The 56,890-nt window shown below is 66.9% G+C and carries 48 protein-coding genes (1 of these 48 cut by a window edge); 20 read left to right on the forward strand and 28 right to left on the reverse strand.

Features of this window, described 5'->3' with window-relative positions; genetic code table 11:
- From dnaA to gyrB, 3 genes are all read left to right on the forward strand, one after another.
- Complete coding sequence (gene dnaA / locus ACN20X_RS00005) at positions 1-1,407, forward strand: chromosomal replication initiator protein DnaA (RefSeq protein ID WP_016447259.1); 1,407 nt, start codon at positions 1-3, stop codon at positions 1,405-1,407.
- A 121-nt stretch (positions 1,408-1,528) separates the two neighbouring features.
- Positions 1,529-2,647: a DNA polymerase III subunit beta gene (dnaN, locus tag ACN20X_RS00010; protein WP_016447260.1), complete on the forward strand. Its 1,119-nt coding sequence runs from the start codon at positions 1,529-1,531 to the stop codon at positions 2,645-2,647.
- A gap of 202 nt (positions 2,648-2,849) precedes the next feature.
- Positions 2,850-5,429, forward strand: coding sequence for a DNA topoisomerase (ATP-hydrolyzing) subunit B (gyrB, locus tag ACN20X_RS00015; protein ID WP_016447261.1), 2,580 nt, complete (start codon positions 2,850-2,852; stop codon positions 5,427-5,429).
- Between the two features lie 81 nt (positions 5,430-5,510).
- On the opposite strand, the gene ACN20X_RS00020 is transcribed toward gyrB, so the two are convergent.
- Together ACN20X_RS00020 and ACN20X_RS00025 are read right to left on the reverse strand one after the other, a co-directional pair.
- Positions 5,511-6,656: a CaiB/BaiF CoA transferase family protein gene (locus ACN20X_RS00020; protein WP_473210150.1), complete on the reverse strand. Its 1,146-nt coding sequence runs from the start codon at positions 6,654-6,656 to the stop codon at positions 5,511-5,513.
- Positions 6,657-6,750: 94 nt separating this feature from the next.
- Positions 6,751-7,671 (reverse strand): LysR family transcriptional regulator, encoded by a 921-nt coding sequence (locus ACN20X_RS00025; protein WP_026062803.1) that lies wholly within the window; start codon positions 7,669-7,671, stop codon positions 6,751-6,753.
- 126 nt (positions 7,672-7,797) lie between these two features.
- On the opposite strand from ACN20X_RS00025, the gene ACN20X_RS00030 reads away from it, so the two are divergent.
- The 3 genes from ACN20X_RS00030 to ACN20X_RS00040 all read left to right on the forward strand — a co-directional run bounded on the left by ACN20X_RS00030 (position 7,798) and on the right by ACN20X_RS00040 (position 9,772).
- Positions 7,798-8,769 carry a tripartite tricarboxylate transporter substrate binding protein gene (locus ACN20X_RS00030; protein ID WP_016447264.1) on the forward strand — a complete coding sequence of 324 codons (972 nt, stop codon included), beginning with the start codon at positions 7,798-7,800 and terminating at the stop codon, positions 8,767-8,769.
- Positions 8,770-8,780: 11 nt separating this feature from the next.
- Positions 8,781-9,245 (forward strand): MaoC family dehydratase, encoded by a 465-nt coding sequence (locus ACN20X_RS00035; protein ID WP_016447265.1) that lies wholly within the window; start codon positions 8,781-8,783, stop codon positions 9,243-9,245.
- Between the two features lie 128 nt (positions 9,246-9,373).
- On the forward strand, positions 9,374-9,772 hold the full coding sequence (locus ACN20X_RS00040; RefSeq protein ID WP_013799932.1) for a YkgJ family cysteine cluster protein: 399 nt from the start codon (positions 9,374-9,376) through the stop codon (positions 9,770-9,772).
- A 7-nt stretch (positions 9,773-9,779) separates the two neighbouring features.
- Here the strand turns inward: ACN20X_RS00040 and ACN20X_RS00045 are convergent, their stop codons facing one another.
- The 5 genes from ACN20X_RS00045 to ACN20X_RS00065 form a co-directional block, all read right to left on the reverse strand.
- Positions 9,780-11,180 carry a sensor histidine kinase gene (locus ACN20X_RS00045; protein WP_473210151.1) on the reverse strand — a complete coding sequence of 467 codons (1,401 nt, stop codon included), beginning with the start codon at positions 11,178-11,180 and terminating at the stop codon, positions 9,780-9,782.
- A 4-nt stretch (positions 11,181-11,184) separates the two neighbouring features.
- The gene (locus ACN20X_RS00050; protein ID WP_017407046.1) at positions 11,185-11,889 is read right to left on the reverse strand and encodes a response regulator transcription factor; all 705 of its coding nucleotides are present in this window, start codon (positions 11,887-11,889) and stop codon (positions 11,185-11,187) included.
- Positions 11,890-12,042: 153 nt separating this feature from the next.
- A complete protein-coding gene (locus ACN20X_RS00055) occupies positions 12,043-13,482 on the reverse strand; it encodes a TolC family protein (protein WP_341723582.1) in 1,440 nt (479 codons plus the stop codon).
- Positions 13,469-16,582, reverse strand: coding sequence for an efflux RND transporter permease subunit (locus tag ACN20X_RS00060; protein ID WP_016447267.1), 3,114 nt, complete (start codon positions 16,580-16,582; stop codon positions 13,469-13,471). The genes ACN20X_RS00055 and ACN20X_RS00060 overlap by 14 nt, the downstream gene beginning before the upstream one ends.
- Positions 16,583-16,603: 21 nt before the next feature.
- On the reverse strand, positions 16,604-17,752 hold the full coding sequence (locus ACN20X_RS00065) for an efflux RND transporter periplasmic adaptor subunit (RefSeq protein ID WP_016454185.1): 1,149 nt from the start codon (positions 17,750-17,752) through the stop codon (positions 16,604-16,606).
- 822 nt (positions 17,753-18,574) lie between these two features.
- Between ACN20X_RS00065 and dinG the strand changes: the two genes are divergently transcribed.
- Positions 18,575-20,749, forward strand: a complete 2,175-nt coding sequence (gene dinG, locus ACN20X_RS00070; protein ID WP_154832960.1) for an ATP-dependent DNA helicase DinG — start codon at positions 18,575-18,577, stop codon at positions 20,747-20,749.
- A gap of 1,523 nt (positions 20,750-22,272) precedes the next feature.
- On the opposite strand, the gene ACN20X_RS00075 is transcribed toward dinG, so the two are convergent.
- Positions 22,273-22,905 carry an acyloxyacyl hydrolase gene (locus tag ACN20X_RS00075; protein ID WP_473210152.1) on the reverse strand — a complete coding sequence of 211 codons (633 nt, stop codon included), beginning with the start codon at positions 22,903-22,905 and terminating at the stop codon, positions 22,273-22,275.
- Between the two features lie 176 nt (positions 22,906-23,081).
- Positions 23,082-23,627: a Spy/CpxP family protein refolding chaperone gene (locus ACN20X_RS00080; RefSeq protein ID WP_473210153.1), complete on the reverse strand. Its 546-nt coding sequence runs from the start codon at positions 23,625-23,627 to the stop codon at positions 23,082-23,084.
- Positions 23,628-23,936: 309 nt separating this feature from the next.
- Here ACN20X_RS00080 and ACN20X_RS00085 point away from each other — a divergent pair, with 309 nt between their 5' ends.
- A complete protein-coding gene (locus ACN20X_RS00085) occupies positions 23,937-24,974 on the forward strand; it encodes a recombination-associated protein RdgC (protein ID WP_016447273.1) in 1,038 nt (345 codons plus the stop codon).
- Between the two features lie 64 nt (positions 24,975-25,038).
- Here the strand turns inward: ACN20X_RS00085 and ACN20X_RS00090 are convergent, their stop codons facing one another.
- The 8 genes from ACN20X_RS00090 to ACN20X_RS00125 all read right to left on the reverse strand — a co-directional run bounded on the left by ACN20X_RS00090 (position 25,039) and on the right by ACN20X_RS00125 (position 34,010).
- Positions 25,039-26,226: an acetyl-CoA C-acyltransferase family protein gene (locus ACN20X_RS00090; RefSeq protein WP_047217528.1), complete on the reverse strand. Its 1,188-nt coding sequence runs from the start codon at positions 26,224-26,226 to the stop codon at positions 25,039-25,041.
- Between the two features lie 122 nt (positions 26,227-26,348).
- Positions 26,349-27,137, reverse strand: coding sequence for an enoyl-CoA hydratase/isomerase family protein (locus tag ACN20X_RS00095; protein ID WP_473210154.1), 789 nt, complete (start codon positions 27,135-27,137; stop codon positions 26,349-26,351).
- A gap of 7 nt (positions 27,138-27,144) precedes the next feature.
- Complete coding sequence (locus ACN20X_RS00100; RefSeq protein ID WP_473210155.1) at positions 27,145-28,980, reverse strand: AMP-dependent synthetase/ligase; 1,836 nt, start codon at positions 28,978-28,980, stop codon at positions 27,145-27,147.
- A gap of 145 nt (positions 28,981-29,125) precedes the next feature.
- The gene (locus ACN20X_RS00105; RefSeq protein WP_016447277.1) at positions 29,126-29,944 is read right to left on the reverse strand and encodes an ABC transporter ATP-binding protein; all 819 of its coding nucleotides are present in this window, start codon (positions 29,942-29,944) and stop codon (positions 29,126-29,128) included.
- Positions 29,945-29,969: 25 nt separating this feature from the next.
- Complete coding sequence (locus tag ACN20X_RS00110; RefSeq protein WP_016447278.1) at positions 29,970-31,151, reverse strand: ABC transporter substrate-binding protein; 1,182 nt, start codon at positions 31,149-31,151, stop codon at positions 29,970-29,972.
- Between the two features lie 36 nt (positions 31,152-31,187).
- A complete protein-coding gene (locus ACN20X_RS00115; RefSeq protein WP_034365427.1) occupies positions 31,188-32,225 on the reverse strand; it encodes a branched-chain amino acid ABC transporter permease in 1,038 nt (345 codons plus the stop codon).
- Positions 32,226-32,247: 22 nt separating this feature from the next.
- Positions 32,248-33,129: a branched-chain amino acid ABC transporter permease gene (locus tag ACN20X_RS00120; RefSeq protein ID WP_017406956.1), complete on the reverse strand. Its 882-nt coding sequence runs from the start codon at positions 33,127-33,129 to the stop codon at positions 32,248-32,250.
- Complete coding sequence (locus ACN20X_RS00125; protein ID WP_047217533.1) at positions 33,126-34,010, reverse strand: ABC transporter ATP-binding protein; 885 nt, start codon at positions 34,008-34,010, stop codon at positions 33,126-33,128. Before ACN20X_RS00125 ends, ACN20X_RS00120 begins: the two co-directional genes overlap by 4 nt.
- Before the next feature lie 130 nt (positions 34,011-34,140).
- Here ACN20X_RS00125 and ACN20X_RS00130 point away from each other — a divergent pair, with 130 nt between their 5' ends.
- On the forward strand, positions 34,141-34,884 hold the full coding sequence (locus ACN20X_RS00130; RefSeq protein WP_016452290.1) for a TetR/AcrR family transcriptional regulator: 744 nt from the start codon (positions 34,141-34,143) through the stop codon (positions 34,882-34,884).
- Positions 34,885-35,084: 200 nt separating this feature from the next.
- On the opposite strand, the gene ACN20X_RS00135 is transcribed toward ACN20X_RS00130, so the two are convergent.
- From ACN20X_RS00135 to ACN20X_RS00145, 3 genes are read right to left on the reverse strand one after another with little or no spacing between them, the layout of a single operon-like run.
- On the reverse strand, positions 35,085-36,710 hold the full coding sequence (locus ACN20X_RS00135; protein ID WP_016447283.1) for an ATP-binding protein: 1,626 nt from the start codon (positions 36,708-36,710) through the stop codon (positions 35,085-35,087).
- 14 nt (positions 36,711-36,724) lie between these two features.
- Entirely contained in the window at positions 36,725-37,162 is a 438-nt protein-coding gene (gene cueR, locus ACN20X_RS00140; protein WP_046985949.1) for a Cu(I)-responsive transcriptional regulator, read from the reverse strand.
- Between the two features lie 21 nt (positions 37,163-37,183).
- Positions 37,184-37,378, reverse strand: coding sequence for a heavy-metal-associated domain-containing protein (locus ACN20X_RS00145; RefSeq protein WP_012201975.1), 195 nt, complete (start codon positions 37,376-37,378; stop codon positions 37,184-37,186).
- Positions 37,379-37,678: 300 nt separating this feature from the next.
- Here ACN20X_RS00145 and ACN20X_RS00150 point away from each other — a divergent pair, with 300 nt between their 5' ends.
- Positions 37,679-39,382: a methyl-accepting chemotaxis protein gene (locus ACN20X_RS00150; RefSeq protein WP_043789504.1), complete on the forward strand. Its 1,704-nt coding sequence runs from the start codon at positions 37,679-37,681 to the stop codon at positions 39,380-39,382.
- Between the two features lie 105 nt (positions 39,383-39,487).
- Here the strand turns inward: ACN20X_RS00150 and ACN20X_RS00155 are convergent, their stop codons facing one another.
- The 3 genes from ACN20X_RS00155 to ACN20X_RS00165 form a co-directional block, all read right to left on the reverse strand.
- On the reverse strand, positions 39,488-40,606 hold the full coding sequence (locus tag ACN20X_RS00155; RefSeq protein ID WP_034368550.1) for an alkene reductase: 1,119 nt from the start codon (positions 40,604-40,606) through the stop codon (positions 39,488-39,490).
- A 287-nt stretch (positions 40,607-40,893) separates the two neighbouring features.
- A complete protein-coding gene (gene gstA, locus ACN20X_RS00160) occupies positions 40,894-41,502 on the reverse strand; it encodes a glutathione transferase GstA (RefSeq protein WP_013799958.1) in 609 nt (202 codons plus the stop codon).
- A 95-nt stretch (positions 41,503-41,597) separates the two neighbouring features.
- Positions 41,598-42,185, reverse strand: coding sequence for an NADPH-dependent FMN reductase (locus ACN20X_RS00165; RefSeq protein WP_473210156.1), 588 nt, complete (start codon positions 42,183-42,185; stop codon positions 41,598-41,600).
- Between the two features lie 302 nt (positions 42,186-42,487).
- Here ACN20X_RS00165 and mnmG point away from each other — a divergent pair, with 302 nt between their 5' ends.
- The 8 genes from mnmG to ACN20X_RS00205 all read left to right on the forward strand — a co-directional run bounded on the left by mnmG (position 42,488) and on the right by ACN20X_RS00205 (position 50,240).
- Positions 42,488-44,467 carry a tRNA uridine-5-carboxymethylaminomethyl(34) synthesis enzyme MnmG gene (mnmG, locus tag ACN20X_RS00170; RefSeq protein ID WP_473210157.1) on the forward strand — a complete coding sequence of 660 codons (1,980 nt, stop codon included), beginning with the start codon at positions 42,488-42,490 and terminating at the stop codon, positions 44,465-44,467.
- Positions 44,464-45,126: a 16S rRNA (guanine(527)-N(7))-methyltransferase RsmG gene (gene rsmG / locus ACN20X_RS00175; RefSeq protein WP_034368555.1), complete on the forward strand. Its 663-nt coding sequence runs from the start codon at positions 44,464-44,466 to the stop codon at positions 45,124-45,126. The genes mnmG and rsmG overlap by 4 nt, the downstream gene beginning before the upstream one ends.
- Positions 45,127-45,232: 106 nt before the next feature.
- Positions 45,233-45,847 carry a LysE family transporter gene (locus ACN20X_RS00180; RefSeq protein ID WP_016447290.1) on the forward strand — a complete coding sequence of 205 codons (615 nt, stop codon included), beginning with the start codon at positions 45,233-45,235 and terminating at the stop codon, positions 45,845-45,847.
- A gap of 13 nt (positions 45,848-45,860) precedes the next feature.
- Positions 45,861-46,631 carry a ParA family protein gene (locus tag ACN20X_RS00185; RefSeq protein WP_016447291.1) on the forward strand — a complete coding sequence of 257 codons (771 nt, stop codon included), beginning with the start codon at positions 45,861-45,863 and terminating at the stop codon, positions 46,629-46,631.
- 2 nt (positions 46,632-46,633) lie between these two features.
- Positions 46,634-47,212, forward strand: coding sequence for an RBBP9/YdeN family alpha/beta hydrolase (locus ACN20X_RS00190; protein WP_017405073.1), 579 nt, complete (start codon positions 46,634-46,636; stop codon positions 47,210-47,212).
- A gap of 13 nt (positions 47,213-47,225) precedes the next feature.
- On the forward strand, positions 47,226-48,161 hold the full coding sequence (locus ACN20X_RS00195) for a ParB/RepB/Spo0J family partition protein (protein WP_473210158.1): 936 nt from the start codon (positions 47,226-47,228) through the stop codon (positions 48,159-48,161).
- Between the two features lie 195 nt (positions 48,162-48,356).
- Complete coding sequence (locus ACN20X_RS00200) at positions 48,357-49,391, forward strand: peptidoglycan-binding domain-containing protein (RefSeq protein ID WP_016452287.1); 1,035 nt, start codon at positions 48,357-48,359, stop codon at positions 49,389-49,391.
- 24 nt (positions 49,392-49,415) lie between these two features.
- The gene (locus tag ACN20X_RS00205; RefSeq protein WP_016452286.1) at positions 49,416-50,240 is read left to right on the forward strand and encodes a class I SAM-dependent methyltransferase; all 825 of its coding nucleotides are present in this window, start codon (positions 49,416-49,418) and stop codon (positions 50,238-50,240) included.
- 13 nt (positions 50,241-50,253) lie between these two features.
- Here ACN20X_RS00205 and sorU read toward each other — a convergent pair whose 3' ends face one another.
- The 5 genes from sorU to ACN20X_RS00230 all read right to left on the reverse strand — a co-directional run bounded on the left by sorU (position 50,254) and on the right by ACN20X_RS00230 (position 54,286).
- Positions 50,254-50,601, reverse strand: coding sequence for a SorU family sulfite dehydrogenase c-type cytochrome subunit (sorU, locus tag ACN20X_RS00210; RefSeq protein WP_473210159.1), 348 nt, complete (start codon positions 50,599-50,601; stop codon positions 50,254-50,256).
- A gap of 94 nt (positions 50,602-50,695) precedes the next feature.
- Entirely contained in the window at positions 50,696-51,949 is a 1,254-nt protein-coding gene (sorT, locus tag ACN20X_RS00215; RefSeq protein ID WP_473210828.1) for a SorT family sulfite dehydrogenase catalytic subunit, read from the reverse strand.
- A gap of 56 nt (positions 51,950-52,005) precedes the next feature.
- Complete coding sequence (locus tag ACN20X_RS00220) at positions 52,006-52,593, reverse strand: hypothetical protein (protein ID WP_016447298.1); 588 nt, start codon at positions 52,591-52,593, stop codon at positions 52,006-52,008.
- Positions 52,590-53,165 carry an RNA polymerase sigma factor gene (locus tag ACN20X_RS00225; RefSeq protein ID WP_473210160.1) on the reverse strand — a complete coding sequence of 192 codons (576 nt, stop codon included), beginning with the start codon at positions 53,163-53,165 and terminating at the stop codon, positions 52,590-52,592. Before ACN20X_RS00225 ends, ACN20X_RS00220 begins: the two co-directional genes overlap by 4 nt.
- Positions 53,166-53,263: 98 nt before the next feature.
- Complete coding sequence (locus ACN20X_RS00230; RefSeq protein WP_473210161.1) at positions 53,264-54,286, reverse strand: AraC family transcriptional regulator; 1,023 nt, start codon at positions 54,284-54,286, stop codon at positions 53,264-53,266.
- Between the two features lie 65 nt (positions 54,287-54,351).
- Between ACN20X_RS00230 and ACN20X_RS00235 the strand changes: the two genes are divergently transcribed.
- Positions 54,352-55,626, forward strand: coding sequence for an MFS transporter (locus ACN20X_RS00235; RefSeq protein ID WP_016452281.1), 1,275 nt, complete (start codon positions 54,352-54,354; stop codon positions 55,624-55,626).
- Between the two features lie 156 nt (positions 55,627-55,782).
- On the forward strand, positions 55,783-56,890 hold the 5' portion of the coding sequence (locus tag ACN20X_RS00240; RefSeq protein WP_016452280.1) for a M20/M25/M40 family metallo-hydrolase. It continues 182 nt past the right edge of the window; only the first 1,108 of its 1,290 coding nucleotides appear in the window; its start codon is at positions 55,783-55,785; the stop codon falls past the right edge of the window.

Raw genomic sequence — 56,890 nt, forward strand, 5'->3', positions numbered from 1 at the left:
ATGACAGAGGAACCTACGAACGATGCAGGCCAGGGCCTGTGGCAAGTCTGCGTTGAGCAACTGGGGCAGGAAATGCCTGAGCAGCAGTTCAACACCTGGATCAAGCCCCTGACCGCGCACGTCGCCGAAGACTTCTCCAAAGTCACCGTCTACGTGGCCAACCGCTTCAAGCTCGACTGGATCCGCGCCCAATATGCAGGCCGCATCTCGGCCATGCTGGAGTCGCTCTATGGCCAGCCGGTGACACTTGAGTTAGCGCTCGCTCAACGGGAAAGCGTTGTGCGTACTTATGTTCGCCCATCTTCCAGCGAGCGCTCGGCCCCACCGGAAACCATTGTCACCTCGGTGCCCACGGTCACTGGCGAAGACGCGGCAGCGCCGGTCTTCCGTACGCGCCTGAACGCCGCGCTGACCTTTGAAACCCTGGTGGAAGGCACGGCCAACCGCATGGCACGCTCGGCCGCCATGCATGTGGCGGGCTCGCCCGGCCACCTGTACAACCCGCTGTTCATCTACGGCGGCGTGGGCCTGGGCAAGACCCACCTGGTGCATGCCGTGGGCAACAAGCTGCTGGCCGACAAGCCCGACGCGAAAGTTCTCTACATCCACGCCGAGCAGTTCGTCTCGGATGTGGTCAAGGCCTACCAGCGCCGCACTTTTGACGAATTCAAGGAGCGCTACCACTCGCTGGATCTGCTGCTGATCGACGATGTGCAGTTCTTCGCCAACAAGGACCGCACGCAGGAGGAGTTCTTCAACGCCTTCGAGGCCCTGCTGGCCAAGAAGAGCCACATCGTGATGACCTCGGACACCTATCCCAAGGGTCTGGCCAACATCCACGAGCGGCTGGTCTCGCGCTTCGACTCCGGGCTGACGGTGGCCATCGAGCCGCCCGAGCTGGAGATGCGCGTGGCCATCCTGATCAACAAGGCCCGCGCCGAGAACGCCGAGATGCCCGAGGAAGTCGCCTTCTTCGTGGCCAAGAACGTGCGCTCCAACGTGCGCGAGCTCGAAGGCGCGCTGCGCAAGATCCTGGCCTATTCGCGCTTCAACCAGAAGGAAGTCTCCATCCAGCTGGCCCGCGAGGCCCTGCGTGATCTGCTGTCCATCCAGAACCGCCAGATCAGCGTGGAAAACATCCAGAAGACGGTGGCCGACTACTACAAGATCAAGGTGGCCGACATGTACAGCAAGAAGCGCCCGGCCAGCATTGCCCGGCCGCGCCAGATTGCCATGTACCTGGCCAAGGAATTGACCCAGAAGAGCCTGCCCGAGATCGGCGAGCTGTTCGGCGGACGCGACCACACCACCGTGCTGCACGCGGTGCGCAAGATCGCCGGCGAACGCCAGCAGCTGACCGAGCTGAACCAGCAGCTGCACGTGCTGGAGCAAACTCTCAAAGGTTGATGAAAACTCCCCCGTTCAGGCCCTGCGTACGCGGCAAAATGGGGGATTCGAGCGGCAAGAGGGGGCTCATGTGTGAGCCGCCGCTCCCACCGAGACCCGCATCCTTAAATCAGAGGTTGACATGATCGTCCTGAAAGCCACACAAGACAAAGTTCTCGCGGTCCTGCAATCGGTGTCCGGCATCGTCGAACGCCGCCACACGCTGCCCATCCTGGCCAACGTGCTGATCAAGAAGACCGGCAACGCATTGCAGCTGACCACCAGCGACCTGGAAATCCAGATCCGCACCACCGCCGAACTCGGCGGCGACACCGGCGACTTCACCACCACCGTGGGCGCGCGCAAGCTGATCGACATCCTCAAGACCATGCCCGGCGACCAGACCGTGAGCCTGGAGACCCAGCAGGCCAAGATGGTGCTCAAGGGCGGCAAGAGCCGCTTCACGCTGCAGACCCTGCCGGCCGAGGATTTCCCGCTGGTGCAGGAGGCTGCGGCCTTCGGCCCGTCGTTCAGCGTGCCTCAGAAGGTGCTCAAGGACCTGCTGGGCCAGGTCTCCTTCGCCATGGCCGTGCAGGACATCCGCTACTACCTCAACGGCATCCTGTTCGTGGCCGAGGGCAAGCAGCTGTCCCTGGTGGCCACCGACGGCCACCGCCTGGCCTTTGCAAGCAGCCAGCTGGACGTGGAAGTGCCCAAGCAGGAAGTGATCCTGCCGCGCAAGACCGTGCTGGAGCTGCAGCGCCTGCTGTCGGATGCCGGCGGCGAGAACCAGCCCCACATCGAGATGCAGTTCGCCAACAACCAGGCCAAGTTCACCTTTGGCGGCATGGAGTTCGTGACCAAGCTGGTCGAGGGCAAGTTCCCCGACTACAACCGCGTCATCCCGCGCAACCACACCAACAGCGTGACCCTGGGCCGCGCCCCGCTGCTGGCCAGCCTGCAGCGCACGGCCATCATGACCAGCGACAAGTTCAAGGGCGTGCGCCTGACGGTGGAACCCGGCACCTTGCGCGTGGCCTCCAACAACGCCGAGCAGGAAGAGGCCATGGACGAGCTGGACATCGACTACGGTGGCGACACCATCGAGATCGGCTTCAACGTCACCTACCTGATCGACGCCCTGTCCAACATGGGCCAGGACATGATCAGGATCGACCTGCAGGACGGCAACAGCTCGGCGCTGCTGACCATCCCCGAGAACGACAGCTTCAAGTACGTCGTGATGCCGATGCGCATCTGAGCGCGCGCCACACCTACCCGATGCCTGACACATTGCGCAGCCCCTGCACCCGCCGCCCGGTGGCACAAGCCGGTGCAAGGCGCGCAACCACCCTATCCGACTCGTAGCCCGCAGCGCGCGTCCCTACGCACCGCGCCAGCGGCCGAATCGAACATTTTCAAGCGAAGCGACAGCTTCCGACGGAACTACCCCAGGGCCTTCCATGACCGACGAGAACAAGCCAGAAAACCAGACCATTGCCCCCGAAGGCTCAGACTCCAGCGGCTATGGCGAAGGCGCGATCCAGATCCTCGAAGGCCTGGAGGCCGTGCGCAAGCGCCCCGGCATGTACATCGGCGACACCTCCGATGGCACGGGCCTGCACCACCTGGTCTTCGAAGTGGTGGACAACTCCATCGACGAAGCCCTGGCCGGCTACTGCGACGACATTCTGGTCACCATCCATGCCGATGGCTCCCTGTCCGTCATCGACAACGGCCGCGGCATCCCCACGCGCGTGAAGATGGACGACAAGCACGAGCCCAAGCGCTCGGCGGCCGAAATCGCCCTCACCGAACTGCACGCGGGCGGCAAGTTCAACCAGAACAGCTACAAGGTCTCGGGCGGCCTGCACGGCGTGGGCGTGTCCTGCGTGAACGCACTGTCCATCTGGCTCAAGCTCAGCGTGCGCCGCGACGGCGAAGTCTACGAGATCGACTTCTCGCGCGGCCAGGTGCAGAACCGCCCCATCGAGATCGTGGACGGCGTCGAGGTCTCGCCCATGCGCGTGGTCGGCAAGAGCGACAAGCGCGGCACCAAGGTCCACTTCCTGCCCGACACGGAAATCTTCACGCAGAACCATGAGTTCCGCTACGAGATCCTGGCCAAGCGCCTGCGCGAACTGTCCTTCCTGAACAACGGCGTGCGCATCCGCCTCAAGGACGAGCGCGACGGCCGCGAGGACGACTTCTCCGGCGCCGGCGGCGTCATGGGCTTCGTGCAGTTCATCAACGCCAACAAGAAGGTGCTGCACCCCACCGCCTTCCACGCCAACGGCACGCGTCCTGCGGAAAGCTACGGCGGCATCCCCGGCACCGAGATCGGCGTCGAAGTCGCCATGCAGTGGAACGACAGCTACGCCGAGCAGGTGCTGTGCTTCACCAACAACATCCCGCAGCGCGACGGCGGCACCCACCTGACGGGCCTGCGCGCCGCCATGACGCGCGTGATCGGCAAGTACATCGAGCAGAACGAACTGGCCAAGAAGGCCAAGGTCGAGGTCAGCGGCGACGACATGCGCGAAGGCCTGTGCTGCGTGCTGTCCGTGAAGGTGCCCGAGCCCAAGTTCAGCAGCCAGACCAAGGACAAGCTGGTCTCCAGCGAAGTGCGCGCGCCCGTGGAGGACATCGTCGCCAAGGCGCTGACCGACTACCTGGAGGAAAAGCCCAACGACGCCAAGATCCTGTGCAGCAAGATCGTCGATGCCGCGCGTGCCCGCGAGGCCGCGCGCAAGGCCCGCGAGATGACGCGCCGCAAGGGCGTGCTCGACGGCATGGGCCTGCCCGGCAAGCTGGCCGACTGCCAGGAAAAGGACCCGGCGCTGTGCGAGATCTACATCGTCGAGGGTGACTCCGCCGGCGGCTCCGCCAAGCAAGGTCGCGACCGCAAGTTCCAGGCCATCCTGCCGCTGCGCGGCAAGATCCTGAACGTGGAAAAGGCCCGCTACGAGAAGCTGCTGTCCAGCAACGAAATCGTCACCCTGATCACGGCCCTGGGCACCGGCATCGGCAAGGCCACGGCCGAATCGGGCAAGAGCGGCAGCGACGACTTCGACCCCAACAAGCTGCGCTACCACCGCATCATCATCATGACCGACGCGGACGTGGACGGCGCCCACATCCGCACCCTGCTGCTGACCTTCTTCTACCGCCAGATGCCGGACCTGGTCGAGCGCGGCCACATCTACATCGCCCAGCCGCCGCTGTACAAGGTCAAGAACGGCAAGGAAGAGCTGTACATCAAGGACGGCCCCGCGCTCAACCAGTACCTGCTGCGCATCGCGCTGATGAACGCCAGCGTCAGCACCGGCGGCGCCAACCCGCGCACGCTGGACGGCGAGGAACTGGCCAAGCTGGCCAACATGCACCTGGCTGCCGAGACCGTCATCGACCGCCTGTCCAACTTCATGGATGCCGAGGCCCTGCGCGCCATCGCCGACGGCGTGCAGATCACGCTGGACAGCATCGAGGCGGCACAGGCCTGCGCCCCCATCCTGGAGGCCAAGCTGCGCGAGTTGACCACCACGGGCGTGCCCGCCGAGGTAACGGCCGAAATCGATCCGGTCTCCGAAAAGCCCGTGCTGCGCATCAGCCGCCACCACCACGGCAACATCAAGAGCTCCATCCTCACCCAGGAGTTCGTGCGCAGCCACGACTACGCCGCGCTGGCCGACGAAGCCCAGAACTTCAACGGCCTGCTGGGCGAAGGCGCCAAGGTCACGCGCGGCGAAGGCGAGAAGGCCAAGAGCGACAAGGCCACCGACTTTCGCCAGGCCATGCAATGGCTGCTGCACGAGGCCGAACGCACCACGGCCCGCCAGCGCTACAAGGGCCTGGGCGAAATGAACCCCGAGCAGCTGTGGGAGACCACCATGGACCCCACCGTGCGCAGCCTGCTGCAGGTGCAGATCGGCGACGCCATCGAGGCCGACCGCGTGTTCACCATGCTCATGGGCGACGAGGTGGAGCCGCGCCGGGACTTCATCGAGACGAATGCGCTGCGGGCGGGCAATATCGACGTCTGATCCAGCCGAACGGCACACTGCAAAAAGCGCTCTGCAAGGAGCGCTTTTTTCATGGCCGGACCTTGGCCCCCCTGCCCATGTTTACCGCCCGCCAAACTCCTCCCACAGCGCCTGCGTATGCTCGCCCAGCGCGGGCACGGCGCCCATGGCGGCTTCGGCATCCGACAGCGTGGCCGGGGGCAGCAGGGCCTGGATGCTGCCGGCGGGCGTGGCCACCTCGCGCCAGCGTTCGCGCGCCTGCAATTGCGGATGGTTCCAGACCGCGTGCATGTCGTTGAGCGGCGCGTTGGCGATGCCGCCTGCATCCAGGCGCTGCATGGCCTGTTCGCGGCTCAGGTGGGCCAGCACGGAGGCGATCACCGCGTCGAGTTCCTTGCGGTGCGCCACGCGCTGCAGGTTGGTGGCAAAGCGCGCGTCCTGCGCCAGCGCGGGCTGCTGCAGCACATGGGCGCAGAAGCTGTGCCATTCGCGGTCGTTCTGCAGGCCGAAGATCAGGCTCTGGCCATCACCGGCCGTGTACTGGCCATAGGGCGCGATGGACGGATGGGTCAGCCCGCTGCGCACGGGCGCCGCGCCGCCGTAGTGGGCGAAGTTCAGCGGGTAGGACATCCATTCGGCCAGCGCCTCCAGCATGGACACCTCCACGCGCAGGCCCCGGCCCGTGCGTGCGCGCTGCAGCAGGGCGGACAAAATGCCCGAGTAGGCATACATGCCGGCCGCGATGTCGGCGATGGAAATGCCCACGCGCGCGGGCTGGTCGGGCGTGCCCGTGACCGAGATCAGGCCGGCTGCCGCCTGGATCAGCAGGTCGTAGGCCTTTTTGTCGCTGAGCGGGCCGCCTTCGCCATAGCCCGATATATCGCAGACGATGAGACGCGGATATTTCTCATGCAGGCTGTCGAAATCCATGCCCATTCTCTGCATGGCACCCGGGGCCAGGTTCTGGATCAGGATATCGGCGTTTTCCAGTATTTTCCCGACGATATTCTGCCCTTCGGCGGTCTTGATATCTGCAGCCAGGCTTTGCTTTCCCCGATTGGCCCAGACAAAAAAGGATGATTCACCATGGACCTTGTCGTCATAGCCCCGCGCAAAATCCCCATCGGGCAATCGCTCCAGCTTGATGACCCTGGCGCCCAGGTCCGCCAGTTGCCGGCTGGCAAAAGGCCCTGCCACGGCGTGTTCCATGGCCAATACCGTCAAACCATCCAATGGGCGTGTCTGCATTTTCTTGAACGAGGCGAATATTCGATTCGCCGCATTCTAGAAGTGCGACCATCACCCAGCCAGTCGGCATTTTCTAAGCGGAATTTCAAATCTTCTAAGGCAGGGATTCCTGCACGGCGCCTTCCTCGGGCAAAGGCTGGGCCGCCACATAGGCCACGAAATCGCGGGCATAGGCGGGCAGGGTTTCGGGTTCGCGCGTGACAACCTTCTGCTCGCGCTGCGCCCAGGCCTCGTCCAGGCCCACGGCAGCCAGCCTGCGCGCCTGCAGCGCCGGCCGGGCAATGGAGCGCGGCACCAGCGCAATGCCCACGCCTTCCTGTACGCACTGCAGCACGGCCTCGAATGTTGGTGCGTGCACACGTACCCTGGGATTCATGCCCAGCCTGGATGCCATGCCTTGGAGGTAGAGGAAGTTGCTGGTCTTGCGGCCGATCGAGACCAGGTCGTAGGTCAGCGCGGTTTCCAGCGGCACCCTGCTGCTGGCGGCCAAGGGGTGGCCAGCGGGCACCACGAACACCAGTTCATCGTGGCCATAGGTGATGGCGTGCAGGCCATGCAGATCGATCTGGCCGGCCACCAGGCCCACGTCGGCACTGCCGTCGAGCACGGCGCGCACCGTGTCTTCGCTCAGGCGCTCCTCCAGGTCCACATTGACGTTCGGATAATGGGCCAGATAGCGGCTGAGCACGGGCGCGATTCCCGTCAGCGTGCTGCTGTTGGCAAATACGCGGATATGGCCTGATATTCCGTTGATGTGTCTTTGCATTTCTCCGTGCAGGCGGTCCACGCTGCCGAAAATGGAATCGGCGTATTTCTTGACCGTCATTCCCGCCGGGGTCAGCACCATGCCTTTGGACGTTCTTTCAAACAGCGATGCGCCCATGGCCTGCTCCAGATTCTTGAGCCGGTAGCTGGCCGATGGCGCCGTCAAATGCATTTCAGCCGCGCCTGCGCTGAGGCTTTTGGCCTGGGCAATCGCAAGGAAAACCCTGAGATCCGTCAATTCATATCGCATCCGTTGCATGCCCGCCGGGAGCATTTCCTTGGTGTTAGACGGTTTCTAACCGCCCTATCAATGATTCGACTGGCTGCATTGGCAGCGCATTTCTATAGTCGGCGCCAGGAGACAACGGAGAAAATTATGGACTTCAAGACGGCAAGACGCCAAACCCTGATCACCGCCTTGCTGCTGGCCGCCGGCGCGGCCGCAGCGCAGGACTATCCTGCGCGCCCCATCAAGCTGGTGATTCCCTATGCGGCAGGCGGCCCCACCGACACCTTCGGCCGCGCCATGGCCGATGTCTGGAGCCAGAAGCTGGGCACGCCCGTGGTGATCGAGAACCGCACGGGCGCCGGCACCCTGGTGGGCACGGAGGCGGTTGCCAAGGCTGCCCCTGACGGCTACACCCTGCTGCTGACCACGGTGGCGCATGCCGTCAATCCCTACATCCACGACAAGCTGGGCTACCGCACGGAGGAAGACTTCGCGCCCGTGGGACTGCTCGCCAGGGCGCCGCTGGTGCTGGTGGTGGACAAGCGGCTGCCCGTGCAAAGCCTGCCGGATTTCCTGGCCTATCTGCGGGCGCGGCCCGGCCAGGTCAGCTATGCATCGGCGGGCGTGGGCAGCGCTCCGCATCTGGGTGCGGAGCTGCTGAACCTGATGGCGGGAACCCGGGCCCAGCATGTGCCCTACCGGGGCAGTGCGCCGGCCATACAGGACCTCATCGGCGGGCACCTGGCCTTCATGCTGGACAGCGCTCCCACGGGCCTGGCCCAGGTCAAGGCGGGCACGGTGCGCCTGCTGGCCACCACCATGGCCCAGCGCCTGCCGCAGACGCCCGACACGCCTGCCATTGCCGAGCAGGTGCCCGGCTACGAGGCCTATACCTGGAACGCCGTGTTCGCCCCCGCAGGCACGCCGCCAGCGCTGATTGCCCGCCTGCAGTCCAGCCTGCAGGCCACGGTGGACGATGCCGGGCTGCAGAAAAAGGCCTACGACATGGGCCTGGTGCTGGAAAAGCAGCCGCGCCCCCAGGCGCTGGCCGCCTTCCTCAAGCAGGAGCTGGACAAATGGGGCAAGGTCGCCCGGGCCGCCCACATGAGCGCGAACTGAGGAGAGTCGCCATGCCACGCCACCCATCCCTGTGCGCCCAGCGCTACTTTGAAGACTTCGCGCTGGGCGAGGTCTTCGCCCTGCCATCGCGCACCATGACCGATGCCCTGTTCGCCGCCTTCCAGCTGGCCAGCGGCGACAACCATCCAGTGCACTACGACGTGGAGTACTGCCGTGCGCGCGGCATGCCCCATATGCTGGCCCACGGCTACCAGGTGGCCATACAGACGGCGGCGGGCGCCGGCCTGTTCCCGCACATGGTCGAGGAATCGCTCAAGGGCTTTCTGGAGCAGGGCAGCCGCTTCCTGGCCCCCGTCCATGTGGGCGACACGCTGTACTGCACGCTGACGGTGTCCGAGCTCAAGCCCGGCAACACCACGGGCGTGCTGACCCTGGCCACCGAGGTGCTGAACCAGCGCGACGAGCGGGTGTCGGACGGGTTTCAGAAATACCTGTTGAGGAAGCGGCCGGCCTGAAGGCCAGGGGATGGAGCAGGGGCAGCGTCCCCCAAAGACCCGCCCCCTCGCTTGGCTACGCCGGCGCGGCAACCGCCGCCGGGCTTTCTGGCGAAAAATAGCGGCCCTGCACACGCCCATCGCCCACCATGAGATCCCCCATCAGCATCGTCGACGTCGACCGCCTCGACTCCTGGAGCAAATACAAGCCCGGCATGTGCGACAGCTGTGCGGCCAACTGCTGCACCATGCCGCTGGAGGTGCAGCTGCCCGATCTGGTGCGGCTGGAGCTGGTGGATCCGTTCGAGGTGGACAACGTGGAGCCCAAGCTCATCGCCAAGCGGTTGATGAAGATGCGGCTGATCGACCACTACAACCCCAAGCACAACATCTTCACCATGGCGCGGCGCGCCAGCGGGGACTGCAATTTTCTGGATGCCAAGTCGCGGCGCTGCACGGTCTACGACAAGCGGCCCGAAACCTGTCGCCTGCACCCCAAGAAGGGCCCCAAGCCCGGCTTTTGCGCCTACGGTCACAAGGACCGCTGAAACGGCTTCAGGCCGTGGGCAACCCGGGCAGCCAGATCCTTGCCTGCAGGCCCGGATGCATGTTCTCGAAGCCCAGCTTGCCGCCATGCAGCTGCACGATGGCCAGCACGCTGGCCAGGCCCAGGCCGTAGCCTTCGCGGTCCGATTCGGCGCGGTAAAAGCGGGTGCTCATCTTCTCGCGCGTCTGCGCGTCCACGCCGGGGCCGCGGTCCTGCACGATGATTTCCACGCCCCAGGCGCCGCCGTCCATGCCGTGCTCGTGGGCCACGCCCGCGCGCAGCAGCATGTCGGCGCCGTGGTCGCTGTCGGGCAGTGATCCGTACTTGATGGCGTTGTCCACAAGGTTGGCCACGGCGCTGGCCAGCAGGTCGCCGTCGCCCAGCGCCATGGGCGTGCCATCGACCTCCAGGCGCAGCACGCCGCCCGCGTCCTCGACCAGCGGTTCGTAGAACTCCACCACGTCGACCAGCAGGGCACGCAGGTCCACGGGCGCGAAGTTCTTGCGGCTGGCGCCGCTTTCCACTTCGGCAATCTGCAGCAGCTTGTCGAAGACCACGCCCAGTTCGGCCACTTCCTGGGCCACCAGCGCCAGCGTCTCGTTCTTTTCCTCGGGCGTGGCCTGCTGGGCATTGCGCAGGCGCAGCAGGATGCGCGTCAGCGGCGTGCGCAGGTTGTGGGCGATGGTGTTGGAGACATGGCGTATGCCGTCCATCAGCAGTTCCAGCCGGTCCAGCATGGTGTTGATGTCGCGGTTGAGCAGCGTGAACTCATCGTCGCGGCGCGTGACCGGAATGCGCTGGCGCAGGTCACCCGTGGCCACGCGCGCCATGGTGCTGCGGATGTCGGCGGCACGCTCTTCCACCACGCGCCGGAAGGCCCCGGCGCCCAGTACGGCCATGCCCAGGGCCACCAGGCCGGCCAGCAGGCTGGCGCGGCCGAACAGCTCCTCCACATCGCTTTGCACCTGCATGTCGCTGCCCACGGCCAGCAGCTTGCCGTCGGACAGCTGGGCCACGGCCACGCGGCCCGCGATGATGCGGCCGTTGCGCCGCACCTTGAGATCGCGCACGCCCATCTCCGTCAGGCGGCGTGCGGGCACCACGTCGGCGTTGCCGATGATGGGATTGCCGTCGCCATCCATGAGGATGAGGATTTCGGTATCGGTGTTGACGCCGTCCAGCAGGGTCTGCTGGATCTCGGCCTCCAGCGCGGGCTCGCCGTACTTGTCGCGGTGCTCGACCAGGCGGCGCATGTGGTTCTCGGCCTGCCGGTCCATGCGCATGCGCAGCACGCCCACGGTCTGCACGTAGAACACCGACAGCACGATGGACATGGTCAGCACCAGCAGCACGCCGTAGGTCAGCGCCAGCCGGAAGGCCGTGGAGCTCCAGGGCTTGGCCAGCGACATGGGATCAGGCCACCTGCGGCAGGTCCTGCGGCCGGTCCGACAGGCTGTAGCCCACGCCACGCACGGTGTGGATCAGCGCGGGCTCGAAGCCCTTGTCCACCTTGCCGCGCAGGCGGCTGATGTGCACGTCGATGACATTGGTCTGCGGGTCGAACCGGTAGTCCCACACCGACTCCAGCAGCATGGTGCGCGTGACGATCTGGTGCGCGTGCTGCATCAGAAAGGCCAGCAGGCGGAACTCGCGCGGCTGCAGCGCCAGCGGCTGGCCCGCGCGCTCGGCGCTGCGCGTGAGCAGATTCAGCCGCAGGTCGGCCAGGCGCATCTCGCGCGCGGGGGCCGGGATCTGGGCGCGGCGCACCAGGGCCTCCAGGCGCGCCGAGAGTTCGGAGAAGGCAAAGGGCTTGGTCAGGTAGTCGTCGCAGCCGGCCTTGAGGCCGCGCACGCGCTCGTCCGTGGCCGACAGGGCGCTGAGCACCAGCACCGGCGTCTGCTTGCCCATGGAGCGCAGCGTCTGCAGGATCTGCAGGCCGTCGAAGCCGTTGGGCAGCATGCGGTCGAGGATGATCACATCCCAGCTCTCGCCCACGGCCATGGCGATGCCCTGCACACCATCGCTGCACACCGCCACCTGCGCGCCCTGCTGGCGCAGGCCTTCGGCGATGTAGCGCGCGTTCAGCGCGTCGTCTTCGATGATGAGATAGCGGTACATGCGGGCGGCAGGGCCTGACTCGAAACTGAGGCAGACACTATACGGCGCGCCAGACTCCGCCGAGATCGGTGGGGATGCCGGCATGTTGACCACCTCTTTCCAGCTAGGGGCAGGGCCGCGCGGCATCCCAGAGCACCGCGCCGCATGAAACCGTCAGGGCGCAGCCCACATCGGCAGATCGCCGCTGGCCACGCGCACCTGCCACTCGGCCAGCATCATTTCCTTGACCAGGTCCAGGTGCTCCAGGCGGTGCTCGTTGATCGATCCCAGCGAATCGATCAGCTCCAGGATGGAGCCCTGGCCCAGCTTGTAGGCGTCCTGGGCCATCTGGTTGAGCGGCGCGATCTGCGCCAGGCCCTGCTTTTCGTAGGCGCGCACGGCATCGCGGCGCAGCTTCAGCTGCCTGATGGCGCGCTGCAGCTCGGTACGCGCCTCGATCAGCGCGGCGTCGTAGCGCAGCTGGGCCTGCTCGGCCTCCACCTGGGCACGCGCGATGGGGCCTTCGCGGCGATCGAACAGCGGCAGCTCCACCGACACGCCGATCTGGTTGTAGTTGCCGTCCAACCGGTTGCGCACCCGCGCCACGCTGATGCTGGGCGTGGGCAGGGCTTCGCGGCGTTCCAGCTCGACCTTGTGGCGCAGCTGGTCCAGCTCGGCCTGGGCGGCCACCAGGGCCGGCAGGCGCAGGCGCGCGGCCTCCCAAAGTTCCTGCTCGTGCAACAGCTGGGCCACGGGAACGGCCTGCAGGCTGCCCGTGGCGCGCGGTGCCCACTGGGGCAGGGCGGCCAGGGCGGCGGCGTGCGAGGCGGCATCCTGCCAGTCCGACTGGGCCTGGCTGACCTGCATGGCCATCTGGGCCTGCTGCAGGCTCAGGCGCGCGCCGTCATAGCGGCTGCGCGCACCGGCCTCGATCTGTCCGCGCACGATATTGCCCGCGCTGTTCAGGGCCTCCTGCGCCTCTTGCCAGACCTTCAGGCGCTGCTGCGTCATCAGCAGATCAATGAAGGCCGTGGCTGCATCGTTGAGCGTGGTGGCCACGGCCACCTCGACATTGGCGCGCGCCGCCGTCTCGCCCTTGCGCGCGTTCTCCATGCGCAGGCGCCGCTGGCCGAAAATGGGCAGCGGCTGCTCTATGCCCCACTGCTTCTCGCCCGGCTTGCTGCTGTACGACGCCGAAGGATTGGGAAACGCCGCCGCTGTGCGGCTGTCCGCCTGCGCAATCCCGATCTGCAGCCGCTGCGCCGCCAGCTGGGGCTGGTTGCGCACCACCATCTGCAGATACTCCTGCATCCCCACCGGCTGCTGCGGCGCCGCCGCCGGAGCCACCTCGGAGGCAGGCGCCGCAGTGATGGCCGGCACAGCCGCCCCGCCCGGTACAGCGGGTACAGCCTGCTGCGCAAACGCAGAACCCGCCCCGCAGCACAGCGCCACAGCCACAAACAGGGCCCGATAACGGGCGCTGCCTGCAAAACCGGCGCGACCAAAAGCCAGGGACGCCGAGCAAGAGCCGCCTCGCGGCGAGGGCGTCGTCCCCCCCGCGAAGCGAGAGGGGGAAGCGGCGCAGCCGCTCAGGGGGTGCTTACTCTTTTTCATCGAGTTCTTCCTGCGTCAACATGTTCTTGGGGCCCAGCAGCGCATAGAGCACGGGCAGCAGCACCAGGGCCACCAGGGGCAGCACCACCATGCCGCCCACGATCACGGAGGCGAAGGGCTTTTGCGTCTCGCTGCCCACGCCCGTGGACAGCGCCATGGGCAGCAGGCCCAGCAGCGCCAGCAGCGCCACGAGCACGATGGAGCGCATGCGCTCGGCAGCGCCCTCGACCAGGGCCTGCATCATGGGCATGCCCTGCCGTCGCAGCTCCTCCACGGCCGAGATCACCAGCAGCCCGGCCAGCGCCACCTGCCCCAGCAAGGCAATGAAGCCGATGGCCGCGCTGATGGACAGCTCGATGCCCGCCAAGTGCAGGGCCGCGATGCCGCCCACCATGGTGAAGGGCGCGCACAGCAAGATGATGCCGGCGCTGCGCGCCTGGCCCAGCGCGCCGAACAGCAGGGCGTAGACGATGATCAGCGACAGCGGCACCACGATCTTCAGGCGCGCGGCCGCGCGCTGCTGGTTCTCCCACTCGCCGCCCCAGACGGCCTGGTAGCCCTCGGGGATCTTCACGTTCTTCTTGAACGTGGCCAGCGTGTCCTTGACCACGGAGCCGATGTCGCGGCCTTCCACGTTGAACTTGAGCGCCATGTAGCGCGCATTGCCTTCGCGGAAGATGGAGGAGTTGCCGATCTTGATGGCCACCTGGCCCACCGAGTGCAGCGGCACCGAGCCGCCCGCAGCGCCATTGGGCAGGGGGATGGCGATGTTGCGGATGCGTTCCTCGTCCATGCGGTCCACGTAGGGCAGGCGCACGCGCACGGGCACGGGGTACTCGCCTTCCCACAGCGTGGTGGAGATGTTGCCGGCCAGCGCCGCCTCCAGCGTCTTTTGCGCGGTCTCCATGGCAATGCCCTGGCGCGCCAGCGCCTGGCGGTCGAACTCCACGTGCACCTGGGGCGCAGGCGCGTCGCGGTACAGGCCCAGGTCGACCACGCCGTCGATGTCCTTCACCAGGTCCACGGTCTGCTGCAGGATGGAGCGCAGCTGCGGAATGTCGGGGCCGAAGACCTTGAGCACCACCTGGCCGCGCGCGCCGGACGTCGATTCCTCCACGCTGTCGCGGATGGGCTGGGCGAAGTTGAACGACACGCCCGGAATCTCGCTGAGCGTGGCGCGCATCTGCTCGATGAGCTGGGGCTTGGTCAGGCCCTTGCGCCATTCGCCGTGGCCCTTCAGGCGCACCAGCACCTTGGCCAGGTTCAGCGTCTCGTTGTCGGTGCCGGACTCGGGACGGCCCTGCTCGGTGGTGACGGTGATGACCTCGGGGAAGGTCTTCAGGCGCAGGCGCACGTCGCGCAGCACTTCCTGGCCCTTTTCCAGCGAGATCGATGCCGGCATCTGCACCAGCACGTAGGCGTCGCCTTCATCGAGCTCGGGCAGGAATTCCGTGCCCAGCCAGGCGGCCGACAGGCCGGCCGCCACCAGGATGGCCAGCGAGGCGACCACCACCATGACACGGCGCCGCCCGGCGCCCAGCAGGCTGCCGATCCAGTGCTGGTAGCCGTGGTGCGCGCGGTCGAAGATCTTGGGCTCTTCCACCATCACGTGCTGGGGCTTGAGGAACAGCGCGCACAGCGCCGGCACCAGGCCCATGGCGAAGACCAGGGCACCCAGCAGCGCGAAGCTGTAGGTCATGGCCAGCGGACGGAAGATGCGGCCCTCGATGCTTTCCAGCGAGAACACGGGGATCAGCGCCGCGATCACGATGGCCATGGCGAACAGCGTGGGCTTGGCCACGGCCACGGCCGAGTCGATGATGATGTGGCGCATGTCCGCCTGCGTCTGCGGCTTGCGCAGGCGGGCGTTGCGGATGATGTTCTCGGCCAGCACCACGGCGCCGTCCACCATGATGCCGAAGTCGATGGCACCCATGGAGATCAGGTTGGCCGGCATGCCCAGCAGGTGCAGGCCGATGAAGGCCACCAGCAGCGACAGCGGGATCACCGTGGCCACGATCAGCGAGCCGCGCAGGCTGCGCAGGAACAGCCACAGCACGCCCACGATCAGCGTGGCGCCGAACAGCAGGTTGTGCTGCACCGTGCCCAGCGTGTGGCCGACCAGGTCGGAGCGGTCGTAGTTGGTCTCCATGTGCATGCCCTCGGGCAGGCCGCCGTCATTGAGCGCGGCCACCTTGGCATGGATCTGGTCCAGCACCACCGAGGGGTTCTCGCCGCGCTTGAGCAGCACGATGCCCTGGACCACGTCGTCGGCATCGTCCATGCCCACCGAGCCCTGGCGCGGCGTGTGCGACTGCACCACGCGCGCCACGTCGCCAATGGTCACGGGCGCGCTGCCGCGCATGGCCACGACCACGCCCTGGATCTCCTGCGGCGTGCGCAGCAGGCCGATGCCGCGGATGATCAGCGACTGCTCGCCGCGGCGCATCAGGCCGCCGCCCACGTTGCGGTTGGACTTGGACAGCGCATCGCTCACGTCTTCCAGCGACAGGCCCAGCGCATACAGCTTCTCGGGATCGACCTCGACGTGGTACTCCTTGACGAAGCCGCCGATGCTGACCACGTCGGCCACGCCCTGCACCTGCTTGAGCACGCGCACCACGCGCCATTCCTGCTCGGTGCGCAGCTGCGCCAGCGTGTGGCGGTCGCTCTTCAGGCGGTAGTAGAAGATCTTGCCCAGCGGCGTGTAGTCGGGCGCCATCTCGGGCGTGACGCCGTCGGGCAGATTGGCCTGGGGCAGGCGCTGCGACACCTCGGCGCGCGCATGGAAGCTGTCGGCCTCGTCATTGAAGACGAGGTTGATCATGGCCAGGCCGAAGTAGCTCTCCGAGCGCAGCGACACCAGGCCCGGCGTGCCGTTGAGCTCGCGCTCCAGCGGCTGGGTGATCTGGCGCTCCACCTCCTCGGGGGCCAGGCCCGGCGCCTGGGCAATCACGCCCACCTGCACATTGGTCACATCGGGATAGGCCTCGATGGCCGTGTGCAGGTACGAATACACGCCATAGATGGCGATGATCAGGGTGGCGCACAGGGCGACGAGCCGCCGGTGCACCACAAACGCTATCAGGGAACGCAGCATTGATGGGACTCCTTGCCGCGATCAGAGCAGCTGGCTGGCTGCGCCGTCGAGCAGCAGACCACCGCGCACGACGATCTTCTCACCCGACTTCAGGCCCGACACCACGGGCACCATGCCGCGCGAGGGCCGGCCCAGCACCACGGTGCGGGCCTCGAACTGCAGCTCGCCGGTCTGCACGAAGACGATGCTGCGGCTTTCATCCTTGATGAGCACGGCCGTCACGGGGATCAGCATCTCGTGCTCGTTGGAGACCTGCAGGCCCACGCGCGCCTGCATGCCGGAACGCAGCACGGGGTTTTGCGCATCGAGCTGCACGATGACGGAGGCGCGGCGCGATTCCTTGTCCAGCGTGGCGCCCAGGTGGCGCACCGTGCCGGTCAGGGGCTTGGGCAGCTGCGGCACATCGACCTGCACGGCACTGCCCAGGCGGATGCCGGGCAGATCGCTTTCGAAGACATCGGCCACCACGTTCATGGCGGCGGGATCGCCGATCAGGAACAGCTCGCCGCTGGGCTCGACCGAGGCGCCGACCACGGCCTTGCGCTCGGCCACCACGCCGGCGCGCGGCGCACGCAGCACCAGCCGGTCGCCGCCGCCTTGCCCCAGCAGCGCCGACGTGCCCTGGGCACGCGCGAGCTCCTGGGCCGACTCGCGCAGCTTTGCCTGGGCCGCGCGCAGATCCACCTCCACGCCCACGCCCTTGTCCACCATGGTCTGCTGGCGCCGCACTTCCACGGTGGCCACGTCATGCGCGCTGCGGGCAGCTTCCACTTCGTAGCGCACGCGCAGCGCCTCGGGGCTGACCAGGGTGGCCAGCTCGTCGCCGGCCTTGACGATGTCGCCCACGTGGGCACGCACGGACACCACGCGCGCGGCCAGCGGCACCGAGACGGTGGCCACGCGGTCCTCGGCAAAGGTCACGCGCGCCGGCGCCCAGGCCATCTGCGTGCCCTGCGGATCGGCCACCGCGGCGATGTCCAGCATCTTCAGCGACTCGGGCTTGACCCGCACCACGCCGGCGGGCGCGGGCGCCTGCGCGGCAGGCTCGTTCTGTGCCGATGCCTTGGATGCATCGCAGCCCGCCACAAGGCAGGCCACGGCGATGACGGCGCATGCCGAGGCCGCCGGAAACCGGGCTGCCGTGGGCAGGCCCGCAAGTGTCTTGATCATTCTTGCCCCTTCAATCCATGCCTGGAGCGCAGGGACTGCAGCGAGCCGACCCTTGTCTCCTGAGATGAAACAGATGCTAGAAAACGCATCTTCCGGCGTGCGTGAAGCCTTCATTACCGTTTGGTAAGGCACTCGCATGCCCTGGGCTCGCCCCCGGGACCTGTCCCCGGTGGGGATGGTCTGTGCCTTTGGCGGACTTTTGCGAGATCCGGCGCGGTCCGCGGCGCACAGCCTGCGCGGTCCCGCACCTGCCGCCTGGCGTGGGACCCAGGCCAGGCCAGGCCGCAGCGGCGGCAGACCTGTGGATATCCCGGGGAAAAATGCACCCTGCAAAGCCAGAGATCTGCACAGGCCCTGTTTTCCACAGTGGTGACAACTTCCACTACCTTCTGCAAATTGCAGCAAACCTGAATCCTCGAAAAATTCGTTGCAAATCAACGATGAATTGCGACAATCACTCCATCAATCCACAGGCATGCCAACAGCATGCACACAAGATTGACCACAGGCCGCACACCCTGGCAGCTGTGGGCAAGACTGTGGATGCAGCCACGCGCACAGCCATCAACGGCCATGGGAACAATCCAGGAACAGCCGGTGGACAGATGTCCATCCCGGCCACCGATACCCACCTGTACGCACATGCGATTGGCGGGTGCAGTGATCCATATGACGTGCAGCTTGTAGGCTGTACGGCATACGAAAAAACGCGCTTTGTGCGCTGTATTCCATAAGATTTCGCATCTTATTTAATACATATCACTGTACGAATCCTTATAAACAGACGGACCAAAGTGATCCATCTGGTCGAAATACGCCGAAATGCATGAAAAAAAATGGGCTGACCAAGCCCTGAAATCCTTCGATGACGTGGTCGGAGCCATCCCGGGGTTCCGAAATCGTGAGGGGCAGCGAAAAATGGCGGCCCAGGTCGCGCAGACCTTGAGCCAGGCCCAGCTGGGAAAAATCGATGAGGGCGCGCCGGAGCCCACCCGGTCCATTGCCGTGGTGCAGGCCGGAACGGGGGTGGGCAAATCGCTGGCGTACAGCATTCCCGCCATTTCGATGGCGCTGGCGCGCGGCACCCGGGTGCTGATTTCCACGGCCACCGTGGCGCTGCAGGAACAGCTGGTGAACAAGGATCTGCCCGCGCTGGCCCAGCAGCTGGAGCAGCCTTTCAAGTTCGCGCTGGCCAAGGGCCGGGGCCGCTTTGTCTGCAAACTGAAGCTGGAGCGGCTGGCCAGCACTGGCGAGGCCCAGGACGAGGATCTGGACGATCTGTTCGCCGAGGAAAAGGCCCAGGCCCAAAGCCGCGTGGCACGCCCGGCCCTGGAGCTGGAGGCGCGCATGCAGTTCTACAAAAGCATGGCCAACGCGCTGGCCAGCCAGGCCTGGGACGGCGACCGCGACTCTCTGGAAACCCCGCCCGAGGCCGAGGCCTGGAGCCCCGTGGCGGCCGAATCCTCGTCCTGCACGGGCAAGCACTGCCCGGCCTTCAGCAACTGCGTCTACTACGAGCGCCGCAAGGACCTGGTGGCCGCCCAGGTCATCGTGGCCAACCACGATCTGCTGCTGTCCTCCCTGGGCGCGCGGCTGCTGCCCGAGCTGGACAACTGCCTTCTGGTGCTGGACGAAGCCCACCATCTGCCCGCCACGGCGCTGGGCCAGTTCGCCGGCGAGATGGACCTGAGCCGCCTGGGCTGGATAGACAAGCTGACCAGCCGCGCCCTGCGCGTGAATACCCTGGTCGAAGTGGAGGAACTGGCCGACCTGCCCAGCCATGCAAGCCAGCTGCGCCAGCAGCTGCAGGAACTGGCGCGCCTGGTGATGGAGCTGTACGGCGATACGCTCAAGTCACAAAAGGACAGCTGGGGGCCGGCCCGGGTGCGCGTGCCGCGCGGCATGCTGCCCGAGCCCCTGCTGGAGCCGCTGGGCAGGGCGGCCCACCATGCCAACAGCTTTCTGGACGCGCTGCGCGCCATCTCCAAGGCGCTGCGTGCCGCCATCAAGGACAATCCAGAGGAAGCACGCAGGCTGTCTACAGCTTATGCACAGGTTGGCGCACTGGCACCCCGCCTGGAATCCGTCTATGACACGGCCCAGTTGCTGATGCAGCAGCCGGCGCAGGATGACGACAGTAGCCGCGTACCCAATGCCAAATGGTTCACGTTGGAGACAGATGGCGAGTACATCGTGGTCAAGGCCCATGCCAGCCCCATCCTGCCCGGCGCCACGCTGCGCCATCACCTGTGGTCCCAGGTGCGCGGCGCGGTGCTCACGTCGGCCACCTTGACCAGCTGTGGACAATTCGACTTCTTCCTGCGCGAGGCCGGCCTGCACGACGATGCGGCCGTGACCACGCTGGAAGTGCCCAGCCCCTTCGACTACGCGCGACAGGGCACGCTGGTGGCGCGCGAAACCGTGGCCGATCCGAAGGAAGCCGCCCGCTTCACCCAGGAGATGGTGGACGCGCTGCTGGGCGACCTGTCCCGTGTGCAGGCCGGCGCCCTGGTGCTGTTCACCTCGCGCGAGCAGATGCGCCTGGCGGTGGATGCGCTGTCCACGGCCATGCGCTCGCAGGTGCTGGTGCAGACGGCCATGCCCCGCGCACTGCTGCTGGCACGCCACCGCGATGCCGTGGAGATGGGCGAGCCCTCCATCATCTTCGGCATGCAGTCCTTCGGGGAGGGACTGGACCTGCCCGGCGCACTGTGCGAGTCCCTGTTCATCACCAAGCTGCCCTTTGCCCCGCCCGACGACCCCGTGGGCGAGGCCCGCGCCGAATGGCTGCGCAGCAGCGGCCGCAACCCCTTCAACGAACTCGTGGTGCCGGCCACGGCGATACGGCTGGCCCAGTGGGTGGGCCGCGCCATCCGCACCGAGGAAGACCAGGCCCATGTCTACTGCTATGACCGGCGCCTGGTGAACACCAGCTATGGCCAGCAGCTGCTCAAGGGCCTGCCGCCCTTTGCCCTGCAGCGCCGCCCGGCACGCTGAGACGAAAGCTGTGGAAAGAACGGGGAAACCAGCCCCTCTCCGTTTCCTCCACCTTCCCCCATCCACACAAGCCCTTGATTTCAGGCAATTTTCCTGAAAACCATCCTCCCGATTGCCCACAGGCCATTTGCACACAGCCTGTGGGCAACTTCACTCCACGGGATCCGTTCATACATGCGGCGCCCGGCAACAGGTTCAAAGGACCTGCACGACCTCGCAGGCCACACCTGCCGACCACCCCCGGAGATCACGGCCCACAGGCCATCAGGCGGCCCCAGGAAGCGCTTTGGCGCCCCTGCAGGGGTCCTGGCATCTGCCTGGTGTTTGCGCTGTCTGCGGGCCGTTGGAGAGACGGCCTGATTCCCATCCTTTCTCCCTGCAGTGCTGCAGCCATCACTTTTCGTGATTGCCCTTGCCAGTGCTGGATCAGCTGCTCCTGATTCGGATGCACAGGCCGCTGGCAGGGCCCAGATCAAGGATTGAATTTTTTTGAATGAACAACGGTGGTCTCTGGCGTGTCCGCATGCGCCCGTGCGAGAGACGCCGTTTCCTCGAAGTTTTCCCTGGTTGTTCACAGCCAGGCGTGAAAAAGGCCGTCGTTCACCTGCATGCCAACCGGGTGACGGGTGAAGTCTTGTCTTCATGAGCAAGGCCATCGCCCAGGAGCCTTGCGGATTTTTTGCAGACAGGCGCGCCAATTTCGCTGGAGCGCAGTCCTTCTTTGCACATGCCTGGCTCCAGCCAAGCTCACGCGTCTGTTTTTTTGGCAAACCTGGCTGCCTTGGCTTCCCGGCGTGACTTCGCCTTTGGTTGTTCTTTGATCTTCTTATAAAGAATAGTCGTAGTAGTAGAGGCATGATATCTCTGTGGATAACTGCCATTACCTTAAAAAAAACAAGGATCTAGCGTACTGAAAAACATGTGGTCAACGCCCTGTTCCCGGTGCCTTGCCAACGGGGATAGATTGCATGTCACGGATTTTTCTGTGGATAACTTGAAAGTTGATCATCTTCTATCCACAGTTTTGCATGACAGGCTTTTTTTTTGATGTTTTCTCGTAAGTTATTGATTTAAAAGAAATTTAAGCGTTTATCAGTCAGAAGGCAGACCTGTGATGCATTGATGAACACAGGGTCTGACCATGCTGTGATCTGTTGACAAGCAGCTTTTCCTGGGTAAGGGGGCTGCTTTTTTTATCCAGATCGGCGTTCGTGCTGTGAAAAACCGAGCTCGGCTGTTATTCCTATTTCTTCTATTTTTTAATTAGTAGTAGTAGTAAGTGAAGCGCTTAATTGTTGATAACTGATTTTTCACATGGAAAATCAATAAGTTATGAGTATGCAAACCCTGTGGTGGATGCTGCCTTGCAGCTGCACCCGTTTTGGGAACAACTTTCCGCGATGCATCCATCCTGTGAATAAGCATGGATTTACAAGGTTTTTATACCCAGGTTTTTCCACAGGCCTGCAGCGGGCAAAAAAAAGACCACCTCGCGGGTGGTCGGGGCTGGGCTGCAGCGATGGTCAGAAATGGTGGGCGTAGCGCAGCTGCAGGAAGTTTTCGCCGGGGTTGGGCTTCTTGATGCCAGCGTTGGAATGGTGCTCCAGCCTCAGCACCAGTTCATGCTGGCCTTGGTTGCCAAACAGGTAGCCCACGCCGATATGGGTGGCGAAGTTGTAGCGGGTCGGGAATTCCTTCTCGTCCGTGACGTAGCGCCGGTTCAGTGCCCAGCTCAGACCCACGCCGGTTTCTGCAAACCAGGGCGACTGTCCGTTGCTGCCACGCCAGCGCAGCGTGGGATTGATGCCCACCACCCAGGTGCTGCGGTGGCTGCCTTCCAGGGGGGCGGACCATCGCGCGCCCCAGATATCCCAGTAGCCGCTGAGCTGGCCGCCCCACAGCGCATGGCGCCAGTTGCGCCAGGGCACGGTAACGCCCAGGGTCCAGCTGTCGGCGCTGCGCTCGGCCGCGCCATATTGCAGGTACAGGGAAGGGGTGGATTCCGGCGTCAAGGATTGCGCCTGGGTCGCCATCGGCAGGACAGCGCCTGCGCAGGCCAGCATCACGGTCGCTGCCAGGCGTGCTGGCGGATGGATGCGTGCCTTGGCGAGGCTCTGGTAGCTGGATGGCGTCGTTTGAATGATTTTGAGGGCCATGATCTTCTCCGGGGGCGGCACACGTTGCTGTGCCTGTAACACTCTAGGGAGGCTGGTGAAGACCGGGGCGTCAGCAAAAAAGCCCTTGCACTGTCGGTCGCCCGACAAGGCGTCCGTGCAAGGGCTGGCTCAAGCAATCCGGCTGCCCGCCGGTGGCAGGCAGGCCAGGCTGGCGCTTACTGGGCAGGTGCCGGGGAAGGGCGGGCCTGGCCGCTCTTGTGGTCATGGCGCGGGCCGTGGCCCATGCCGTGGTGGCCAGGGTGTCCCTTGTGCAGCGTGGCGGCATCGAAGGTCTTTTGCTGGTTGGCGTCCAGCTGGGCGTAGAAGGCCTTGGTGGCTTCGCCGCGGCGATCGGCATCGGCCGCGCGCTGGGCGCGCATTTCACGCATCTTGTCGATGCGCTGGGGCGTGGTCAGCTTGGCGAAGTCCTCGCGCTCCATGCGCTGGGGACGCTCGCCGGGCTTGAAGGTGGCCGCATAGGTGTTCCATGCGGTCTCCTGGGCCGGCGTGAGCTTGAGGTCGGCCTTGAGCTTGGCGATGCGCTGCTGCATGTGTTCGCGGCGCTCGCCAGGCTTGTGCATGGGACGTTCGGGCTTGGGCGTGGTGGCTGCAGCCGGTGCTGCCGGCGCGGCGGTCTGGGCGTACGAGGGCAGGGCGAACGATGCCAGCAAGGCGGTGGCAGCTGCGGCGCTGGCGAGGGTGCGGCGGAAGGTGGTGGTCATTCCAAAATCCTTTCTGGAGAGGGTGACTGAAGGCCGCCGTCAAGGCACTTGGCGGGCCCTGTGCAGCGGATGGTTGAAGTGTGGTCGTCCGATGTATCGGGGCCGTGTGGTTTTGCGCAGGGCTTGTAAAGAATTGACAAGCTTGTGCAGCGCTGTCCGGTGCCAGGCATGCACAATGGCCGGGCGGGGCGCCAAGGCATGGCGCCCCTGCTGTTTTTTCAGTTTTCTCCCTCTGGATGGAGGCGGCGCAGCCCGGTGTTGCACACCCTCTTGCGGCACGGCCGCAGTCCGTCCGAGCAAAGGTTCGCTATGTTCAAAAACATGATCGTCTATCGCATTGCCGAGAGCTGGCAGGGCGATTTGCAGCAGCTTGAAGAAGCCCTGGGCAAGAGCCCGTTTGCCGAGTGCGGCGCCACGCAGGAGCGCAGCGCCGGCTGGGTGCCGCCGCGCGGTGAGCCCCATGGCCCGCTGGCCGAGTCCGTGGCCAATCAGTGGGTGATGCGCTTCATGACCGAGGCCAAGATGCTGCCGGCCAGCGTGCTCAACCGCCGCGTCAACGAGAAGGCCGCCCACATCGAGGCCACCGAAGGCCGCAAGCCCGGCAAGAAGGAAAAGAAGGAACTCAAGGACGAGGCCAAGCTGGACCTGCTGCCCATGGCCTTCACCAAGCAGGGCTCCATGTGGGTGTGGCTGGACCCGCAGGCCCGCACCCTGGTGCTGGACACCGGCAGCCAGGCGCGCGCCGACGAGGTGGTCAGCTCGCTGGTGGAGGGCCTCACAGGCTTTGCGCTGGCCCTGGTCGATACGCAGACCAGCGCACAGGCCGCCATGGCGCACTGGCTGACCACGCAGGAAAGCCCGGCCGGCTTTTCGATTGACCGTGAATGCGAGCTCAAGGCCGCCGACGAATCCAAGGCCGTGGTGCGCTATGCGCGCCATCCGCTGGACATCGACGAGGTGCGCCAGCACATCGAGCACGGCAAGCTGCCCACACGCCTGGCGCTGACCTGGGACGACCGCGTGAGCTTTGTGCTGACCGAGGGTCTGCAGATCCGCAAGATCGCGCTGCTCGATGCCGTGATGGAAGGCCAGTCGCAGGACGACGGCGGCTTCGATGCCGACGTGGCGATTGCCACGGGCGAGCTGTCCAGGCTCATCCCCGATCTGATCGAGGCGTTGGGCGGGGAAGGGCGCACGGGCCTGGGCCAGGATCTTCCCGCATCGCTGCAGACGCCTGCTGCCCACGCTCCCGCGACGGCACCGCGCGCAGCGGCATCGGGCCGTGGTGCGCTGACGGGGCCGGCCACGGCACCCGTGGACACGGCGCCTGAAGAAGCGCCGTTCTGAGCCAGCAGCAAGGCACCCGGGCCGGCAATGTTTCATGTGAAACATCGCCGCGCCCCCAGGGCGCTCAGACCCTTTCGAAGATGGCTGCGATGCCTTGGCCGCCGCCTATGCACATGGTCACCAGCGCATAGCGGCCGCCCGTGCGCTGCAGTTCGGCGATGGCCTTGGTGGTGATGATGGCGCCCGTGGCGCCGACCGGGTGGCCCAGCGAGATGCCCGAGCCGTTGGGATTGACCTTGGCCGGGTCCAGCGCCAGTTGCTGGATCACGGCGCAGGCCTGGGCCGCAAAGGCCTCGTTGGCCTCGATGACGTCCATGTCTGCAATCTTCAGGCCCGTGCGCTGCAGCACCTTCTGCGTGGCCGGCACGGGGCCTATGCCCATGTAGGCGGGGTCCACGCCGGCATGGGCGTAGCCGACCAGGCGCGCCAGCGGCTTCAGTCCCAGGGCAGCCACGCGATCGCCTGCGGCCAGCGCCACGGCGGCGGCGCCGTCGTTGATGCCCGAGGCATTGCCGGCCGTCACGGTGCCGCCTTCCTTGCGGAAGGCCGGCTTCATGGCGCTGAGCACTTCGATGGTGGTGGCCGCGCGCACATGCTCGTCGGTGTCGAAGACCACGACGCCCTTGCGCGTGGCGATTTCCACGGGAACGATCTGCTCCTTGAAGTGGCCGGCCGCGATGGCAGCGGCCGCGCGCTGGTGGCTGGCCGCTGCCAGTTCATCCTGCATTTCGCGGCTGATGTGATAGCGCTCGGCCACGTTCTCGGCCGTGATGCCCATGTGCATCTTCTGCCAGGGGTCGTGCAGGATGCCCAGCATGTAGTCGATGCTCTTGGCGTCGCCCATGCGCGCGCCCCAGCGGGCGGCCTGGTCGAAGTAGGGGCCGCGGCTCATGGACTCGCTGCCGCCGCCGATGGCCACGTCGCAGTCGCCCAGCGCAATGGCCTGCGCGGCAGAGACGATGGCCTGCAGGCCGGAGCCGCACAGCCGGTTGACGTTGAAGGCCGGCGTCTCGATGGGGCAGCCCGCATCGATGGCGGCCACGCGCGAGAGGTAGGCGTCCTTGGTATCGGTGGGGATCACATTGCCCATGACCACGTGGCCGACGGCGTCCGGCGCCAGGCCCGCGCGCTCGATGGCCGCCTTGACGGCCGTGGTGGCCAGCTGGGTGTTGGGTACGTCCTTGAGGCTGCCGCCGAAGGTGCCGATGGCGGTGCGCGCAGTGCCGACGACGAAGACGTCGCGTGGGGTCATGGTGAAGCTCCTCGAAGCGATGAACACGGGGTGGCTTGCATTGTGCCGGGCGGGCGCAGTCTTGCGCAGCCACCTCGGTGTCAGGCATGGATGGTCCCCTGCCCGCCGATCCTCACAGGCCCTTACCGGCCTTCGAATTGCGGCGCCTGCTTGGCGTGGAACGCCGCAATGCCGCGCGGCAGGTCGGCCGTGCGCGCACAGGCATCGAAGGCGCAGGCCTCGGCCGCCAGCTGGTCGCGCAGGCTGCGGTCCAGGCCCGCGCGCATGAGGCGGCGCATATGGCCCAGCGCCACCGTGGGGCCGGTGGCCAGGCGCTGGGCCAGCTGCTGCACGGCGGCGTCGAGTTCGGCGGGCGGCAGGACGCGGTTGATCAGGCTCAGGCGCTGCGCTTGGGCGCAGTCCAGGGTCTCGCCCAGCATGGCGATCTCCAGCGCGTTGCGCAGGCCCACGATGCGCGGCAGCGCCCAGGAGGCTCCCACGTCGCAGCTGGCGCCCAGGTTGATGTAGGCCAGGTTGAAGCGTGTGCCCTCGGCCGCGTAGACGAAGTCGGCCTGCAGCATCAGCGACAGGCCTGCGCCTGCCGCCGCGCCATGCACCTTGGCGATGACGGGCGCATCGAGCTGGCCCAGCAGCGCCACGGCCTCGTTGAGCGGCGCCAGCAGCTCGGCCGCGCCGCGCACGGGGTCGGCGGCCAGCGTGTCCAGGTCACCGCCCGCCATGAAGGCGCGGCCCGCGCCTTCCAGCACCACGCAGCGCAGCGCGCGGTCCTGGGCCAGGGCGCGCACGGCGTCGCGCAGCGCCAGTGCCATGGGCACGTCGATGGCATTGAGGGCGGCGGGGCGGTGGAAGGTCAGCGTGGCGATGGCGCCTTCGCGCTGCAGCCGCAGCGGGGTGTCTTGCGTATCGGTCATGGGAGGCTCAGTGGTACAGGGCGTCGATTTCGGCGGCGTAGGTCTTGTAGATGGAAGAACGGCGCACCTTCATCGTGGCCGTGACTTCGCCGTCGTCGTGGTCCAGCTCCTTGGTGAGCAGATGGAAGCGCCGCACATGCGAGACCTGGGCCAGGCGCGCATTGCCCTGCGCGATCTCGGCCTCGATGAGCGCGCGCACCTCGGGCATCTCGGCCAGGGAGCGGAAATGCGTGAAGGCAATGCGCCGCGCCTGGGCCCATTGGCCCACGGTCTCGTAGTCGATCTGCACCAGCGCGCCCACGAACTTGCGGCCCTCGGCCACGACGATGCACTCCTTGATGAAGGGGCTGGCCTTCATGGTGTTCTCGATCTCCGAGGGCGTGAGGTTCTTGCCGCCGGCGGTGATCATGATGTCCTTGAGGCGGTCCACGATGCGCAGCTGGCCGCCCTGCACGCACACCACGTCGCCCGTGTGCAGCCAGCCGTCCTGGATGCTTTGCGCCGTGGCCTCGGGGTTCTTGTAGTAGCCCGCGAAGACCATGTCGCCCTTGATCTGCAGTTCGCCGCTGTCGTCACCCTCGTGGCCCGCGCTGCTGCCGAGGCTGGCAATGCGCCATTGCACGCCTTCGGTGGCCACGCCCACGCTGCCCACGGCCACGTCATCCAGGCGGTGGCCGGTAACCATTCCCGTGGATTCGGTCAGCCCGTAGACCTCGATCAGCGGCACGCCCAGCGTGCGGAAAAAACGCACCACGTCGGGTGGTATGGGCGCGGCGCCCGTGAGCGCCACGCGCACCTGGCGCAGGCCGATGAAGTTCTGCAGTGCGCGCAGCACGCTCCAGTAGCTGGCGGCCCAGGTGAGGTGTTCGGCCAGGCTCCACTGCCTGCGGGGCTTTTCGGCCAGCGGCGCGCAGGCCGCCATGGCACGCCGGTAGAGCGTGCGGCGCAGCGGCCCGGTCTCCTGCATCTTGATGCTGATGGCCGCATGCAGCTTTTCCCAGATGCGTGGCACGCCCAGGAACATGTTGGGCGCGACTTCGCGCAGGTCTTCCTGCACCGTGCGGATGGACTCGCCGAAGTGCACCTGTGAGCCCAGGTAGACCGGCACGAAGCTGGTCAGCATCTGCTCGGCCACGTGGCACAGCGGCAGGTAGGACAGGTGGCGCGTGTCGCCATCCAGCCCCAGCCGCTCGGCAATGCCGGGCACCACGCCGCGGATGTTGCGGTAGGTGATCATGGCGCCCTTGGGCTTGCCGGTGGAGCCCGAGGTGTAGATCATCAGCCCCACGTCATCCAGCGTCTGGCGTGCCAGCGCCTGTTCGATGGGGGCGCGGCTGGCGGCCTGGGCGCCCAGGCGCTCGACCTCGTCGAAGGTGGTGATCAGGGCGCGCAGCTCGGGCGCAAGGCTGCGCAGGCCCTTGGTCTCCATGACGATGATTTTCTGCAGCTGCGGCAGCTCGGGCAGGGCGGCCAGCAGCTTGTCGGTCTGCTCCTGGTCCTCGCACACCATGATGGCGATGTCCGCGTGTCCGGCCACGTAGGCTACCTCGGGCGTGGGACTGGTGGGGTAGACGCCCACGGTGATGGCGCCGATCAGGCCCGCGCCCATCTGGGCCAGCACCCACTCGATGCGGTTCTCGGAGATCACGCCCATGTGGCCGCCTGGCGGCAGGCCCAGCTGCGCCAGGCCCAGCCCGAAGTGGCTGGCACGCTCGTGGTAGCGCGCCCAGCTGGTGGGCTTCCAGATGCCGAAGTCCTTTTGCCGTATGGCCACGCGCTGGGCATCGCTGCGCGCGCGTTCGGCCAGCATCTGGGGCAGGGTGAGTTCGGGAAGGTTCTTCATATCAATGACCCATCGCGCTGCCTGTGACACTGGCGTGCCCCCACACGGGAGCACCGAGGAAGGGCCGCCCCGCACCGAGGGTGCTGTCCCCCTCCCTCGCGAAGCGGGAGAGAGGGGGAAGGCGCGAAGCGACTCAGGGGGTGCTTCATGACAACCAGCGCTTGCGGCGCTTGTAGTGCTTCAGGTCGCGAAAGCTTTTTGCCTCGCCGCCACCACCCATGCCCAGGTAGAACTCGCGCACGTCGGCATCCTGGGCCAGGCGTTCGGCCGGGCCGTCGATGACGATCTTGCCGTTCTCCATGATGTAGCCGCTGTGCGCCACGGCCAGGGCCACGGTGGCGTTCTGCTCGACCAGCAGCATGGAGGTGCCGCGCTCGGCATTGATGCGCGCGATGATGGTGAAGATGTCCTCCACCAGCTTCGGCGCCAGGCCCAGCGAGGGCTCGTCCAGCAGCATGAGCTGGGGCTCGGCGATCAGCGCGCGGCCAATGGCCAGCATCTGCTGCTCGCCGCCCGACAGGTAGCCGGCCAGGCCTTTGCGTCGCTCATGCAGGCGCGGGAAGTAGCTGTAGACCAGGTCGAAGTCGGGCTTGACTTGATGGCGGCCCGTGAGCGCGTAGGTCGCGGCCACGAGGTTTTCCTCCACCGTGAGGTCCTCGAACACGCGCCGGCCCTCCATCACATGCGACAGCCCCAGGCGCACCAGCTGCTGGGGCGCGTACTGCGCGGTGGACTGGCCGTTGTAGCGCACGCTGCCGCTGGCCAGCAGGCCGTCCTCCAGCGCCAGCAGCCCCGAGACGGCCTTGAGCGTGGTGCTCTTGCCCGCGCCGTTGCTGCCCAGCAGGGCCACGATCTGGCCGCGCGGCACGGCCAGCGACAGGCCCCGCAGGGCCTGCACGACCTTGTTGTAGATGACCTCGATGTTGTTGATTTCGAGGACCTTGTCCGTGGGCTGCTCGGTCATGTGCGGGCGTCTGTTCGGACGACAGTCAAAGTGCGATCCAGTCAGAGGCGGGCAGCATCTTCTGCGCCTTCATATCTGCCTTGTAGACGCGGCCCACGGGAATCGAATTGCCCTTGATGGTGATGGGCACGCCGATCAGTCCGCCCGTGTCGAAGTCCTTGATGGAGTTGAGCGCTGCCTTGAGGTTGGGGCCGGTGAGCGGCTTGCCCGCGTCCAGGCAGCGCCTGGCCGATTCCACGAACAGCATGGCCGCCAGAAAGCCCTGGATATAGGCCGTGCTCTGGTATTCGGGGCGCAGCGCGCGGATCTTGTCCAGCATGGGCGCCTTGGCCGAGGTGTCGTAGTAGTAGCGGTAGGGCATGACGCCCATGAAGCCGTCGCCGGCCTCGCCCATCTTCATGACGGTGGAGCTGTCCATGGTCCAGAAGGTGCCCATCCATCGGCTGGTCATGCCCATCTGCTTGCCCTGCTGGATGAACTCGGGAATGGGCGCGAGGATGTAGCCGTGGAAGATGGTGTAGTCGGGCGCGGCGCGGCGCAGCTTGATGACTTCGGTGGACACGTCCACGCTGCCGGGCGGCGTCATCAGCTTGGCCACCATGTTCAGGCCCAGCTTCTTGGCGGCCGCTTCGCTGGCCTCGATGGGGTCGCGGCCGAATTCGGAGTCGGAGTAGACGAAGGCCACCTTGGCGCCCGGCTTTTCCTTGGCGATGTGCTTGAGCAGGATGCCGAACATCTCCGTGTAGTCGGGCCCCACGAGGAACTGGTTCGGGTACTTGGCCGGGTTGTTGAGCTCGGTGGCGAAGGAGGCGCCCGCCATGAGGATGGCGCCGTTGCGGTCCAGCTCCGGGTTGATGGTCTTGGAAAAGCCCGTGGAGTCGCCGTAGTAGAGGTTGACCTTGTTCTGGCTGGTGATCTTCTTGAACGCGGCCACCGAGACATCGACCTTGTAGCCCGTGTCCTCGGGCACGTAGCGGACCTTGCGGCCCTTGATGCCGCCGGCCTCGTTGACGATCTTCACGTAGTCGCCCATGCCGGCATTGATGCCCACGCCCGCGAAGGCGAACACGCCCGTCATGGGGATGGAGCCGCCGATCACGATGTCTTCGCCGCCAGCCTGGGCGCGTGCGGCCAGCGGCGCGGCCAGGCTGGCGCCGGCCGCCAGCAGCAGGCTGCGGCGGCGCGAGGAAGTCGGGTGTTGCTGCATGCTTGTCTCCTTTTGCTTGTCGTGCGCGGCGCCGCCTCAATTGCGGAAGGGCCACAGGTGGAAGAAGCGGCGCAGGCGCCGCCACATTTGTGCGAGCCCCTGCGGCTCGAAGACCAGAAAGACGATGATCAGCAGCCCGAACACCATGGTGCGCACGGGCGACAGGAAGACGGTGAGCTCGGAGCCGCCGGGCAGCAGGTCCACGATGAGCTTGAGCAGCTCCGGCACCATGGTCATGAAGACCGCGCCCAGGATGGAGCCCAGGATGGAGCCCATGCCGCCGACGATGATGGCCGCGAGAAAGAAGATGGACATCAAGAGGGGAAAGCTCTCGGGCGTGACCACGCGGAAGAAGTACGCCCACAGCCCGCCCGCCACGCCCGCGTAGAACGAGGACAGCCCGAACGACAGCAGCTTGTAGCGCAGCAGCGGTATGCCCAGCACCTCGGCCGAGATGTCGCGGTCGCGGATGGCGATGAAGGCGCGGCCTGTGCGTGTGCGAAACAGGTTGGCCGCGCCCAGCAGCATCAGCAGCGTGACCGGCACGATCACCCAGTACAGCCGGAACGACGTATCCAGCGCCACGCCGAACACCGTGGCCGGCTGCAGCGTCAGGCCGGCCGTGCCGCCCGTGAGCCTGAGGTTGGCGAACAGGAAGTGCGCGATGAACGAGGCCGCGATGGTGGCAATCGCCAGGTACAGGCCCTTGACGCGCAGCGAGGGCAGGCCCACCACGATGCCGCCCAGCATGGCCACGAAGCCGCCCGCCAGCAGGTTGAACAGCACGGGCGTGCCCCAGCGCGCCTGCACGATGGCCACCGTATAGGCGCCCAGGCCCATGAAGGCGGCCTGGCCCAGGCTCACCAGGCCCGTGTAGCCCGTGAGGATGTTCAGCCCCGTGGCGCTGGCCACGTTGATGCTGACCAGGCAGGCCAGGTACAGCCAGTAGTCGCTGGCCATGAAGGGGAACAGCAGCAGCAGCGCGCCGGCCACGGCCAGCCAGATGCGTTGCGTGCGGGAGTCGAACAGCGCCGCGTCGGCGATGTAGCTTTCCTTGAGGGTGCCTATGCGCATGCTGCCGTCCTTGCGAAACTGTCTAGAGCCGCTCGATCTCGTGCGTGCCGAACAGGCCGTAGGGCCTGAGCATCAGCACCACGACCAGCACGATGAAGGTGGCCAGCAGCTTGTATTCGCCGCCCAGGTAGGCGCCGGCCAGCGCCTCCACCAGGCCGATGAACAGGCCGCCGACCAGGGCGCCCAGCACGCTGTCCAGCCCGCCCACGATGACGACCACCAGCACCGACAGGCCGAACACGCCCATGCTCGACGAGATGCCGCCGATGGAGCCGACGATGATTCCCGACACGGCGGCGATCATGGCCGACACCGCCCACGCCAGCGAGAACACGCGCGGCACATTGATGCCCACCGAATAGGCCGCTGCCTGGTCGCTGGCCGTCGCACGCAGGGCCACGCCGCCGCGCCAGTAGCGGAACACCAGCAGCACGGCCGCGATGAAGACCACGGCCACGGCTGCGCCCCAGGCCACCTTGGGCGCGAGAAAGGCCTCGCCGATCATCACGGGCTGCGTGGGCATGAACTCGGGCAGGCGGCGCTGGTCGGCCGTCCAGATCAGCTCCACCAGGCCCACCAGCACCGAGGCCAGGCCCACGGTGACCATGAACACCGAGATCGGCGGCTCGCCCAGCAGCGGCCGGATCATCGTGCGCTCGATCAGCGCGCCCAGCAGCCCCGTGCCCAGCACGGCGGCGGGAATGGCCAGCCACAGCGGCAGCGCGAACATGGCCGCGAAGGTGAAGAACAGGTAGGCGCCCACCATCAGCAGCTCGCCGATGGCGATGTTGACCACGCGCGTGGCCTTGTAGACCACCACGAAGGCCAGCGCGGCCAGCGCATACAGGCCGCCGCCGGCCAGGCCCGTGAGGGCGATCTCGAACAGGTAGGCCCAGTCCATCATGCGGCCCTCTGTGCCATGGCGGGCAGGTGCTCGGTGGACGCTGGCCGTTCGGCTGCGCCGCGCAGCCGCTGGCGCAGCTCGCCCACGTCGCCCGCGCCCAGGTAGGCCCGGTTCACCTCGGGATCGGCCTGCACAAGGGCGGGCGTGCCCTGGGCGATGACCTGGCCGAAGTTGAGCACCACCACATGGTCGGACAGGTCCATGACCATGCCCATGTCGTGCTCCACCATGAGCACGGTCACGCCCCATTCGGCGCGCACGTCGAGGATGAAGCGCGCCATGTCCTCGGTCTCCTCGCGGTTCATGCCGGCCACGGGCTCGTCCAGCATCAGGATGCGCGGCTGCATGGCCAGGGCGCGCGCCATCTCCACGCGCTTTTGCAGCCCGTACGACAGGGCGGCCACGGGCGCATGACGGATGTGGTCTATCTCCAGGAAATCGATGATGCGCTCCTCGATGTCGCGGCGCAGCTCGGCCTCTTCGCGGCGAGCGCGGCCCAGGTAGAGCAGGGCGTCGAGCACGTTGGTGCGCAGGTGGGCGTGGCGGCCCAGCTTGATGTTGTCCAGCACCGTCATGCCCCGGAACAGCGCAATGTTCTGGAAGCTGCGCCCCAGGCCCAGCCGCGCACGGCGCGGCGCCGGCATGCGCGTGATGTCTTCGCCCTGGAAGCGGATGGAGCCGCCCGTGGGCCGGTAAAAGCCCGAGATGGTGTTGAACAGCGACGTCTTGCCCGCGCCGTTGGGGCCGATCACCGCCGTGATCGAGCCGGGCTGCACATCGAAGCCCACGCCCGACAGCGCCTTCACGCCGCCAAAGGCGAGCGTGACGCCATCGACCTGCAGCAAGGGGGCGGGCGGGCCGCCGTCGGGGTGTGTCTCCATGGCTGTCTCGTGCGTTGGTTCGTCGAGCCGGGCAGGAGCCTACTGATGCGTAGGCTGTTTACTTTGGAGTAGATTCTGGTTGTCGCCCACCGCATGCAGCATCGGTGATTTCCCCGGTGCACCCGCCGCCATGAAGCCATCGAGCCCTGAAACCAAGACCCGACCCAGCCCCGGAACCCGCGCCCGCAAAGGCCGTGCGGCGCCCGCCGTGGACTCGCCCTGGAGCGGCACGCCCGACCGCGAGCAGCAGCGCGAGGCCAAGCGCCAGGCCGTGCTGCAGGCCGCCGCGCAGCTGTTCAACGAGCGCGGCTTCTCCGCCACCTCGCTGGACGACATCGCCGCGCGGCTGGGCGTGAGCAAGCCCACGCTGTACTACTACGTCAAGAACAAGGACGAGATCCTGCTGCAGTGCGTGAACCAGGGCCTGGCCATGACGCTGGAAGGCATCGAGGCCTCGCGCCGCGCAGGTGGCCAAGCCGTGGACCAGCTGCGCGCCTGCATGCAGGTCTATGCGCGCATCGTCACCATGGACTTCGGCATGTGCCTGATCCGTGTCGGCGACGAACAGGTCCCCCCCGACAGCCGCCGCGAACTGCGCCGCCAGAAGGCCGCCATAGACCAGGCCTTCCGGCGCCTGGTGGCCGCCGGCGTGCAGGAGGGCTCCCTGGCCCCCTGCGACCCCAAGATGACCGCCTTCGTGATTGCCGGCGCGCTCAGCTGGATAGGCCGCTGGTACCAGCCCGGCGGCCAGTACTCGGCCGAGGAAGTGGCGCAGCAGTGCATTGATACCTTGATGGGGGGGGTGTTGCGCAGGGCGGAGCCTGCTCGGCGCGCGGCCTCCGCAAAGCGCGCGGCAAACCCTTCCAAGGATTGAGCCGAAGCCGCACATGCCCGCAGAGCTTTGGTTCTATAGAGGTGTTTCCAAGAGCCTAAAAGAGCCTCCGGCAATTTTGGGGCGCTTTATAAGTCGTTGTGGTTAAACAGTTTTTCGCACTCTCTAAAAGAGGCTAAAGAACTTGGCATCTTTTGGACTCATAGACCGGTCTTGATGCCACGGCCCAAACGCTGCAGATATCAATCCGACAAATGCCATCGTGCCCAACGGCGCGCACCCATCAGCTGGAGGCGCCCCTCATTGCGCAGCTCTTTCAGCAAATCCTGAACGGCACTCATTGGCAAGGACGGCAGCACCTGCCGCAGTTCGGCCAGCGCAGCGCCATGCTCTCTGTGCTTTGTGAGGTGTTTGAGCAGCAGCGCCTTGTTGGTCTCTCTGTCCAGGCCGCGTTGCCGGGTATGCGTTCCTTTGGCGCCCAAAGACGCATACAAGGCCTCGGACAGGATGTAGCGCGTCCCTTTGCCTCGACCTATGGATTCCACCGCTCCCGCCGCCAGCAGGCCTGCAAGGCGTTCCCTCAAAGGGGCAGACAGCGGCTTTTCCTGTTGCAGGCATTCCAGCGCGAGGTAGTCCAATGTCGAGAAGCTGCTCAGCTTCTCTTCGCCGAGGTGCTCCATGAAGCGTACGAAGGCCGGGTTGCGCACCCCACCTTCCAGGGTCAGCCGTACTTCGTGGGCGGATGTTCCCGCAAGGCTGGGCAGGGGCTTGCCTTGTCGCACGGCGCTTTCCACCATCAGGTTCAGGCCTTGACCAGAGCGCTCGATCAAGCCGCAGCGGGCGAGGGCTTCGGCGAGTCTGCGATTGCGCGGATTCTGTTGATCAATGATGTTCTCGGGCGTGATTCCGGGAGGCAGCCCTCCCGGGCTGATCACCTCCAGCCGCTTGGAAAATTGCCTGACGAAAATCGAGCCACCCAAGCGATAGTCCCGATGGGCAACCGCGTTCAGGAGCGCTTCCCGGACCGGAACCTCGGCAAATGTCGGCAGGTCCATGCGGAAAAAGTCGTCCTGGTAGCTTTGGCGGTCATTGCGCAAGTTGATCTTTTTCCAGAGCGCGTCCTGCCACGCAAAAAAGCCCTCTCGAAATTCCTCGCGATCGGCAGCCGGTCCTGCAGCTTCGGACGACCGGTATTCAAATACCAGCTCCGCCTGGGCCAACCATCTTGTCAGAGCCGCTCTTTTGCCGAACAGGATGAGCGCGGCATAGCTCACCTGATTGCCTTCTACGAGCAACTCTGCATCCCGCAAGGTCTGTTCGTCGCCCAGTTCGCGTCTGCGAGGGGTATTGCCTTTGCGAGCCCAGCGCTCCCGGAACAATGCAATGGATGACGGCTCCAGATCCTCCAGCGTGGCCCCTGGGCATGGCTGTGCCGAGAAGTCGGGGCCGGTTTCATCGAAGATGGCCCGCAGTTCTTGCGCGCTCATTGCCGCCAGATCATCGCCGGCCCGTTTGAGAAAGCTGCCGTCGATCTGCCATGCCGTGCCGGGCAGCCGGGAGGGCACACGCACAACCAGCACACGGCCTTGCGGCAGGCGCAGTTCCTCAACAGGGATACGGTGGCCCAGTCTCTGGTGCAATCCGGCCTCGGTGCGGCCCGGGTCTTCGAACGCCTGCGTACCTACGATGAGGCGAGGTCGTTTGTCGGTCACACCCAGCACGATGGCGCCGCCGCCTTCGTTGGCCAGGGCTACGCAGTACTTGAGCAGTTTTTCAAAGTCATAGCGCTGCTTGGCTTCCTTGAACTCAAGCCGCTGACCTTCAGGCTCAAGCAACCATTGGTGAAGCTGGGTGGGCGTGGTGAGCATGCCCACAGCTTAAATTAAGCGCCGCTTCCCACTGTGTCGGGCGCTGCCAGATCATCCAATATCGGGCAGTCCGGCCGGTCGTCGCCGTGGCAGCAGTGCACCAGGGTCTTGAGCGTGCGCTGCATGGCCTGCATGGCGGCGATGCGCTCGGTCAGTGCGTCGATGTGGCGCTGGGCGATGTCCTTGACCTGGCTGCTGGCACGGCTCTTGTCCTGCCACAGGCCCAGCAAGGTGGCGATCTCGTCCATGGAGAAACCGAGGTCGCGGGCGCGGCGGATGAAGCGCAGGGCGTGCACATCGGACTCGGCGTACTGGCGGTAGCCGCCGTCCGTGCGGTGCATGGGCGGCAGCAGGCCCTGGGCTTCGTAGTGGCGCACCATGCGCGCCGAGACACCGGCGCGGCGCGCGGCCTCGCCGATGGAGACGGGCCAGTGCTGTGCTTGGGCGGACATGGTGCGTGTCACTCCGGGGACTCAGGCGACCTTGTAGCCTTCTTCGGCGATGGCCGCGCCCAGCGCCTCGCGGCTGGCGCTGCTGTCGACTTCCACGCGCTGGGCTGCGCGATCGATTTTTACCTGGGCCTGGTCATCCACGCCCTGCACGGCCTGGGTGACGGCGCGTTCGCAGTGGCCGCAGGTCATGCCCTGCACGGTGAAAACATGTTGCATTTCTAGCTCCTGGTTGGGGCGCGCCGAAGTGGCGCAAGCCATGGACGGCATGTTGAACCCTGACACCATGGCAAGGTCAAGCGCCTGGCTGGGCAAGGGTTGATTTGGCCCAACTCGATGTGAGTCGGCCGGCTCAATGATCCGCTGCAATGGCCGATAGATCGAAAAGAGCCGTGAATATGCAAAAACCGTCATAGACCATTGGCGATCATCTGACAAACTGCAACAATTTGTATTTACGTTGGCGCTATGCATTTGGAGACCGTGCGTGCGCCCTGACTGACAGAGAGGAAAACGGTCATGAACTTGTTGGGAATGATGCGGGCTTTCACGATCCGCACGCGGATGCTGGGTGCCATCGCCATGGTGCTGGTGCTGCTGGGTCTGCTGGGCGGAGCCGGGATGCTGGGCATGTTCCGCATCCATGGCATGAGTCAGCAGTTCATGCATACCTCGTACGCCAAGATGGGCTACATGGTGGAGTTGCGCGCCGAGCTGGGCGCGGTGCGCGCCCATGAAAAGGACATGATCATCCAGTACGAGCGTGCCGACGAGGTGCGCAAGGCCCACGGGCAGTGGCTGGCGGCCATCGAGCGCGTCAAGGCCGTGGCGGGGCGTTTTCTGAAGGACGAGGACCCTGCCGACGATGCCATCGTCAGCGGCATCTCCGATCGTGTGGACCGCTATCGCCAGCAGTTCGAGCACATTGCGCGCCAGCTGGAGGCCGGTGGCTACGACACGGCCACCACGGCCAACCGCATGAGCGGCAAGGCCATGGCCGAGGTGGCCGAGGTCGAAAAGCTCATCGCCCAGCTCGACCAGCTGCTGCGCCAGCAGGTCGATGCCATGGCCGCCGAGGAGCAGGGCGTGGCCGAGCAGACGCAGTGGATCTTCGTCGCCGCCGTGGTGCTCACGGTGCTGGTGGTGGTGCCGCTGACGCTGATGAACATGCTGTCCATCTGCCGCCCCCTGGTGCAGGCGCGCCAGACGGCGCTGACCATCGCCCAGGGCGACCTGTCGCAGAGCGTGAAGGTGGAGGGCAAGGACGAGGTGGCCGACCTGCAGCGCGCGCTGGACCAGATGCAGCAGAGCCTGGGCTCCATGGTGACCCAGGTGCGCGATGCCAGCGGCAACATCGCCACGGCCAGCCAGGAGATCGCCACGGGCAACCAGGACCTGTCCTCGCGCACAGAGCAGACGGCCAGCAATGTGCAGGAGACCGTGGCCTCGCTGTCCCAGCTCACGGCCACGGTGCAGCAGACGGCATCGTCCTCGCAGCTGGCCAACCAGCTGGCGGCCTCTGCCTCGACCACGGCCACGCGCGGTGGCGACGTGGTGGCCCAGGCCGTGGTGAGCATGCAGGAGATCACGACCTCCAGCCGCAAGATCGGCGACATCATCGGCCTGATCGACTCCATCGCCTTCCAGACCAACATCCTGGCGCTGAACGCCGCCGTGGAAGCGGCGCGCGCCGGCGAGCAGGGCCGCGGCTTTGCCGTGGTGGCGGCCGAGGTGCGATCCCTGGCCCAGCGCTCGGCCCAGGCGGCCAGCGAGATCAAGGCGCTGATCCAGACCAGCGTGCAGGCCGTGGACGTGGGCGTGCGCCAGGTGGAGGATGCTGGCAAGACCATGAAGGAGATCGTGGACAGCGTGCAGCGCGTGGGCGACATCATTGGCGAGATCACGGCGGCTTCCAGCGAGCAGTCGGGCGGCATCGGCCAGGTCAACCAGGCCGTGGGCGACATCGACCGCATGACGCAGCAGAACGCAGCCCTGGTCGAGGAATCAGCCGCCGCTGCCGAGTCGCTGCGCGAGCAGGCCGCGCGCCTGGCGCAGGTGGTGGGCCAGTTCCGCATTGCCGGTGCGGCCGTGGCATCCTTGGGCTCGCATGCTTCCTACGGCCGTCCCTCCCAGGGCCAGCCCAGCCTGGCACCGGCCGCAGGCCGCGCCTCGCTGGCCTCTGGCCGTGACACGCGCGAGACCCAGCTGCTGGAACACGCCTGAGATAGCGGACGCAGGGACAGGGGCCCGGCCCCTGTTCCACATGAATCGTCTGGATAAAAAAAGCGGAGTGCGATGCACTCCGCTTTTTGTTTGTGCGGCCGCCAATCAGGCCTGGCGCGCGAACGGGTAGTCGATATAGCCCTCTGCGCCGCCGCCGTAGAACAGGCTGGAGTTCCAGGGGTTCAGCGGCAGGTCGTCGTGCAGGCGGTGGACCAGGTCGGGATTGGAGATGAAGGCCTTGCCGAAGGCCACGATATCGGCGTGGCCGCTTTCCACGGCGCGCAGGGCCATGTCGCGGTCATAGCCGTTGTTGACCATCCAGGCGCCCTGGCCACCGGCCTGGCGGTAGGCGGATTTGAGGGCCGCGTAGTCGAAGGGCCGGTCCGGCAATTCACGCGGGCCACCGGTGGAGCCTTCGATGATGTGGATGTAGGCCAGGCCCAGCGGCGCCAGCTGGCGCACCACGTATTCGAACAGCGGCTGGGGATCGGCATCGGCGATGTCGTTGGCCGGCGTCACGGGCGACAGGCGTATGCCCACGCGGCCGCCGCCCACGGCATCGGCGGCGGCGCGCGTGCATTCGAGCAGCAGGCGGGCGCGGTTCTCGATGCTGCCGCCGTAGTCGTCATCGCGCTGGTTGGCACCGGTCTTGAGGAACTGGTCCAGCAGGTAGCCGTTGGCGCCGTGCAGCTCCACGCCGTCGAAACCGGCCGTCTCCACGGCATTGCGCGCGGCCACGGCGAAGCTGTGGACGATGGCGGGAAGCTCCTGCTGGGCGAGCGCGCGCGGCGCGGAGGTGGGCACGAACTGGCCCTTGCCCGAGTCCTCGTCGATCACATAGGTCTTGGATCTGGCCGCCACCGGGGACGGTCCCACGGGCGCCTGGCCTTCGGGCTGCAGCGAGGTGTGCGAGACCCGGCCCACATGCCACAGCTGGGTGACGATGCGCCCGCCCTCCTTGTGCACGGCGTCGGTCACGCGCTTCCAGCCGTCGAGCTGCTCGCTGCCGTACAGGCCCGGCACATGGGCATAGCCCTGGCCTTGGTGGCTGATGGCCGTGCCTTCGCTGATCAGCAGGCCGGCGCTGGCGCGCTGGGCGTAGTAGGTGACCATGATGTCGTTGGGCAGGGCCTGGGGTGCGCGGTTGCGCGTCAGCGGCGCCATGGCGATGCGGTTGGGCAGGCGCAGTTCGCCAGCCTGTATGGGTTCGAACAGAGAGGTCATGCAACGGGGCTTTCTGTGCGTGAAGCAAAAGCGCCGCCCGTGCGGGCGGCGCGGCGTACGGCACAGATTACGCCCATGGAATCAATCGTGCAGGTCAGGGATTTGCGCGCTGTCGTGCAGGCGACGCCCGCATGCCGCATGGCCCGGCAGATGCGCGCGGCACCCGCCGAGGTGCAGCCGCGCATCCGCAGGCGCCAGGCCTGCGCCGCAGGCACCAAAGACAAAGGGCCGGCCGGTTCCACACCAGCCGGCCCCGTCAGGCCTTGAGCGCAGCAGCGCGGCGCTGCTTACTTGAGCAGGCCTTCGGCCTTCATCGCGGCCTGCACGGCAGGGCGGGCCAGCACGCGCTCGCGGTAGGCCAGGAGGTTGGTCAGCTCGGAGATGTCCACGCCCACGAACTGGGCCCAGCCCGTCACGGTGAACAGGTAGGCGTCGGCCACGGTGAACTGCTCGCCCATCAGGTAGTCGCGGCCATTGAGCTCGCCGTCCACCCACTTGAGGCGGTCCAGCACGCGCTGGCGCACCACGGGCTTGTAGTCGTCGGGCGTGGCGGGGTTGAACAGGGGACCGAAGCCCTTGTGCAGCTCGGTGCCGATGAAGTTCAGCCACTCCTGCAGGTGGTAGCGGGCCATGGTGCCGTTGGCCGGGGCCAGCTTCTTCTCGGGGACCAGATCGGCCAGGTACTGGACGATGGCCGGGCCTTCATGCAGCGTGTCGCCGTCGTCGAGCACGAGGAAGGGAACATAGCCCAGCGGGTTGATGCCGTAGTAGTCCGTGCCGTCCTGCAGCTTGTGCGTCTTGGTGCTGGCCAGGACCGGCTCGTAGGCCAGGCCTGCCTCGTGCAGGACGATGTGGGGAGACAGAGAGCAGGCGCCAGGGCTGTAGTAGAGCTTCATGGTGGATGGCTTCCGATCAGGGTAAGAAAGACAAGCGCCCATGCTAACCCCATGTGGCGGGGCTGCGCATGATGGGACCGCGCTGGCGCCAGGGTTCAGGCCGACAGGCGCTGTGCAGCCCAGAGCACCTGTTCCAGCACGGCCTTCATGCCCTGCTGGTCCTGGGATCGCTGCAGGCGGCCGGCGTCGTCGAATGCCTGGCCTGCCTGGCCCACGGCGTGGCTCACGGGGGCCAGCCAGCACTGCAGGTTCAGCAGCAGCGGCGCCAGGTGCGACTGGGCGCGCAGGCCGCCCAGGCCGCCGGGCGAGGCGCTGGCCATGCCCACGACCTTGCCGCGAAAGGGCAGGGTGCCATCGGACCAGACCGGATCACCGGCCACGGGGCTGGAAGCCCAGTCGATGGCGTTCTTGAGCAGGGCAGGGTAGCTGCCGTTGTACTCGGGCGAGCAGATCAGCCAGGCCGGGTGGCTGTGCAGCGCGACCTTGAAGCGCAGCACGTCAGGCGGCGTGCCGCTGGCCTCCAGGTCGGCGTTGTACATGGGGATGTCGAAATCCGACAGCTCCAGCAGCGTGGGCTGGGCGCCCAGTTCACGGGCCATGTCGGCGGCGGCGGCGGCCAGGCGCCGGTTGTGCGATTGTTGGCGGGTACTGCCCGCGAAGATGAGGATCTGCATGGCCGCCATTGCATCACAGGCCCTGCACATGTTTCTTGCAAGCGGGCCGCCCTGCGGGCGGCGGCGCGCAGCATCCTGCGGAGAATGCGGCCGCCCGCCGCACTGTTTCACGTGGAACACCGGCGCAGTGCCGGCCCGGTGGCAGGGCCGGCCGACCCCTTGCAAGGCACTGGTGCGGCAAAGGTGGGAAAATCGCGGGTTCCCCGCTGGGTTCCCCTCGCTACATGAACGAGGGCCACCTGCCATGAGCGCCGGAGCGTGAGTGCTCCGTGTCGGGGGCTTGGGCCGGGCAGGCCCCCGGAGTGATAAGCATGTTGTACCCACAGGAATTTGATGTGATCGTGGTCGGTGGCGGCCACGCCGGCACCGAGGCCGCGCTGGCTGCTGCGCGCATGGGCTGCAGGACGCTGCTGCTGAGCCACAACATCGAGACCCTGGGCCAGATGAGCTGCAATCCCAGCATCGGCGGGATCGGCAAGGGCCATCTGGTCAAGGAAGTGGATGCGCTGGGCGGCGCCATGGCGCTGGCCACCGATATCGGCGGCATACAGTTCCGCATCCTCAACAGCTCCAAGGGCCCGGCCGTGCGTGCCACGCGCGCCCAGGCCGACCGCATTCTCTACAAGGCCGCCATCCGCGACATGCTGGAGAACCAGCCCAACCTGTGGCTGTTCCAGCAGGCGGTGGACGACCTCATGGTCGAAGGCGACCGCGTGGTGGGCGCCGTCACGCAGGTCGGCGTGCGCTTTCGCAGCCGCACCGTGGTGCTCACGGCGGGTACCTTCCTGGACGGCAAGATCCACGTGGGCCTGAACAACTACGCGGCAGGCCGCGCGGGCGACCCGCCGGCCGTCAGCCTGTCGTCGCGGCTCAAGGAGCTGCAGCTGCCCCAGGGGCGCCTGAAGACCGGCACGCCGCCGCGCCTGGATGGCCGCAGCATCGATTTCTCGCAGTGCGAGGAGCAGCCCGGCGACGGCATGCCCGGTGGTGTCAACGAAGGCGTGCTGCCCGTGTTCAGCTTCATCGGCAATGCGGCCATGCACCCGCGCCAGATGCCCTGCTGGATCACCCACACCAACGAGCGCACGCACGACACCATCCGCAGCGGCTTTGACCGCAGCCCCATGTTCACGGGCAAGATCGAGGGCGTGGGCCCGCGCTACTGCCCCAGCGTCGAGGACAAGATCAACCGCTTTGCCGACAAGGAAAGCCACCAGATCTTCCTGGAGCCCGAAGGCCTGACCACCAACGAGTTCTATCCCAACGGCATCTCCACCAGCCTGCCCTTCGACATCCAGTACGAACTGGTGCGCAGCATGAAGGGGCTGGAGAACGCGCACATCCTGCGTCCCGGCTACGCCATCGAGTACGACTACTTCGATCCGCGCTCGCTCAAGAGCAGCTTCGAGACGCGCCAGATCCAGGGCCTGTTCTTCGCGGGCCAGATCAACGGCACGACCGGCTACGAGGAAGCGGCGGCCCAGGGCCTGTTCGCAGGCCTCAACGCCGCGCTGCAGTGCCGCGGCCAGGAAGCCTGGCTGCCGCGCCGCGACGAGGCCTACCTGGGCGTGCTGGTCGATGACCTGATCACCAAGGGCGTGACCGAGCCCTACCGCATGTTCACCAGCCGCGCCGAGTTCCGTCTGCAGCTGCGCGAGGACAACGCCGACATGCGCCTGACCGAGGCCGGCCGCGCCATGGGCCTGGTGGACGATGCGCGCTGGGATGCCTTCAGCCGCAAGCGCGATGCTGTTTCACGTGAAACAGAGCGCCTGAAGTCCACCTGGGTCAATCCGCGCATCGTCGCGCCCGAGGAATCGGAGCGGGTGCTGGGCAAGTCCATCGAGCGTGAATACAACCTCTTCGACCTGCTGCGCCGCCCCGATGTGGGCTACGGCAAGCTGATGAGCCTGAACGAAGGCCGCTATGCCTCGGCCGATGTGCAGCCCGAGGTGCTGGGCGATCTCAGCGCCTCCGTCGTCGAGCAGGTGGAGATCGCGGCCAAGTACGCAGGCTACATCGACCGCCAGAAGGACGAGGTGCAGCGCGCCGCCCACTTCGAGAACCTGCGCCTGCCGGCCGAGCTGGACTATATGCAGGTGCCGGCCCTGTCCTTCGAGGTGCGCCAGTCGCTGCAAAAGCACAGGCCCGAGACGCTGGGCCAGGCATCGCGCATGTCGGGCGTGACGCCAGCGGCGATCTCCCTGCTCATGGTGCACCTGAAGAAGGGGGGCTTCCGCGGCTTTGCCCCTGATGTGACAGACGCGAAGGGCGAGGAGGCATCCGCATGAGCCAGGAACTGCGCGCTCCTCTCGAGGCCGGCCTGCGGGCGCTGGGCCTGGAGCTTTCCCCTGCCCAGGTCGATACGCTGATGGAATTCCAGGCCCTGCTGGGCAAGTGGAACAAGGTCTACAACCTCACGGCAGTGCGTGATCCGCAGGAAATGCTGACCCATCACCTGCTCGACAGCCTGGCCGCCGTGCCGCCCCTGCAGCGCCACCTGGCCCAGATGCCTGCGCGCGCAAGGCGCACCGCCATGCTGGACGTGGGGTCGGGCGGCGGCCTGCCCGGCGTGGTCTTTGCCGTCTGCTGCCCGCAGATCGACGTGCACTGCGTGGACACGGTGGGCAAGAAGGCGGCCTTCATCCAGCAGGCGGCGGCCACTCTGCGCCTGCCCAACCTGCGCGGCATCCACAGCCGCGTGGAGCAGCTGACCACGCGCTATCCGCTGATCAGCTGCCGTGCCTTTGCCTCGCTGGCGGACTTCACCAGCTGGTCGCACCAGTCGCTGGAGGAGGGCGGCACATGGCTGGCCATGAAGGGCAAGCACCCCGACGAGGAAATCGCCGCGCTGCCTGCCGACGTGCAGGTGTTTCACGTGGAACCATTGAAGGTGCCGGGCCTGGATGCCGAGCGCTGCATCCTCTGGCTGCGCACTGCTGCAGCCTGATTTTTTTACCGAATAGCACACTGCCGCGTTGCGGCGGGGCCATGTTCCCCATGCGCTGGCCATGGCCCTCGCATAAACTCCCAGCTTTCATCGCTCAGGGGTCAGCATGTTCGGCATCTCCGATTTCAGCGCATTCGTTGTTGCCATTCTTCTGTTTTTGCTGATTCCGGGGCCGGGCAATCTGGCGCTGATCACCTCCACCGGCAAGGGCGGCATACGTGCCGGAATGGCGGCCTGCGCCGGCGTGCTGGCGGCCGACCAGGTACTGATCTGGATGGCGGTGGCGGGCGTTGCCGCGCTGCTGGCCTCCTATCCCGCGGCCTTCCATGCCGTGCAGTGGCTGGGCGCCGCCTACCTGGGCTGGCTGGGTTTCAGGATGCTCACGGCCAGGCCCGGCGACAAGCCCGTGCTGCACATCGAGCCGCGCCACTACTTTCGCCAGGCCGGCCTGATCACCCTGATGAACCCCAAGTCCATCGTGTTCTACATGGCCTTCTTCCCGCTGTTCGTGGATCCCGCAAGCCACCAGGGCCTGCTCACGTTCGCGGTGATGGCGGCCACGGTGGCTGCTCTGACCTTTCTCTATTGCCTGATCGTGGTGCTGCTGACCGCGCATCTGGCCGAGCGCATGCGCGCCAATCCTGCGGTTTCCCGGGTTCTCGAAAAGACTGCGGGCGTGTTTCTGATCGGTTTTGGCCTCAAGCTGGCCATCGCCAAATAAGCGTGTAAATACCATGGCCAAAATCTTCTGTGTCGCCAATCAAAAGGGTGGGGTCGGCAAGACCACCACCGCCGTCAACCTTGCTGCGGGCCTGGCCAAGATCGGCCAGCGCGTGCTGATGATCGACCTGGACCCCCAGGGCAATGCCACCATGGGCTCGGGCGTGGACAAGCGCGCGCTGGAGCTGTCGGTCTACGACGTGCTGCTGGAGAACGCCAGCGTCAAGGAAGCCGCCGTGCGCTCCGAGGCCGTGGGCTATGACGTGCTGGGCGCCAACCGCGAACTCAGCGGCGCCGAGATCGAGCTGGTCACGCTGGAGCGCCGCAACGAGCGTCTGAAGGGCGCCCTCAGGGCGGCCGATGCCGACTACGACTTCGTGCTCGTGGACTGCCCGCCCAGCCTGTCCATGCTCACCCTGAACGGCCTGTGCGCGGCCCATGGCGTGGTCGTGCCCATGCAGTGCGAGTACTTCGCGCTCGAAGGCCTGACCGACTTGGTCAACACCATCAAGCAGGTGCATGCCAACATGAACCCCGACCTGCAGATCATCGGCCTGCTGCGCGTGATGTTCGACCCGCGCACCACGCTGCAGCAGCAGGTCAGCGACCAGCTCAAGGAACACTTCGGCGACAAGGTGTTCGACACCGTGATCCCGCGCAACGTGCGCCTGGCCGAGGCGCCCAGCTATGGCGTGCCCGGCGTGGTCTTCGACCCGGGCGCCAAGGGCAGCAAGGCCTTCATCGATTTCGCGCACGAGATGGTGCGCCGCATCAAGAAGATGTAGCCATGCAAGGTTCACATGAAACGGCAGGGCAGGGCGTGCCGACCGGGTGGGCTGCCGAGGACGTCTGGCTGCTGCCCGGCTGGCAGAACTCGGACGCCGGCCACTGGCAAAGCCGCTGGGAGCAGCGCCACGGCTACCGCCGCCTGGAGCAAAACGACTGGGACCGTCCGCTGCGCGGCGACTGGAGCGCCAGGCTGCAGGAGACGGTGCTCGACGCGCCGCGCCCGGTGGTGCTGGTGGCCCACAGTCTGGGCTGCATCCTTGTGGCGTGGTGGGCTGCGCATTCGCCGCTGGCCGCCCGCAAGGTGCGTGGCGCGCTGCTGGTCGCCCCCGGCGATACCGAGCAGCCCCAGCTGCGCGAGCAATTGCCTGGCTGGTCGCCCGTGATGATGCAGCGCCTGCCGTTTGCCTCCATCGTGGTCGGCAGCAACAACGATATCTATTGCAGCGCGCAGCGCGTGCAGACCCTGGCCGATGCCTGGGGCGCGCGCTTTGTCGATGCAGGGCCTTCGGGCCATCTCAACACGGCCAGCGGGCTGGGCGACTGGGACAGCGGACACGCGCTGCTGGCATCGCTTTGACAAGGACAACACCATGGTGACCAAGAAACCCAAGGGACTGGGACGCGGACTCGAAGCCCTGCTCGGCCCCAAGGTCCACGACAAGGAAGAGGCCGGCGGCCCCGTGGCCGAGACCGGGCTGCCCAGCATCCTGCAGCTGGACGTGATGGTGCCCGGCCAGTACCAGCCGCGCACCCACATGGACGAGGGCGCGCTCTACGAGCTGGCCGAAAGCATCAAGGCCCAGGGCATCATGCAGCCCATCCTGGTGCGCCGCCTGGCCAAGGGCGAGCACGCCGGCAAATACGAAATCATCGCGGGCGAGCGGCGCTTTCGCGCAGCCCGCCTCGCCGGCCTGGCCGAGGTGCCGGTGCTGGTGCGCGAGGTGCCCGACGAGGCCGCCGCCGCCATGGCGCTGATCGAGAACATCCAGCGCGAGGACCTGAACCCGCTGGAAGAGGCCCAGGGCCTGTCGCGCCTGGTCAAGGAATTCGGCCTCACGCACGAGCAGGCGGCCCAGGCCGTGGGACGCTCGCGCAGCGCGGCCACCAACATCCTGCGCCTGCTGAACCTGGCCGACCCGGTGCAGACCATGCTCATGGCCGGCGACATCGACATGGGCCATGCGCGCGCCCTGCTGTCGCTGGACCGCGCGGCCCAGATCACGGCCGGCAACCAGATCGCGGCCAAGAAGCTGTCGGTGCGCGAGGCCGAGGCCCTGGTCAAGAAGATCGGCGCCGACTTCAGCCTGGTGCGCCAGAAGTCCAAGAAGGAAGGCAAGACGCGCGACATCAAGCGCGTGGAGGAAGAGCTGTCCGACCTGCTCATGGCCGATGTCGAAGTGCGCATCAAGAAGTCCGTGCGCCGGGGCGGCAAGCTGCAGGAAATGGGCGAAGTGGCGATCCAGTTCGGCTCGCTCGATGCGCTCAACGGGCTGATCGAACGTTTGCGCGGCGATGCACCCGAGTGATGACAACAGCTTGTAACCGTCTGTGATCTGTCGTTCTCCAGCAAAGCAGCGCTTTTTCGCAAGGGTGAATCCCGGTATATTTGCGCGCTGTTATGCGGGGTAATTGTGTGTAATCGCTGACTGGCGACGCTGCCAGTGCGTGGACGCCATTGCCCTGGCGCTGATTCACCTAGACCAGACCAAGAGGATTACAACGTGAAGAAGTATCTTGCCCTGACTGCCATCGCCGCCGTGGCGCTGACCGGCTGCGTGACCACCGACATGCGCATGGGTTCGCCGGAAGCCAAGACCGTGGCCACGGGCGCCGCGGGCGGTGCCAGCGCCGAGAACGCCAACACCGAGCTGGAGCGCTGCGATTCCTCGCTGGGCACCATCTCCCTGGTCGAGAACCAGACCGCCGGCTGGTACACCATCCTCACCCAGCAGTACCGCCTGCCGCCCACCTCGCAGCTGCTGCGCCTGATGATCCAGCAGTCCAACTGCTTCATCGTCGTGGAACGCGGCGCGGCCGGCATGGGCGCCATGGCGCGTGAACGCGCGCTGATGGACTCGGGCGAAATGCGCGGCGGCAGCAACCTGGGCAAGGGCCAGATGGTGGCCTCCGACTACGGCCTGTCCCCCGAAGTGATCTTCAACCAGAGCGATGCCGGCGGCATGGGCGGCGCCATCGGCGGCCGCGCTGGCGGCATCTTCGGCGCGCTGGCTGCAGCCACCAAGACCCGCGAGGCCTCGGTCATGCTGGCCCTGGTGGACAACCGTTCGGGCGTGCAGGTGTCGGCTTCCGAAGGCTCGTCTTCCAAGACCGACTGGGGCGGCATGGGCGCGCTGTTCGGCGGCTCCGCCGGCGCCTCGCTGGGCGGCTACACGCGCACGGCCGAAGGCAAGGTGATCGCCGCCGCCTTCATGGACGCCTACAACCAGATGGTGCGCGCGCTGCGCAACTACAAGGCACAGACCGTCAAGGGCCAGGGCCTGGGCGGCGGTGGACGCCTGGGCGTGGACGGCGGTGCCGCACCGTCGCAGACATCGGCTCCGGGCGCCAATGCCGCCGGCATGTCGCTGCGCGCCGCGCAGCAAAAGCTCAATGCCCTGGGCTACACCGCAGGCACGCCTGACGGTGCCATGGGCAAGAACACCCAGAACGCCCTGCGCGAATTCCAGCGCGACCAGAGCCTGCCGCAGACCGGCCGCCTCGACCGTGCCACCTCGCAAGCACTGCAACAGCAATAAGCGGCTCCCGGCCGGAGGGCGCGCATGATGCGGCGCCTTCCCTGGCCGGCCCCGGCCCTTCTTGCCTGGGCAGGCGCCTGGCTTGTGTACGCCGCGCTGCAATCGACCCTAGGGCCGCTGGCCGCCTGGCTGGCGGCCTGTTTTTTGGGCGTGCTCGCCAGCCTGCTGGCCACGCCCTGGTGGCGGCGCTTGGCCGTGGCGGCGGGCTTTCCGCTGTCCTGCCTGATGCTGTGGGGGCCGGGCGGCCTGGCCGCCATCAGCCCCTGGCTGTGGCTGGCGGCGCTGGGCCTGCTCGCCCTGGTCTACCCGCTCAACGCCTGGCGCGATGCGCCGCTGTTTCCCACGCCCGCCGATGCGCTGCAAGGCCTGGCCGATGCCGCGCCGCTGCCGGACGGCGCGGCCGTGCTCGATGCCGGCTGCGGCCTGGGCGACGGCCTGCGCGCGCTGCGCGGCCAGTACCCGCAGGCGCGGCTCAACGGCATGGAGTGGAGCTGGCCGCTGCGCTGGCTGTGCGCGCTGCGCTGCCCCTGGGCCCGTGTGCGCCGCGCCGATATCTGGCTGGCCGACTGGAGCGGCTACCAGATGGTCTACCTGTTCCAGCGCCCTGAAAGCATGGGCCGTGCAGCCGTCAAGGCCGCCACGGAGCTGCCTGAGGGCGCCTGGCTGGTCAGCTTGGACTTTGCGCTGCCCGGCGTGGAGCCCTCCTGGCAGCGCCAGGGACCGGGCCGGCACAGCCTCTGGGTCTACCGCATGCCGCTGGGCGGTGCCGGCGAGGCCGTGGTGCATGTTCCCGAGCCCGAGGAGACGCCCTACGAAAAGGCCCTGCGGGAGCTGCAGGAACGCCGGTGAGGGCCCGTGCCGCCTACTTCTTCGCGCTGGCCTTGCTCACGTAGAGCGACAGCGCGGCGATCTCGGCCTCGCTGAGCGAGGCCTTGAATGAGGGCATGGCGCCTATGCCGTCGCGCAGGGCACGGGCCACGCGCGCGGCATCGGGCTGCAGCTCGTCGAGCACGGGGCCGATGGCGCCCTCGGCGCCCGCGTCCTTGAGCGTGTGGCACAGCGCGCAGGCGGGCGTGGCCGTGGCGAACAGCTTCTTGCCCAGGGCCATCTGGGCCGCTTCATCGGCAAAGGCGGGGGCGCACAGCAGGGCGCTGCCGAGCAAAGTGCCGCCCAGCAGGGCGGTGTGGATCAGGTGTTTCATCGTGAACATGGCAATGGGGGTACGGGCCCGCCACGGTCTGGCGCCGTGTGCGGGAGGTGACGGGAGTGAAGAGAAGGGGGCGGGATGAGCGCGCGGGCCGTGTTCAGGCCACGGTGACGGTCACGGCGTGGTCGGCCCAGCTGGTGTTGTTGTAGCCACTCTGGTTTTCGCCGCGCGTCTCGGGCTGGACCCGGCCGCGCGCGTCGGTGGCGCGGCTGGCCAGCACATGCGTGCCCTTGGGCAGGCGCGCCTGCAGCACGAACTGGCGCCAGGCGTACTTGCCCAGGTCGGGGCCGACCAGGCGCGCGGCCTGCCAGCTCTTGCCGCCGTCCGTGGACACCTCCACGCCCTTGACGGCATCCATGCCGCCAAAGGCCACGCCGTGGATCTGCACCAGGCCGGCGGCCTGCCCGCCGTCCTCGGGCAGGGGCGAGTTGATCCAGGACTTGACGCTCATCTCCTGCACCGAGGGCTGGCTCGGGTCGCCCTTGCTGCCGGGCGGCGAGATGCGGTAGCCGTGGGACATGATGTGGGCCTCGCTCTCGCGCGGCGTGAAGGCCAGCTGCTTGATGTACTTGATGTTGTTCACGCCCGTGTAGCCGGGAACGATCAGGCGCAGTGGCCCGCCGTGGGCCAGCGGGATGGGCTCGCCGTTCATCTCCCAGGCCAGCAGGGCGTCTTCCAGGGCCGACAGCGGCACCGAGCGCTCGACGATGACGCTCTTGGGGTCCAGCCCCGCAGGCAGCACCTCGCCGCCCGTGCCGGTCATGTAGAGGCCGCCGTCGGCCACGCCGCCCAGGGCCTTGACCACCTCGCGCACGGGCACGCCGCTCCAGACCACGCAGCCGGCCGCACCCACGGTCCAGGCCGTGCCGCTGGGCTTGCTGGGAAAGAAGGCCCGGCCATTGCCCGAGCACTGCAGCACCATGGCCACGGTCTCCAGGCCCAGGGACTTGAGCTCGCGCACGCTGAGGCTGCGGGGCTGGCGCACGCCCCCCACCTGCAACTGCCAGGCATCGCGGTCGGCCACGATGGATTCGGGCGGTGTGGGCAGGTTGTTGCGCACATAGAGCTGGTCGCTGGGCGTGATCACGCTGGTGCCGAAGGCGCCGCGCCGCGTCTCTATGGTGGTGGAGCTGTGGACGATGAGGGCATCGGCCTTCTTCCAGCCCGCGTAGCCGGGCAGGGGCTTGGCCGCCGGTGCTGCCGCAGCTGCGGGTGCCTGGGCTTGGGCTTGGGCTTGGGCCAATGCGCCCTGGTGCAGACCGGCCAAGCCTGCGGCGGCCAGTGCGCTGGCGCTGCCGGCCAGCAGGCTGCGGCGCGCGGGTGAGGTGGGGGATTGCGGCAAGTGGTTCATGGTTGTCTCCTCGTGGTGGTTGTCATGGGGCGTGTCATGGCGTCTCATGGGGCATCTCATGGGGCAGGGGTGCCCAGGGCCTTGCTGGCCACGGCCAGGGCCTGTTTCTTCTGGGCCACCAGCACCAGCGGCCGGCCTTCGCGCGAGCGAACGACCTGCCAGTGCATGTTGGCCCACCAGCCCTGGCCATCGGCCAGGCGCTGGGGCTGGTCGAAGGCCAGCACGGTGACGATGCCGCCCTTCTCGAAGAAGGTGGTCAGGTGGTAGGCGCGCGTGCCGTCGATATCGCAGGGCCGCATCAGCTGGGTGTAGCCGGGCAGCTTCTCGCCGGCCGGCAGGTCCAGGCGGCGCGCCACCTCGGCCTCGGGCATGAAGCTGCCGCGCAGCGTGCGCTCGTAGTACTCATGCTCGATGGCGGCGCGCACCAGCTCGGGCGGGCGCATGGCGAACACGGCGGTGGCGGCCGAGCTGCCCACCAGCAGCGCGGCGATCAGCCGGCGCACGCCGCTGCGCGCATGCCAGGGCGTGTGGCGAAGCAGATGGGCGGGCGGCTCGCCGTGCGGCCCGGGGTCGAAGGCCAGGGCCAGTTCGGCGCGTGCGCGCAGGTCGAAGGCCGATTCGTCGGTCGTGTCCGGGGCAGTCATTTCAAGCCTTGGTATCGGGTGGCGCGCAGCGGGGTGGGGCGCAGCGGGATCACGCTGGCAGTCTCTGGGACAGGCGCCGGGGCGGCCTGCTCCAGCGCCGCCTTCAGCGCATCGCGGGCGCGTGACAGGCGCGACAGCACCGTGCCCGGCGCAATGTCCAGGGCCTCGGCCATCTGGGCCGTGGGCATGTCGTCGAAGTAATAGAGCACCAGCACCTCGCGGTGGATGGGGGCGATGCGCGACAGCGCCTTGACCACGTCGAGCCGGTCATCCAGCGCCGAAGGCGAGGGGGAGGGGGCGGGATGCTGGTCCAGCGCCTCGTCATCGCTGACCAGATGGGCCGATGGCGCAAGGTGCCGGAAGGCATGGCGGCGCATGATCTGGAACAGCCAGGCCCGCGCCATCGCGGCCTCGCGCAGCTGGTGGCGAAAGCGCCAGGCGCTGGTGAAGCAGTCCTGCACCACGTCCTCGGCCAGCGCGCGCGAGCCGGTCAGCGCCCAGGCGCTGCGCAGCAGGAATCGGTAGTGCTCGCGCACCCACTGGTTGTAGCGCGACTCGGCGGTGGAGATCATGCGGCATAAGAGCACGCAGGGCGCCGCCCTATTCCATGGGCTGGCCTTAGGCAAACCCTATATCGGATCAGCTATCGCGAAGAGGCGATGGCTCCCTGTCATTCCCTGATCGGCCGCGATACAGCGCCTGTTCCGACCCTGTGGGCAGCGGAGCCGGCCTGCTGCCCGAAGAACCGTGCCGGAGGCATGCCCACCGTGCGGTGCACCATGGCGCTGAAGGCGCTGGGGCTGTAGCCCAGCTCGGCCGCGATCTGCTGTATGGGAAGGCCGCGCGCGGCCAGGCTCAGGCCGTGGGCCAGCACGACTTGCTGGCGCCAGGCGGTGAAGCTGCAGCCCAGCTGCTGCTGGAACAGCCGGGCCACGGTGCGCGGGCTGGCGCCGGTGTCTGCCGCCCAGTCGGCCAGGCTCTCGTGCTGGGTGGGGTCGGCCACCACGGCCTCGCAGAGCATGCGCAGCCGCTTGTCCTGGGGCATGTTCACGCCAAGGTGGACTTCGCTGGCGCGGCGCAGTTCTTCCAGCAGCAGGGCGCTCAGATGGTGCTCGCGCTGCAGCGTGGCGGCGTCCGGGGCGGGCTGGTCATCGCTTTGCTTGGGCAGGGCCGTGATCAGCTCGCGCATCAGCGGCGAAACCTCCAGCACGCGGCAGCGTGCCCAGTCCTGCGGGTTGCAGGCCACGCCGCAGGGCGGGAGGTCCGGCAGTACGGGGCCCTGGGCCGGATCGTCCTGCAGCACGTAGATGGAGACGAGATCGGCTTCCTCGACCATGGCCACGGCGTGGACCAGGCCGGGCGGAATCCACACGGCCTTGGAGGGTGGGGCGATCAGCGTGCCCTGGGGGGCCGACAGGTGCAGCACGCCGTCCAGCGAGATGGCGATCTGTGCCCAGCTGTGGCTGTGCGGTATGACGCGCGTGCGTGCCGACAGGCGATGCTGCTTGGCGCGCACGGGGCGCTGGGGCGTGGGCACGAACAGGTGCGGATGCAGGGCCTCCACCGGCTCCATCGGCCGGGCCCTGCGCACCGACCGCAGTGCGGCTGCGGGGCAGGTGCTGGGCAGGGTGTCGGCAAGAGTGTCGGCAGGGGTGTGGGCAGGGGTGCCGGGCGTGGAGACAGGCTTTGGCATGTTTGCGATAGAAGTTGGCAGACTATCGCATACAAGACGAAACGCTGCTGCCTAAGATGCGGCCCATGACCGCCTCTTCCTCTTCCATGCCGGACGCCGTGGCGCCGGACCCGCTGCGCAGCGATGTGCGCACCATCGGCCTGATCGGCCTGGCGCATGGTTCCTCGCATTTCTTCCACCTGCTGCTGCCGCCGCTGTTTCCGTGGCTGATCGCCGAGTTCGGCTACAGCTATGCCGAGCTCAGCGTGATGGTGTCGCTGTTCTTCGTGGTCTCCGGCGTGGGACAGGCCATGGCCGGCTTTGCCGTGGACCGCTTCGGCGCGCGCCCCATTCTGTTTGCGGCGCTGGGCAGCTTCACCGTGGCGGGCGTGGTCGCCAGCCTGGCGCAGGGCTATGGAATGCTGCTGCTGGCGGCCTTCTTCGCGGGCCTGGGCAATGCGCCCTTCCACCCGGTGGACTTCACCATCCTCAACAAGCGCGTGTCGGCCAAGCGCATCGGCCATGCGTTCTCGGTGCACGGCCTGTCGGGCAATATCGGCTGGGCGCTGGCGCCGCTGTTCATGGCGGGCATCACCACGGCCACGGGCTCATGGCGCCTGGCCTGCCTGTGCGGCGCGGCCCTGGCCGCCGTCATCCTCACCATCATGGTGCTCAACCGCGAAGCGCTGGACGACCGTGCGGCCGATGCCCAGGCCCCCGCGGCGCGTGCCGCTGCGGCCGCCGTGCCGCAGGAGCATCCCATGGCCTTCCTGAAGCTGCCCTCGGTCTGGCTGTGCTTCTCGTTCTTCTTCTGGAGCACCTGCGCGCTCAGCGCCATCCAGAGCTTTGCCAGCCCCGCCATGCAGTCCATGTACGGACTGCCGCTGAGCGTGACGGCGCTGATCGTCACGGGTTACATGCTCTGCGGCGCGGCAGGCATGCTGGCCGGCGGCTTCCTCGTGGGCCGCGTGCAGCGGCTGGAGAAGGTGATCTCCATCTGCATGCTGGGCTCGGGTGTTGCGCTTTTCCTGGTCGGCACGGGCTGGCTGCCGGCCATGGCGGCCGTGGCCGTGGCCTCCATCGCGGGCCTGGGAACTGGCCTGGCCGGCCCCTCGCGCGACATGCTGATCAAGCGCGCCGCCCCGCCCGGCGCCACGGGCCGCGTCTACGGCACGGTGTATTCGGGCCTGGACCTGGGCTTTTGCCTGGCCGCGCCGGTGTTCGGCTACATGCTGGACCACGGCATGAGCCACGGCGTGTTCTACGGATCGGCCATTGCCCTGGTGCTGAGCGTGGTGTCGGCCGTGGTCGTGGGCGATGGCGTGAGCCGGAAAAGCGGCATGGCGCTGAGCGCGGGCTGATACCGGGTCGCGCTCCCCACAAGGCCCCGCAGGCCCAAGCTTGCGGGGCCTTTGCTTTGGGCGCAGAGATGGACAAAACAGGCACGCCAATTGCGTGCACCCTGCGCGGCGCCTGCTATCGTGCAGGCACAACTTTTCAACACAGGAGACCTGTCCATGCGTTCCGCCTTCGCACCGCTTTCCCTCATGTTCCGCAGCGCCCCGCTGGCGCTGGCCCTCGCCATGGCCGGCCTGTCCGGCAGTGCCCTGGCTGCGCCCAAGGCCGATATCCAGGCGCTGGCGCAAAAGCACCAGCAGCCCCTGCTGGACACGCTGCGCGAGCTGGTGCACATCGAGTCGGGCAGCAAGGACATGGAGGGCGTGGAACAGATCGCCAACTACGTGGCCGGCAAGCTGCGCGAGCAGGGCGGCAAGGTCGAGATCCTGCAGCCCACCGACGTCTACCGGCTGGGTGACACGCCCGAGAAGATCGGCCCCATGGTGCATGCCGAGTTCAAGGGCAAGGGCACCAGCCGCATCATGCTGATCGCCCACATGGACACGGTCTACCTGCGCGGCATGCTCAAGGACCAGCCGTTTCGCATCGACGGCGAGCGCGCCTACGGCCTGGGCATTGCCGACGACAAGCAGGGCGTGGCCCTGATCCTGCACACCGTGGCCATGCTGCGCCAGCTGGGCTTCGACAACTACGGCACGCTGACCGTGCTGATGAACAGCGACGAGGAAATCAGCTCGCCCGGCGCGCGCAGCACCATCACGCGCCTGGGCGCCGAGCAGGATGCGGTCTTCTCGTTCGAAGGCGGCGGCACCGACGGCGGCGTGCGCCTGGCCACCAGCGGCATCGGCGCGGCCTACCTCAAGGTCGAGGGCAAGGCCTCGCACGCGGGCGCCAAGCCCGAGGACGGCGTGAACGCGCTGTACGAGCTGTCGCACCAGCTGCTGCAGATGAAGGACCTGTCCAAGCCCGAGACCGGCCTCAAGCTCAACTGGACCGTGGCCAAGGCCGGCACCAACCGCAACGTCATTCCCGCCGAGGCCACGGCCCAGGCCGACGCCCGCGCGCTGCGCGTGGCCGACTTCACGGCGCTGGAGCAGGCCATGCAGGCCAAGGTGGGCCACAAGCTGCTGGACGCCAGCAAGGTGCAGCTCAAGTTCGAAGTGCGCCGCCCGCCGCTGGAGGCCAACGAGGCCTCGCGCAGCCTGGCCAAACAGGCGCAGACCATCTACAGCGATGAGCTGGGCCTGAAGATGAGCGTGATGGAAA

The sequence above is a fragment of the Delftia sp. PX-1 genome (assembly GCF_055797465.1).

Bases quoted from the DNA above. Each gene is read 5' to 3' on its own strand.
- ACN20X_RS00030 (WP_016447264.1), top strand. From the start codon at position 7,798: ATGGACTTCAAGACGGCAAGACGCCAAACCCTGATCACCGCCTTGCTG.
- ACN20X_RS00120 (WP_017406956.1), bottom strand. From the start codon at position 33,129: ATGATGGACTGGGCCTACCTGTTCGAGATCGCCCTCACGGGCCTGGCC.
- ACN20X_RS00145 (WP_012201975.1), bottom strand. From the start codon at position 37,378: ATGCAACATGTTTTCACCGTGCAGGGCATGACCTGCGGCCACTGCGAA.
- ACN20X_RS00110 (WP_016447278.1), bottom strand. From the start codon at position 31,151: ATGCAGCAACACCCGACTTCCTCGCGCCGCCGCAGCCTGCTGCTGGCG.
- ACN20X_RS00040 (WP_013799932.1), top strand. From the start codon at position 9,374: ATGAGATCCCCCATCAGCATCGTCGACGTCGACCGCCTCGACTCCTGG.
- ACN20X_RS00100 (WP_473210155.1), bottom strand. From the start codon at position 28,980: ATGAAGAACCTTCCCGAACTCACCCTGCCCCAGATGCTGGCCGAACGC.
- dinG (WP_154832960.1), top strand. From the start codon at position 18,575: ATGCATGAAAAAAAATGGGCTGACCAAGCCCTGAAATCCTTCGATGAC.
- dnaA (WP_016447259.1), top strand. From the start codon at position 1: ATGACAGAGGAACCTACGAACGATGCAGGCCAGGGCCTGTGGCAAGTC.
- rsmG (WP_034368555.1), top strand. From the start codon at position 44,464: ATGAGCCAGGAACTGCGCGCTCCTCTCGAGGCCGGCCTGCGGGCGCTG.
- ACN20X_RS00225 (WP_473210160.1), bottom strand. From the start codon at position 53,165: ATGATCTCCACCGCCGAGTCGCGCTACAACCAGTGGGTGCGCGAGCAC.
- gyrB (WP_016447261.1), top strand. From the start codon at position 2,850: ATGACCGACGAGAACAAGCCAGAAAACCAGACCATTGCCCCCGAAGGC.
- ACN20X_RS00130 (WP_016452290.1), top strand. From the start codon at position 34,141: ATGAAGCCATCGAGCCCTGAAACCAAGACCCGACCCAGCCCCGGAACC.
- ACN20X_RS00150 (WP_043789504.1), top strand. From the start codon at position 37,679: ATGAACTTGTTGGGAATGATGCGGGCTTTCACGATCCGCACGCGGATG.
- ACN20X_RS00185 (WP_016447291.1), top strand. From the start codon at position 45,861: ATGGCCAAAATCTTCTGTGTCGCCAATCAAAAGGGTGGGGTCGGCAAG.
- ACN20X_RS00205 (WP_016452286.1), top strand. From the start codon at position 49,416: ATGATGCGGCGCCTTCCCTGGCCGGCCCCGGCCCTTCTTGCCTGGGCA.
- ACN20X_RS00075 (WP_473210152.1), bottom strand. From the start codon at position 22,905: ATGGCCCTCAAAATCATTCAAACGACGCCATCCAGCTACCAGAGCCTC.
- ACN20X_RS00230 (WP_473210161.1), bottom strand. From the start codon at position 54,286: ATGCCAAAGCCTGTCTCCACGCCCGGCACCCCTGCCCACACCCCTGCC.
- gstA (WP_013799958.1), bottom strand. From the start codon at position 41,502: ATGAAGCTCTACTACAGCCCTGGCGCCTGCTCTCTGTCTCCCCACATC.
- ACN20X_RS00035 (WP_016447265.1), top strand. From the start codon at position 8,781: ATGCCACGCCACCCATCCCTGTGCGCCCAGCGCTACTTTGAAGACTTC.
- ACN20X_RS00095 (WP_473210154.1), bottom strand. From the start codon at position 27,137: ATGACCGATACGCAAGACACCCCGCTGCGGCTGCAGCGCGAAGGCGCC.
- ACN20X_RS00135 (WP_016447283.1), bottom strand. From the start codon at position 36,710: ATGCTCACCACGCCCACCCAGCTTCACCAATGGTTGCTTGAGCCTGAA.
- cueR (WP_046985949.1), bottom strand. From the start codon at position 37,162: ATGTCCGCCCAAGCACAGCACTGGCCCGTCTCCATCGGCGAGGCCGCG.
- ACN20X_RS00195 (WP_473210158.1), top strand. From the start codon at position 47,226: ATGGTGACCAAGAAACCCAAGGGACTGGGACGCGGACTCGAAGCCCTG.
- ACN20X_RS00105 (WP_016447277.1), bottom strand. From the start codon at position 29,944: ATGACCGAGCAGCCCACGGACAAGGTCCTCGAAATCAACAACATCGAG.
- ACN20X_RS00090 (WP_047217528.1), bottom strand. From the start codon at position 26,226: ATGACCCCACGCGACGTCTTCGTCGTCGGCACTGCGCGCACCGCCATC.
- ACN20X_RS00190 (WP_017405073.1), top strand. From the start codon at position 46,634: ATGCAAGGTTCACATGAAACGGCAGGGCAGGGCGTGCCGACCGGGTGG.
- ACN20X_RS00055 (WP_341723582.1), bottom strand. From the start codon at position 13,482: ATGAAAAAGAGTAAGCACCCCCTGAGCGGCTGCGCCGCTTCCCCCTCT.
- ACN20X_RS00155 (WP_034368550.1), bottom strand. From the start codon at position 40,606: ATGACCTCTCTGTTCGAACCCATACAGGCTGGCGAACTGCGCCTGCCC.
- ACN20X_RS00020 (WP_473210150.1), bottom strand. From the start codon at position 6,656: ATGCAGACACGCCCATTGGATGGTTTGACGGTATTGGCCATGGAACAC.
- ACN20X_RS00220 (WP_016447298.1), bottom strand. From the start codon at position 52,593: ATGACTGCCCCGGACACGACCGACGAATCGGCCTTCGACCTGCGCGCA.
- dnaN (WP_016447260.1), top strand. From the start codon at position 1,529: ATGATCGTCCTGAAAGCCACACAAGACAAAGTTCTCGCGGTCCTGCAA.
- ACN20X_RS00045 (WP_473210151.1), bottom strand. From the start codon at position 11,180: ATGTCGCTGGCCAAGCCCTGGAGCTCCACGGCCTTCCGGCTGGCGCTG.
- sorT (WP_473210828.1), bottom strand. From the start codon at position 51,949: ATGAACCACTTGCCGCAATCCCCCACCTCACCCGCGCGCCGCAGCCTG.
- ACN20X_RS00025 (WP_026062803.1), bottom strand. From the start codon at position 7,671: ATGCGATATGAATTGACGGATCTCAGGGTTTTCCTTGCGATTGCCCAG.
- ACN20X_RS00235 (WP_016452281.1), top strand. From the start codon at position 54,352: ATGACCGCCTCTTCCTCTTCCATGCCGGACGCCGTGGCGCCGGACCCG.
- ACN20X_RS00180 (WP_016447290.1), top strand. From the start codon at position 45,233: ATGTTCGGCATCTCCGATTTCAGCGCATTCGTTGTTGCCATTCTTCTG.
- ACN20X_RS00060 (WP_016447267.1), bottom strand. From the start codon at position 16,582: ATGCTGCGTTCCCTGATAGCGTTTGTGGTGCACCGGCGGCTCGTCGCC.
- mnmG (WP_473210157.1), top strand. From the start codon at position 42,488: ATGTTGTACCCACAGGAATTTGATGTGATCGTGGTCGGTGGCGGCCAC.
- sorU (WP_473210159.1), bottom strand. From the start codon at position 50,601: ATGTTCACGATGAAACACCTGATCCACACCGCCCTGCTGGGCGGCACT.
- ACN20X_RS00050 (WP_017407046.1), bottom strand. From the start codon at position 11,889: ATGTACCGCTATCTCATCATCGAAGACGACGCGCTGAACGCGCGCTAC.
- ACN20X_RS00065 (WP_016454185.1), bottom strand. From the start codon at position 17,752: ATGATCAAGACACTTGCGGGCCTGCCCACGGCAGCCCGGTTTCCGGCG.
- ACN20X_RS00165 (WP_473210156.1), bottom strand. From the start codon at position 42,185: ATGGCGGCCATGCAGATCCTCATCTTCGCGGGCAGTACCCGCCAACAA.
- ACN20X_RS00085 (WP_016447273.1), top strand. From the start codon at position 23,937: ATGTTCAAAAACATGATCGTCTATCGCATTGCCGAGAGCTGGCAGGGC.
- ACN20X_RS00115 (WP_034365427.1), bottom strand. From the start codon at position 32,225: ATGCGCATAGGCACCCTCAAGGAAAGCTACATCGCCGACGCGGCGCTG.
- ACN20X_RS00080 (WP_473210153.1), bottom strand. From the start codon at position 23,627: ATGACCACCACCTTCCGCCGCACCCTCGCCAGCGCCGCAGCTGCCACC.
- ACN20X_RS00125 (WP_047217533.1), bottom strand. From the start codon at position 34,010: ATGGAGACACACCCCGACGGCGGCCCGCCCGCCCCCTTGCTGCAGGTC.